The sequence below is a fragment of the Shivajiella indica genome, from assembly GCF_042683085.1.
Taxonomy (GTDB): Bacteria; Bacteroidota; Bacteroidia; order Cytophagales; family Cyclobacteriaceae; genus Shivajiella; species Shivajiella indica.
Window position 1 is genome coordinate 1 of the sequence record NZ_JBHUIV010000008.1, and the last position, 43,936, is coordinate 43,936.

38 protein-coding genes and 1 rRNA gene are annotated in these 43,936 nt (G+C 37.2%); 30 read left to right on the top strand and 9 right to left on the bottom strand.

The features are described from left to right. The first annotated feature begins 358 nt into the window (after positions 1–358). The 3 genes from ACFSKV_RS03220 (at position 359) to ACFSKV_RS03230 (ending at position 3,052) form a co-directional block, all read left to right on the top strand. Complete coding sequence (locus tag ACFSKV_RS03220) at positions 359–562, top strand: hypothetical protein (RefSeq protein WP_380800334.1); 204 nt, start codon at positions 359–361, stop codon at positions 560–562. 10 nt (positions 563–572) lie between these two features. After that, positions 573–1,628 carry a hypothetical protein gene (locus ACFSKV_RS03225; protein ID WP_380800336.1) on the top strand — a complete coding sequence of 352 codons (1,056 nt, stop codon included), beginning with the start codon at positions 573–575 and terminating at the stop codon, positions 1,626–1,628. Between the two features lie 221 nt (positions 1,629–1,849). Then, complete coding sequence (locus ACFSKV_RS03230) at positions 1,850–3,052, top strand: nucleotidyltransferase domain-containing protein (RefSeq protein ID WP_380800338.1); 1,203 nt, start codon at positions 1,850–1,852, stop codon at positions 3,050–3,052. 9 nt (positions 3,053–3,061) lie between these two features. Here the strand turns inward: ACFSKV_RS03230 and ACFSKV_RS03235 are convergent, their stop codons facing one another. The 6 genes from ACFSKV_RS03235 to ACFSKV_RS03260 all read right to left on the bottom strand — a co-directional run bounded on the left by ACFSKV_RS03235 (position 3,062) and on the right by ACFSKV_RS03260 (position 10,704). Further along, complete coding sequence (locus ACFSKV_RS03235; RefSeq protein WP_380800340.1) at positions 3,062–4,303, bottom strand: SET domain-containing protein-lysine N-methyltransferase; 1,242 nt, start codon at positions 4,301–4,303, stop codon at positions 3,062–3,064. Positions 4,304–5,182: 879 nt separating this feature from the next. After that, positions 5,183–5,641, bottom strand: a complete 459-nt coding sequence (locus ACFSKV_RS03240; RefSeq protein ID WP_380800342.1) for a lasso peptide biosynthesis B2 protein — start codon at positions 5,639–5,641, stop codon at positions 5,183–5,185. After that, positions 5,628–5,909 (bottom strand): PqqD family protein, encoded by a 282-nt coding sequence (locus tag ACFSKV_RS03245; protein ID WP_380800344.1) that lies wholly within the window; start codon positions 5,907–5,909, stop codon positions 5,628–5,630. The genes ACFSKV_RS03240 and ACFSKV_RS03245 overlap by 14 nt, the downstream gene beginning before the upstream one ends. Positions 5,910–5,912: 3 nt before the next feature. After that, positions 5,913–6,860, bottom strand: a complete 948-nt coding sequence (locus tag ACFSKV_RS03250; protein WP_380800345.1) for a phosphoenolpyruvate carboxykinase (ATP) — start codon at positions 6,858–6,860, stop codon at positions 5,913–5,915. A gap of 239 nt (positions 6,861–7,099) precedes the next feature. Beyond that, positions 7,100–8,902 (bottom strand): ABC transporter ATP-binding protein, encoded by a 1,803-nt coding sequence (locus tag ACFSKV_RS03255; protein WP_380800346.1) that lies wholly within the window; start codon positions 8,900–8,902, stop codon positions 7,100–7,102. Beyond that, positions 8,902–10,704, bottom strand: coding sequence for an asparagine synthetase B family protein (locus ACFSKV_RS03260; protein WP_380800348.1), 1,803 nt, complete (start codon positions 10,702–10,704; stop codon positions 8,902–8,904). The genes ACFSKV_RS03255 and ACFSKV_RS03260 overlap by 1 nt, the downstream gene beginning before the upstream one ends. A gap of 1,165 nt (positions 10,705–11,869) precedes the next feature. Here ACFSKV_RS03260 and ACFSKV_RS03265 point away from each other — a divergent pair. The 4 genes from ACFSKV_RS03265 (at position 11,870) to ACFSKV_RS03280 (ending at position 16,582) form a co-directional block, all read left to right on the top strand. Next, entirely contained in the window at positions 11,870–13,027 is a 1,158-nt protein-coding gene (locus ACFSKV_RS03265) for a DegT/DnrJ/EryC1/StrS family aminotransferase (protein ID WP_380800350.1), read from the top strand. A 453-nt stretch (positions 13,028–13,480) separates the two neighbouring features. Beyond that, the gene (locus ACFSKV_RS03270) at positions 13,481–13,621 is read left to right on the top strand and encodes a hypothetical protein (protein WP_380800352.1); all 141 of its coding nucleotides are present in this window, start codon (positions 13,481–13,483) and stop codon (positions 13,619–13,621) included. Positions 13,622–13,894: 273 nt separating this feature from the next. Beyond that, positions 13,895–14,503: an acetyltransferase gene (locus tag ACFSKV_RS03275; RefSeq protein ID WP_380800354.1), complete on the top strand. Its 609-nt coding sequence runs from the start codon at positions 13,895–13,897 to the stop codon at positions 14,501–14,503. Between the two features lie 150 nt (positions 14,504–14,653). After that, positions 14,654–16,582 (top strand): polysaccharide biosynthesis protein, encoded by a 1,929-nt coding sequence (locus tag ACFSKV_RS03280; protein WP_380800356.1) that lies wholly within the window; start codon positions 14,654–14,656, stop codon positions 16,580–16,582. Between the two features lie 261 nt (positions 16,583–16,843). Here ACFSKV_RS03280 and ACFSKV_RS03285 read toward each other — a convergent pair whose 3' ends face one another. Next, positions 16,844–18,625, bottom strand: coding sequence for an ABC transporter ATP-binding protein (locus tag ACFSKV_RS03285; RefSeq protein WP_380800357.1), 1,782 nt, complete (start codon positions 18,623–18,625; stop codon positions 16,844–16,846). Positions 18,626–19,126: 501 nt separating this feature from the next. Here ACFSKV_RS03285 and ACFSKV_RS03290 point away from each other — a divergent pair. From ACFSKV_RS03290 to ACFSKV_RS03330, 9 genes are all read left to right on the top strand, one after another. Next, positions 19,127–20,278 carry a glycosyltransferase family 4 protein gene (locus ACFSKV_RS03290; RefSeq protein WP_380800359.1) on the top strand — a complete coding sequence of 384 codons (1,152 nt, stop codon included), beginning with the start codon at positions 19,127–19,129 and terminating at the stop codon, positions 20,276–20,278. A gap of 2 nt (positions 20,279–20,280) precedes the next feature. Beyond that, a complete protein-coding gene (gene rfbA, locus ACFSKV_RS03295) occupies positions 20,281–21,156 on the top strand; it encodes a glucose-1-phosphate thymidylyltransferase RfbA (RefSeq protein ID WP_380800360.1) in 876 nt (291 codons plus the stop codon). 187 nt (positions 21,157–21,343) lie between these two features. Further along, positions 21,344–22,657: a 30S ribosomal protein S12 methylthiotransferase RimO gene (gene rimO, locus ACFSKV_RS03300; RefSeq protein ID WP_380800362.1), complete on the top strand. Its 1,314-nt coding sequence runs from the start codon at positions 21,344–21,346 to the stop codon at positions 22,655–22,657. A 221-nt stretch (positions 22,658–22,878) separates the two neighbouring features. Then, entirely contained in the window at positions 22,879–23,424 is a 546-nt protein-coding gene (locus tag ACFSKV_RS03305) for an REP-associated tyrosine transposase (protein WP_380800364.1), read from the top strand. A 154-nt stretch (positions 23,425–23,578) separates the two neighbouring features. Further along, on the top strand, positions 23,579–24,451 hold the full coding sequence (locus ACFSKV_RS03310) for a glycerophosphodiester phosphodiesterase family protein (protein ID WP_380800365.1): 873 nt from the start codon (positions 23,579–23,581) through the stop codon (positions 24,449–24,451). Between the two features lie 51 nt (positions 24,452–24,502). Beyond that, on the top strand, positions 24,503–24,643 hold the full coding sequence (locus ACFSKV_RS03315; RefSeq protein WP_380800366.1) for a hypothetical protein: 141 nt from the start codon (positions 24,503–24,505) through the stop codon (positions 24,641–24,643). A gap of 237 nt (positions 24,644–24,880) precedes the next feature. After that, positions 24,881–26,047 carry a hypothetical protein gene (locus ACFSKV_RS03320; RefSeq protein ID WP_380800368.1) on the top strand — a complete coding sequence of 389 codons (1,167 nt, stop codon included), beginning with the start codon at positions 24,881–24,883 and terminating at the stop codon, positions 26,045–26,047. 44 nt (positions 26,048–26,091) lie between these two features. Beyond that, positions 26,092–27,087: an adenosine kinase gene (locus tag ACFSKV_RS03325; RefSeq protein ID WP_380800369.1), complete on the top strand. Its 996-nt coding sequence runs from the start codon at positions 26,092–26,094 to the stop codon at positions 27,085–27,087. 177 nt (positions 27,088–27,264) lie between these two features. After that, complete coding sequence (locus ACFSKV_RS03330) at positions 27,265–27,633, top strand: hypothetical protein (RefSeq protein WP_380800371.1); 369 nt, start codon at positions 27,265–27,267, stop codon at positions 27,631–27,633. A 22-nt stretch (positions 27,634–27,655) separates the two neighbouring features. Here ACFSKV_RS03330 and ACFSKV_RS03335 read toward each other — a convergent pair whose 3' ends face one another. Then, positions 27,656–28,039, bottom strand: coding sequence for a GxxExxY protein (locus ACFSKV_RS03335; RefSeq protein WP_380800372.1), 384 nt, complete (start codon positions 28,037–28,039; stop codon positions 27,656–27,658). 358 nt (positions 28,040–28,397) lie between these two features. On the opposite strand from ACFSKV_RS03335, the gene ACFSKV_RS03340 reads away from it, so the two are divergent. The 8 genes from ACFSKV_RS03340 to ACFSKV_RS03375 all read left to right on the top strand — a co-directional run bounded on the left by ACFSKV_RS03340 (position 28,398) and on the right by ACFSKV_RS03375 (position 37,839). Next, complete coding sequence (locus ACFSKV_RS03340; RefSeq protein ID WP_380800374.1) at positions 28,398–29,555, top strand: HlyD family secretion protein; 1,158 nt, start codon at positions 28,398–28,400, stop codon at positions 29,553–29,555. 23 nt (positions 29,556–29,578) lie between these two features. Next, the gene (locus ACFSKV_RS03345; protein WP_380800376.1) at positions 29,579–31,732 is read left to right on the top strand and encodes a peptidase domain-containing ABC transporter; all 2,154 of its coding nucleotides are present in this window, start codon (positions 29,579–29,581) and stop codon (positions 31,730–31,732) included. A gap of 65 nt (positions 31,733–31,797) precedes the next feature. Further along, positions 31,798–32,091 carry an HTH domain-containing protein gene (locus tag ACFSKV_RS03350; RefSeq protein ID WP_380800377.1) on the top strand — a complete coding sequence of 98 codons (294 nt, stop codon included), beginning with the start codon at positions 31,798–31,800 and terminating at the stop codon, positions 32,089–32,091. 295 nt (positions 32,092–32,386) lie between these two features. Next, complete coding sequence (locus tag ACFSKV_RS03355; protein ID WP_380800378.1) at positions 32,387–32,650, top strand: ComC/BlpC family leader-containing pheromone/bacteriocin; 264 nt, start codon at positions 32,387–32,389, stop codon at positions 32,648–32,650. Beyond that, entirely contained in the window at positions 32,647–32,850 is a 204-nt protein-coding gene (locus tag ACFSKV_RS03360; RefSeq protein ID WP_380800379.1) for a hypothetical protein, read from the top strand. Before ACFSKV_RS03355 ends, ACFSKV_RS03360 begins: the two co-directional genes overlap by 4 nt. 794 nt (positions 32,851–33,644) lie before the next feature. After that, entirely contained in the window at positions 33,645–34,973 is a 1,329-nt protein-coding gene (locus ACFSKV_RS03365; protein ID WP_380800380.1) for a M16 family metallopeptidase, read from the top strand. Positions 34,974–34,997: 24 nt separating this feature from the next. After that, on the top strand, positions 34,998–37,040 hold the full coding sequence (locus ACFSKV_RS03370; RefSeq protein ID WP_380800381.1) for an insulinase family protein: 2,043 nt from the start codon (positions 34,998–35,000) through the stop codon (positions 37,038–37,040). Positions 37,041–37,101: 61 nt separating this feature from the next. Next, positions 37,102–37,839, top strand: coding sequence for a LolA-like protein (locus ACFSKV_RS03375; protein WP_380800382.1), 738 nt, complete (start codon positions 37,102–37,104; stop codon positions 37,837–37,839). A 124-nt stretch (positions 37,840–37,963) separates the two neighbouring features. Here the strand turns inward: ACFSKV_RS03375 and ACFSKV_RS03380 are convergent, their stop codons facing one another. Then, on the bottom strand, positions 37,964–39,619 hold the full coding sequence (locus ACFSKV_RS03380) for a M61 family metallopeptidase (protein WP_380800383.1): 1,656 nt from the start codon (positions 39,617–39,619) through the stop codon (positions 37,964–37,966). A 139-nt stretch (positions 39,620–39,758) separates the two neighbouring features. Here ACFSKV_RS03380 and rpmH point away from each other — a divergent pair, with 139 nt between their 5' ends. From rpmH to ACFSKV_RS03410, 6 genes are all read left to right on the top strand, one after another. Next, on the top strand, positions 39,759–39,917 hold the full coding sequence (gene rpmH / locus ACFSKV_RS03385; protein ID WP_380800385.1) for a 50S ribosomal protein L34: 159 nt from the start codon (positions 39,759–39,761) through the stop codon (positions 39,915–39,917). Positions 39,918–39,962: 45 nt separating this feature from the next. Next, positions 39,963–40,352, top strand: coding sequence for a ribonuclease P protein component (gene rnpA, locus ACFSKV_RS03390; RefSeq protein ID WP_380800387.1), 390 nt, complete (start codon positions 39,963–39,965; stop codon positions 40,350–40,352). Continuing rightward, complete coding sequence (locus ACFSKV_RS03395) at positions 40,349–42,013, top strand: S41 family peptidase (RefSeq protein WP_380800389.1); 1,665 nt, start codon at positions 40,349–40,351, stop codon at positions 42,011–42,013. The genes rnpA and ACFSKV_RS03395 overlap by 4 nt, the downstream gene beginning before the upstream one ends. Positions 42,014–42,021: 8 nt before the next feature. Further along, the gene (gene tsaB / locus ACFSKV_RS03400; RefSeq protein ID WP_380800390.1) at positions 42,022–42,711 is read left to right on the top strand and encodes a tRNA (adenosine(37)-N6)-threonylcarbamoyltransferase complex dimerization subunit type 1 TsaB; all 690 of its coding nucleotides are present in this window, start codon (positions 42,022–42,024) and stop codon (positions 42,709–42,711) included. After that, a complete protein-coding gene (locus ACFSKV_RS03405) occupies positions 42,708–43,214 on the top strand; it encodes a DUF2480 family protein (protein ID WP_380800391.1) in 507 nt (168 codons plus the stop codon). Before tsaB ends, ACFSKV_RS03405 begins: the two co-directional genes overlap by 4 nt. 394 nt (positions 43,215–43,608) lie before the next feature. Continuing rightward, positions 43,609–43,936 (top strand): 16S ribosomal RNA (locus ACFSKV_RS03410); the annotation flags it as partial.

Consider the following 43,936-nt stretch of genomic DNA (forward strand, 5'->3'; position numbering starts at 1 on the left):
TGGCCTTAAAATTAACTTATCCACCGTTATCAACAAGTTATAAGTCTCCCCCCAGACCCCCCTCAATGTTGATAGTAATAATAGCTTTATTAGAATATTTATATTTTGTAAATCTAAAGGCCGGCAGGCAGGTTTTAAGGTTATAAGTTAGAGCCGCTATTAGGACATGTTTGTTTGCCTGTTCCATGCCCCTGCTGTTGATTTTGCGCATGTTGAGAAAGTTGATCAGTGTTAAACAACGTGGTTGAAGAATATGTTGATTTGGAAACAAATTCTACTTAATAATTGTATAATTTAATGAAATATATTATTATTAAATATAATTTTTAATGAAGCTATGAGTCTCATAAAATCCATATTGAAAGAACTAGTAAAAGTTTTTAACTCATATCTTGTCTCCAATACGGATGTAATGAGTCCTGAGGTTAAAGAAATAATGGCTAATCCTGAAGATAGGAAAAAGTATCTTGAAGCAATTAATACCCTTAAATCCAAAGAGGCGGCTGAAGTGAAAATTAAATTGTCAACCAAAAAAGAAATGACATTAACATTAAATCATTGACATTTTTTAGATGGATTTCAATATTACTTTTTTTACACTTGTCTACATTGTTTTTTTGATCATTCCAGGAGTTTTTTTCAAGAGGTTTTACTTTCAGGGCCACTTTAATAAACAGTTTCAGTCAGGATTGTATGCAGACAGACTTATCACCAGTGTTTTTTGGGGAGCTATTATTCAGGTTATTACCATCCATATTTTACTTCATTCAACCGGGGATAAATTCTATAGTTTCAGTGAAGTCATAAAAAACGCATTTTTAAGTATTTCTAAAAATGACTTGCCAAATGGGGGAAATCAACTATTTACTTTTGCTTCATTATATCTCATCGGATCAGTTGTGTTGGGAGGGTTTTTGGGGCATTTTTCTCATCAATTTATCCGGAAAACAAAGCTTGATCTTCAATATGCAGTCTTAAGGTTCTCAAATAAATGGTATTACTATTTTACAGGAGATATTCTGTATACAAATGAATTTAAGTATAAAGTGTCCAAAACAGGAAAAATAGCATCTACAGTGGTGGATGTTTTAGTTGATTATGGAGAAGGCGAAAACATCTTATTTACCGGGACTTTAACCCAATATAGTCTGGATTCAAATGGAAATTTGGAAACATTATATCTGACAGGTACCAGCCGTTTTAAAAAGCAAGACAATGGCAAGATTGAATTAAAAAATATTCCTGGAGATTGTTTTGTTATACCTTACCAGAGGGTATTGAATATGAATATTGATTATGTAATTGAAACAAGTTCAAAGGAAAAGAAACAAGGAAGAATGAAGAGGATACTACTTGGATTAATTTCGGCTTTTCTTATACTGCTTCTACCAGTTATAATTGTAGTTCCATGGTTTTCTCAGGTTGGTGTTTGGCTTAAATTAAGTTCCATAGTTTTACTTTTATTGTCTTGGTTATTTTTTATGGTTGGTTTTGTAAATCTTGTTGATCCAAAAGCCGCTTTAAAAGGGAAAGGAATTGCTTTAGCATTTGTTTTATTTTTGATTTTGTTATTATTTGGCTTATCCCTTTTGGGAATCTTTGACCATGTAATTGAATTGGTATTTTAAAAAAATCTTTCTGATTGATTGGTAACTTTTAATTAGAGATATGTTAATCTCACCCTTTTTGTTTTTTTAGGGTTAATATTTATTAATAGCGAATCCTAGAAAGAAGGAAAGTTTAGTTCTATTGTTGAAGGAGATTTCAATTTCCCATTCGAATTTTGAAACTTTGTTTGTATTATCGTTAAAAATAAAGTTTGTATAAACTTTATTTTTAAATTTCCTACATGATTCCAATTGAAGAAATCCAACAAAAGTATGGAGTGGAAATGGCCGTAGTGGTACTAGCCTGTAGGGTGCATTTTCAGACAGCTGAAAAGGGAGAACTGCAGGATTTTATCGATAAGAATAGTATTAATTGGGATAAGGTGTTGGATATTTGCTATATGCACCGGATCAGGATGTTGGTCTATAGGATTTTTTTGATTGTTAATATTCCTGATACCACCCAGCAATACATCAAAGAAGACAGTTTGCATTTAGTACAGCGTAACTTCAAACAGGCATTGGAGTTAGAACGGATTGTTACTTCTTTGGAGGCAGAGGGAATTAGAACTATTCCTTACAAGGGATTAGCTTTTTCAAAGCAATTTTTTGGTGATATTGTTTCCAGAGAATCCAGTGACATTGATTTGATCATCAGGCCAGAAGATCTCAAAAGAATTGATACTTTAATGATAGGTCAGGGATACAGGGGTGAGTTTAAAGAGGTGCTGGAATATCTAGGGAATAATTTTCAATCCCGGTATAAGGATTATATTATGGGGAAATTTCTTGGAGAGGAACACCAGTTTTCTGTAGAATTTCACTGGAGTATAGTGGAAAAATTATGGTTGGTAGATTATCAAATCATTCAGGAAATGCTCTACAGAACAAAGGGAAAGGCAAAAATTTTGAAAGCAGAAGTTGATTTACTTGACCCCAATTCCCATTTCATTTTTATCCTACTGCATCATTGCATTGAAGATGTTTTCCATTCTCTTAGGGAAATGATTGATCTTGCCCAAGTAGCTTCTCAATCACATGTTCAAGTGGATTGGGAATATATCCTTAACACACTCCAAAACATGCGTTTGTCAAATGCTTTTCTGATGGCCAATAGGTTGATTTGGGAATTATTTGGCCTTTCACTTGGAGGAATGCGGGAGATGGCTTCACTTGAAAAGGCCGATAAATTTTTAGGCAGGATACTTTTAGCCTATCCAATGAATCCCCATGCGCCATTTGATTTGGGACTTCATCAAAAACGACTGCTTCTCCGGGATAATTTTCTTTATCAGGTAAGGTCTGTTGTGTCAATGATACAAGACAGGTTTCGACCTTCAAAGCAGGACATTGTTAATGTCAAGTTGCCGAAAGGGCTATTTTTTATATATGGAATCATTAAACCCTATAGAACCTTCTTGGATTTTTTTACCAAATCCAAGTAATTCAATAGGTTATAGATTTTTCAGTTCATTTTGATCCAATTCATGGATTTTTAACCTGACTTCCTCACTTAAGCCAAGGTAAAGATGCCTGAATTTGAAGAAGTTTTTCCCATAAGAAATGAATATTTCTTCATTTTCTTCAATATCCCTTATGGCAGTCACCGTCATGGTGAGCCTTTCAAAATCCACCACTCTTTTGGCATTGGGTTCCTGAAAATGATTGTAAAGACTCAAATACCCTAATCCCATGTAAGTCGCAGGTCCGTATTCAATATGGTAATCTTCCGGGTCCAGGATGATATAATCCAGTAGTACGGGATCGTTGATCATAGCCAGCCGATTAGCCAGTCTGAGCAATTTTCCTTCTTCAATAAGTTCTCCTTTATTGATTTTTTTTCCTGCAAATACGCCAAATCCATGTACGGGTGATTTGCGGATTTCAATTTTTTGAGAAGCTCCGATATATTTATCCGGAAGTAAATCAAAATTTACTTCCTTGTCCTTGGTTTTGTAGATCCGGATATTGTCATTTTCGAAAGAAATCGAACTTCCCTTTAACTCCGGATACTTTTCCAGAATCTCCTCAATTTTTTCTATAAATTTATCTTCCTGCATGAAACTGCTTTTGATTTTTTTGGATTCAACAAGGTTTTGGTGTGATGGAAGTATTTTTTGTTGTTTTAACAATTGGCCCATTACGGCTTGATTGAGCTTATCATTGATTTCCCAGTGTCTCAAGTACCCTGCTGCATATTCAAGAAAAATTTCTTCATAGGGTTGGATGTCCCTCAAGGCTTTGATTTGAATGGCATTTCTTTCGTATTGGGTAACAACAACAGCATTTGGGGTATTGGAATGGTTATAAAAGCTCAAATACCCAAATCCAAAGTAAACCGGTGCACCAAAGTTTTTGCACATTTCGCAGGTGCAAACTGCTCCACTAAATGTTCTATAGCTTAATGGAGGGTCTCTGTTTACCTGTCCTGGCCTATGAAATAACCTGACTGCTAAACTTTCTTCAATGATCTCATCTTTTTCAATCTTGCTTTTTGAATAAATCCCAAAGCCTTCGGTGTCAGATTTTTTTACTTGGATTTTTTCAGGGACATAAATTGGACTAATTTCTTTTTCCCTTAGTCTTAAATAATCATTTTCTATGAGCGTTTTATTTCTGGAATTATAGCTATAATTTGTATATTGAGCAAAATCAAAAAATAATTTATTTAATTCTCCAGATGCCGGATCAAACATAAATTAATCTTGAAAATGAAACTGTTTAAGACAGGATTAAGTTTATGATTAAATACAAAATATAAAATTTAATCAACAGCTATTTACAATTGTGCCTGAATTATTGTCGACCATACACATATTCGTTCCTGCGCCAGTAAGTGTCTCAACAGTCATTGCAGGCCCCATTCCATTATTAATATAAATATTCTCTAATTTTGGTTTTTTCCAAGTCTTCTTCATATTATGCTAAATAAATTTGGATTATAAGTACATGCAAGTAAAGGATTTTTTCTTGTTTCTAAAATATTATTTACGGAATTTCACTTTTTATTATCTGACTCTTCGGAATCATGCACGTATCAATTGGAGGGCCTCGGCAAACTCGGCCACCGGAACTTGAATTAAATACTGGGGGGAGGGAAGAAATGCGGCAAAGCCGCATTTCTTCCCTCCCCCCGATTTTCCAAACCTAAATTCCGTTCCCCGATGCCGATGGCTATCGGTACGAGGGGAACTTAAACCAAATTTAATTCTCCTACGTGTAGAATTGAGGATAGTCAGATTTTATTATACTTATAAGTGGTCGAAATCCCTAAAAATTTTTCTTTAGGTTAAATTATAAAATTCCTGCTTTAGGAATTGTAATTGAAATAAAAGCAAAAAATTCCAGGAATTATTCTTTATCAAATGGATAGAATTATGGCAGATAGTTTATAATTCAATCAACAGCTATTTGCTATTGTTCCTGAGTTATTTGAAACCATACACATTCCCATACCGGTAAACATTAACTCTTCAATTGTCATAGCAGGCCCCCTACCATCATTGATAAAAATCCTTTCTAAACTTGGTTTTGCCCAATTCTTTTTCAAAGTCTAATTAATTATATTTTTTTTACTAATTATCCGCAATTATAATATTTTTTCTCATTTGTATAATCTTATATTCCTGAATTTCACATTCACCTGTAATAAAAAAACCACAGGATATGACCCATGAATGCCCAAGGGTTTTATTGGATTCATCTTTTTTAAATCCCACCTGATGTTCATAAGGTATATTATAATAATTCAATAAGTAAACAGCCTGCCAAGCCTGATGCCTGCATACATTTTTCCATGGGATATATTTTACCGCCAACCTGATTGCCTTATTAATATCCAAGGCAAGCTGTTTTTGTTCATCGGTAGGACGCGGGTCGATTTTTTTTATTTTGTCAAAGTAATGGGCATGGGCTTTTGGTGACCTGCATAAAAACAAAATGTTCCTGTAAATTGACAATATAATTATCCATGCAAAAATTATTTTTTGCCTTTTAGATAACTTTATAAAAGTATCTATTTTACGAATGATCAATTTTGAAAATAAATTTTTTGTCCAATAATTCTTTTATTACATCTTCAACATCTTTTTGACAGACATCTATGTCAACTTCGTATGTTTCGGTAAGAATTTGAATGATTTCATGGATTCCTTTTGACTCCTGTAATAATTTAAATACTGTACAATAGGTCTCATTTAAATTCAAATAATCACTCGATTCTAAGTCAAAAATTACCCCCTCTTCACCTAACTCGGTAAACAGGACTTTATCCTCGTTTATATTATAAAAACTATTTTCCATATATCAGGAAGCCATCAAGCTTGGATTATTTGTTTGGGTATTGTTGCTCAAGAGAATCTCTTTTTTGATCTGCTCAGCAAAAGAGTCAAAGGATGATTTTTTGTCAGGTCTATTGGCTAACCAAAAGTTTGTTGTTCCGGCTATACTTGTTACTAATTTGAATAAATCTGCCTGCATGTTTAATTTTTCTAAATAAGAATCTGCGTAATTGTTTTCCACCAGATACTTAATACTTTCTACCGGCTTTAATTGTTTAATCCAAATGTCTTTACCTGAAATACTGAGAAAAGTGATCCCTTTCACTCTTAAGGGGAAATCATTGAATGTACTATGAAAATAAATCCCAAATTTATTGATATCTGAAGCATATTGAAAGGCTTGATTTCCTTCAAAAAGTCTTTGCTGTTTAAAAGTGGTGGGCCATACTTTTAATAAGGGGAAAGAAGGTCTTGCAAAACAAGTTCCATTCTCTACGTAAATCAAAGCAGTATCATCTGTAAATATCCTATAACCTTTTTCACTTAATTTCAGGGCAGTAGTGGATTTTCCTGCACCAGGGTCACCTGCAAAAAGCCAACAATTACCTAATTCGTCTGCTACACCCGAAACGTGAAACGGAATTTTGCCCTTTTGGACAAGAATGGCTGCTAAACAACTGGATCTGAAATGAAGTAATACATCATTAAATTTATCCGTAAGTGGTTCAATGATTACTTTATTATTGTTTTCAATGTAATACTTTGCCACATCAGGGATATGTAAGAAATATAAATTCCTGTCCAGGAAGATATTGTAACCCTCAGTTTTTTCATTTTGTGGGAACTCCCTTACTACCTTCCCCAATTCAACAGAAAAGTCTTCTTTAATTACTTTTGAGGGGGCAACGGACTGAAAAGAGTCAATTTTTATGGCAGATTTACAAATCAATCCATAAACCTTATAATAATTCATATTTGCCATTTTTTCCATGCTAAATTACTATTTAAACATGAAATTCTTAAACAAATAAGTGTATTTTTTTTACATTTTATTTAATATAAAATGCAACCCAAGGATAAGAAAAGATTTTTCAGTCAATTTGGGGGAATTGCAGATTTAAAATTTGACGAAAATTCTATTTAAATGTATTTGGGAAGGAATAAATGTTTGACGGTTAAATTTTAGATAGAAAAGGACGCATTTTAAAAAGTTCATTCATTTCCTATTCTCTTTTGAAAACTCTGGTTTTGGTATAATTCAAGAAAAATACCCTCTTTTTTGATCAATTCCTCGAAGTTTCCTTCTTGAACTATTTTCCCTTCTTCCAATACATAAATGTTGTCTGCATCCTTTAGGTTATATAGCCTGTGGGTTATCAAAATGATTACTTTGTCTTTTGCTTCATTTTTGAAATTTCTAAAAACTTGTGTTTCCGTGATGGCGTCCATTGCGGAAGTCGGTTCATCCAAGATAATGACCCTGGGATCCCTGTAAAATGCTCTTGCAATGGCTAATTTTTGCCACTGTCCGCCGCTGAGGTTTTTCCCTCCTTCAAAAATTCTTCCCATTTTGGTATGTATACCTTCCTCCAAACTGTCAATAAATTCTGCTGACTGTGATTTATTTATCGCTTCTTTCAATTTAGTGTCATGATCTTCTTTTGCTTTCTTACCCAAGCTGATTATATCTTCAATGCTGAAGTAATAATTTTGAAAATCCTGGAATAGAATCAAGGAGTTTTCTCTAAAAGAATTATGGGATATGGATTCGAGCAATTTGTCACCTATATAAATGGATCCATTTTCAGGGGAATATAAACCGGCCAATAACTTAACAAAAGTAGATTTTCCTGATCCATTTGCCCCGACGATACCTATCACTTTTCCTTGAGGAAAACTCATGTTTAGGTTAGATAATACTACCTTATTAATATTTGGATAGGCAAAACTTAGGTTATTTACTGTGATGCTGCAATCGTCTTTTGGGAACAAATCTTTGTTTTTTGGATTTTCCATTGGATTCTGGATGTCCAAAAAACGGAAAAGATCATTTAAAAAAATCCTTTGCTGGATTAACTGGACCAGGGAATTCAGGAAATTTTTTAAGTTGGATTGCATGCGCTGCACTCCTTGTATATAAACTACCAATAAGGAAATCTGTAAAATCCCGAAAAAGGCCTGTTTGGCAATCCCAATAAGGATAATAAATAGAACTGTTACTTCTGCTATTTCAGCAAGGATTGAGTATCCCAAGAGTCTGCTTTGTAGATTTTTTTTCTCTTGATAAATTAGTCTTCTGATATCATTAAATCTTTTCAGCAGCGCTTCCCCGAAATTGAGCGTTCTTATTTCCTGGGCAAATGATTCTTGAGTTAAAATGGTATGGTAATAGCTGGACTCCCTTTCGGCAGGGATTGTTTTTCTCTCCAATTTATAAAGCATATACCCACTGTACCATTTGATACTGGCTAATGGGATGGCAATCAGTAAAATTATCCAAGCATATACAGAAATCAAGGAAAAAAAATAACCTAATAACAGTGACAAACCCAAGAGGTTGCTGAAAGTATTTAATATGACCTGATGAAGAAAGGGTAATCGGTACATTGCCTGACTTTGTGCCAGATGAAGGGAATCATGGTACCGATGGTCTTCAAAATAAGCAAATGGAATAACAATTGATTTTTCAATGATAATGGACGCGGTTTTATCAGTCAGTTTTTGCTGGAAAAGTTCAGTAATGTAACTATTGAATTGACTTATTACTGTGGTTAGTAATTGTATTCCCAATAAAATCAGCATCCAAAAAAGAACATTTTGATACGTGGTCCCTTCTTCAATAAGCATATCAAAAAGGTTTTTGGTAGCATATAAAATTCCTAATGGCAAGACAGATTGTATTAAATATAATATCACCTGTAAAATAAACATCCCTGTGGAGGCATCCCAAAGCAAACGGATGGCCCGCTTGTAAGCGCTGAAAGATAGTTCCTGAAATATTCTTTTAATTTCCATTACCCTGGCCAGTTAAGGTTGATGATGTAATCTATTTCTTTCATGGTGGCTACCCTGTCTTCTTTTTCTTCTCCATAGGAGAAATTCCGGCTAAAAAATGAATTTTCATCGATCATCAATCCTGTATGGTTTATTATTTGGTAATCTTTTAGAGCATTGATTTTTGTTTGGCTGTAATAATCCCAAAAAGCAAGGGTGTAAGCATAACCTGCCTTATATTTCAGTCTAATACTGTCTGGTAAAATTCCTTTACAAACGTTTCTAAAGAGGGCTCTGGAAAAAGGTTTGGGTTTAAAAAGATGATTAGGCAGGCTATAAATCAATTGAATCAATCGAATATCTGCCAATGGATATACAGTTTCAATACCGTATCGAATCGCATAAAGGCCTTCAGATTCCGTTCTTTGAGCGGTATGGTATCTCAAGAAGTTATTTTTTATAAATTCTTGAAAGTGAGGATAAAAAGCAAATGCCTCCTCTTTTAATTCTTTATGGAATTTTGAATTTGGTTCCAATAAATCCCAATCGGCGAGCGTAGAGGCATAATTTGGGTAAACTGAGCCACTTTTCCTGTATTTGAAATAATTTAGGATATTTAAAAGTGCTCTAAATCTAAAATCAAAAAGATACTTTATTATACCAAAAAGGTTTCTATCAGATAGGTAGTCGAAAAAATAAAAATATCCATCATTAGAAATTGCTTCATCCCCAGGGAATCCGCTGAACATTACTTCCGTGCCTTGGTTTTCTCCTGCGTATTTAAAAAGGCTATCCTGCCAGTAACTGTCACCGTTTTCAATTCCGCCCATTACTTCATTTCTGGTATCCAATTCTTCAAAAATATCTTTGTAGTGAAATGCTGTAATCAAATGGTGGTTTTCTGGAATTAATCCTGCGTATTTCACTACCTCCCATTGATGGTCCTTCTCGTCGATTTTGGTTTTTGAAAACTCAATCGTTTTTTCGTCCAGCGCAAATCCATAAGTATGGAATTGGTGTTTATCTACCATTCTAGAGGCTAAGACAGTAATTGCTGAGGAATCAATACCTCCACTCAGCTGGCTTCCAATTATCTTTTTTCCTCTAATCCGGCATTTGACAGCTTCTTCAAAGTAGGTTCTGACCAATTGGTAGAAATCTTCTTTACTTTTGAATTTAGGGATTTCGATGGGGGTCATCTCCCAATATCTTATTTCATTAACTTTCAGGTTATCAGTAAGAATATAATGGGCTGGTTTAAGTCGTAGGATGTCTCTAAAAAAAGTTTCTTCAACTTTTGGAGTAAAGTACTTTAGTTCTTTAGCAATATAAACTTCATTTAAAACCGGTTTGAACGGCAAGGCTTTTTTAATCATTGGAATTGTGCTGGAAAAAATCAGGACACCGTTAGTCTGCATGTAAAAAAGTGGGCGGACACCTACTTGGTCTTTGGCTAAGAAAATTTGTTTTTTTTCTTTGTCCCAGATCACAAAGCTAAAATCCCCTATGAAATGCTCAGTGCATTTTTCCCTATATTTCATGTAGGAAGTCAAAATACATGCCTCATCGGATGCGGAATCTGTTAAACCCAATTTTGGCATTAATTCTTTCCTATTGTCCAGCCTGACCCATCCTGCGAAAGAAAGGTTTGGGAAAAGTAATTCCAGGTTTTCCGGTCTTTGGGTGTTAAAGTCAATCAGAAAAATGGTTTCGTTTTCGGTGATGGGGTTTGGCAAAATACTGCCCATATTTTTTTTAAACTCTTGGACAAAAGTGTTGATATTAGTTGCATCAGGGCTTAAAATGCCGAAAAAACCTTTCATAAGGATGGGTTAGGGTATTTGTTAATGGAATTTATAGAGGTTAAAGATATTTAAAAGAAGGGAGAATATCGAGGGATTGAGTGACGAAGGGACAGAGAGACTAAGTGACTGAGGGACGAAGAGACTTAGATAGAGGAAAAGTCGGATTTCGGTGTTTTTTAAGTTCAGCTACTTCTCCAGAAGCAGCTTTCGGTAAACATTAATGGAGTTCTGTTCCGCTGCTTCTCCAGAAGCAGCTTTCTGAAATTATTACTGAATCATGTTTCTGGAGAAGCAGGACAGCATCAGCACAGAGAATCAAATGGCAAAGAGAAAGCTCCGCATTTTAAAGTTAATGACGAATAACATACCTTCCTTCTTCACCTAGGGTTTTGAAAATTAACCACAGATTAATACAGATAGACACGGATAAAAGCTTCGCTTTTTGGTTACACAAAAGGTTGAAGTTGAAAATTGATTGTATCAGTCCTGTAGGGACTGCCTATTGGTAGCCCAGGGTGAGGGAGGAACGACCGGAACCCTGGGTTAAATCAGCCAGCCCGGTTCCTGAGTTGGCGCAGAGAGTGGAATCAGAGAATGGATGGGATCGCCGACGATAAGTAATGTGAATTTTTAGGAAGCAGTAAGGAGACTGCAATGATGGGGTCCAAGCCTGCCTGCCAAAGCATTCAGGCAGGTCACAGACTTGAACAATTGGATAGCTGCGCTTTTGAAAGTTGACCACGAATTACACAAATTTCACGAAATAATAAATTGGTAAAAATTGATGGTTGAGTATCATTTGCCGCTTTGTTATTTTCAGACTTTTTTGAATTTTAAGCACAAGCGCTTTCGAATTACACGGATAAAAGCTTCGCTTTTTGGTAACACAAAAGGTTGAAATTGACAATTTATTGAATGAGTCCCGAAGATCCTGTCTTCCGAATAAGGCAGGACCACCTATTGGTAAACTCACCTGCTACTGTTCAGCTACTTCTCCAGAAGCAGCTTTCTTAAATTATTATTGGGTCCTGCTTCTGGAGAAGCAGGACAACGTAAATCCAGCTTCCGGAGAAGCAGGACATCGGGACCTTAACTTAATGGTTCAATCATTCTTAATTCAAAATTCTTCACGCTACATTTTATAAAATCCTTTACCTTTGACCTTAATACTAAGTTTTAAATCATGAGTCAATCCCCCAAAATCTGGCTTTCTTCCCCGCATATGGGTTCAAATGAACTGAGAAATGTGCAGGATGCTTTTTCGAGCAACTGGATCGCTCCACTTGGACCACATGTGGATGGTTTTGAAAAGGACCTGCAGGATTTCACAGGATCCAAACATGCTGCAGCCCTGAGTTCAGGGACTGCTGCTATCCATTTGGCTCTGGTCATTTTGGGAGTGCAACCCGGGGATTTAGTGATCTGTCAGAGCATGACTTTTTCTGCCTCTGCCAACCCAATCGCCTATCTGGGAGCAGTTCCGGTTTTTGTGGATTCAGAAGAAAACACCTGGAATATGTGTCCAAAAGCCCTGGAAGAGGCAATTTTGGCCTGCGAAAGCGGGAAGGTGTCAGGTAAAAAGCAAAAGCCTTCTGCCATTATCCCCGTCCACCTATATGGTATGCCAGCCAAGATGGACGAGATCATGGCTTTGGCTAAAAAACATGAAATCCCGGTAGTGGAGGATGCTGCGGAGGCCTTGGGAGCATCTTATAAAGGGAAAGCCTGTGGGACTTTTGGGGATATGGGCGTCTTAAGTTTCAACGGAAATAAAATCATCACTACCTCTGGGGGAGGAGCTTTGCTTTCCGATACGGAATGGATGATCAAAAAGGCCCGTTTTCTGGCCACCCAGGCAAGGGATGAGGCGCCACATTACCAGCATTCCCATATCGGTTACAATTACAGGATGAGCAATGTGCTAGCGGGTATTGGACGTGGGCAAATGGAAGTTTTGCCGGAAAGAGTGGCAATGAGAAGAAAGAATTTTGAATATTATAAAGAAGCATTAGGGGACCTGTCCGGGATTTCTTTTTTAAAGGAACCCGAGGGTTTTTATTCCAATAGGTGGCTGACCTGCATTTTGGTAGATTCCAAGCAGACCCGAGGAATTACGAGAGAACATATCCGTGAGTATCTTTTGAAGGATAATATCGAGTCCAGGCCCTTGTGGAAACCTATGCATTTGCAACCCGTTTTTGCCAAAGCACCCTATTTTGGAGGAAAAGTGGCTGAGGAACTTTTTGAGAATGGACTCTGTCTGCCCAGTGGGTCGAATTTGGGTGAGGAGGATTTGGAGAGGGTGGTGAAGCGGGTCCGGGAGGCGGTGTTGGTTGGGTGATGAGGGATTGAGGGATTGAGAGATGAAGTGACGAAGAGAATGAGGGATTGGGAGACGGATGTGCGAAATGACAAAGAGACGGAGGGACTGAGAGTTTGGGAAGGTTGGATGTAGGATGTCTGATGAAGGGATGTTAAGTTCAGATGCATCTCAATAAGCTTAGTTCTGCCGCTTCTCCAGAAGCCGCTTTTTAGTTCTGTTCCGCTGCTTCTCCAGAAGCAGCATTCTTAAATTATTATCTGGTCCTGCTTCTGGAGAAGCAGGACAGCATCAGCAGGGCAGAATCACCACAGAGAATCAAATGACAAAGAGAAAGCTCCGCTTTTTAATGTTAATAATGAATAACATACCTTCCTTCTTCATCTAGGCTTTTTCCAATTAACCACAGATTAATACAGATAGACACGGATAAAAGCTTCGCTTTTTGGTTACACAAAAGGTTGAAGTTGAAAATTGATTGTATCAGTCAGTTCCGCTGCTTCTCCTGAAGCAGCTTCCATAAATTATTATTGGGTCCAGCTTCTGGAGAAGCAGGACAGCAGTGACAGCAGTGACCTGAACCAGTCGGGAGACTTATCCAATTCGATGGTATAGCATGATCAGGTAATCATTGGAAAATCGACTTATTTTAAGTCTAATAAATTAGTTTGAAAATTTTTTTTTAATTAAGACGGACCCGTAAAAAATACAGTCTTTCATAAATGACATATATTTTAATGTTTTTCAATGGCAAAATGGCTATTTTCAATCAAAAAAACCTACAAATAATTCCTTTGTGAAATTTTGTTTTTTTGATAATTTTTTTACCTATTTGGTTCAGGATTATTAATAAAAACTTTATTTTACGATTTCATTTATTGTTTGGTTATGTATATTTATGGAGCTTCCGGGCATGGCAGGGTAATTATTGATATCATTGATTCTTTTGAAAAGATACACGGTGTATTTGATGACAACCCACATATTAAAGAAATTTTAGGCTATCCAGTGATCGGGGAAATACCGGAAAATTATCAGTTCAAAAGCGATCTTTTTATAGCTATCGGGGATAATGAAACCAGGATGAGGATTTCCAGGAAATTGAAATCCAAGGTTCGTTTTGCCAATATCATTCATGACTCTGCTATATTTTCAAAAAGGGCAGTCCTTGGAGAGGGCTGTGTGGTGATGGAAGGGGCTATTGTGAAAGTCAACTGTGTTTTGGGTAATCAGGTTATTATCAATACAGGGGCATCTGTTGACCATGACTGTATCATCGGGGATTATGTGCATATCGCACCACAGGCCACATTATGTGGAGGGATTACCATTGGAGAAGGTAGCCTTATAGGTGCCAACGCCATAGTGCTTCCCGGGGTAAAAGTAGGGGCATGGTGCACTATTGGTGCAGGAAGCATCGTGCATCAGGACGTACCGGACGGATTCAAATGGGTGGGGAACAAACTTCAACCTCCATTACTTCCGGTGAGTCAATAATTAATGAAATGATAATGTTAAAAAATTTGGCATGATTATTCGTGAATTTAATTTGCGTTTTTTCTTAGAATAAGGTAGTTTTCGGTAACTGTTTAGGCTAGTTGTATTTGGTGTTTAATTTTAATAAAGGTTGGCCCTAGTGTAAGAAATATGGAGTTTTTTAGAAATCTTAGAATTGTTCCGAGGTGGTTGATAGTGCTGATTGACACCCTGATTGTATTTCATGCGACTTTTTTCGCATATTTTGTTCGTTTCAATTTCAACTTTGACCAAATAGACAGATTTCAAATCCTGCCCAGTGTTTTTGTTTTCACAGGTTTTGTTTTGATCTCGATGTTGATTACCCGTTCTTATGTCGGGATTGTCAGGCATACAAGCACCGGTGACCTGGTCAATATGATGAAAATGTTGGGTTTGGCCCATGTCTTTTTATATGTTGTCCGACAGCTCAATTTAATTTATGGTTTCGAGGAGACCACCTTTTTTGTTCCTTTATCAGTTAGTCTGATTGCAGCTCTTTTATCTTTTCCTCTGTTGATCAGTTACCGGCTTTTAGTAAAAGAATTCTACTATTACATGAGTAATTCCAAACATAAGGAAATTGCCAAGAAGGTAGCGATTTATGGTGCAGGTGAAGCAGGAATTTTGACTTACCAGGCCCTTAAGAGCAATGCAAATGCCCAATGGAATCCGGTTGCTTTCATTGATGATGATCCTATCAAGGCCGGTAAATTGCTGGAAGGAAAAAAAATATATTATGGAACAGAAGGACTTAGGAAAGCTGTAGAAAAATCAGGGGTGGAGGAAGTGGTGATTGCCATCAATAGTCTAAGTTCAGCGAATAAGAGAAGGATTATAGATACCTGTTTGGAATTGGGGCTTCCCAGTAAAATCATACCTCCTGCCAAGGACTGGTTTGAGGTTGGTCTGAAAACCCAGGATATCCGGGAAGTACGGATTGAAGACCTGCTAAGCCGGGATGAAATCAATCTAGAAAAGGAAAATGTGCAGGAGTCCATTAAGGGTAAGGTTGTTTTGGTGACTGGGGCCGCTGGTTCCATAGGATCGGAACTCTGCAGACAACTCATACACTGCAAACCCAAAAATCTTTTGATGCTGGATCAGGCCGAATCTGCTTTGTACGAATTGGATCAGGATTTATCCCTCATCAATAAGAATACACCAAGAAGAGCCTTGGTTGCTGATATCCGTAACAAAAACCGGATGATGGAGATCTTTATTGAGTATAAGCCTGATTTGGTTTACCATGCTGCAGCCTATAAACATGTTCCTTTGATGGAAGAATTCCCTGAAGAAGCCATTCGGGTAAATGTAATGGGAACCAAAATACTCGCTGATCTATCATCCTATTTTGGAGTGGAAAAATTTGTGATGGTAAGCACGGATAAGGCTGTAAACCCCACCAATGTGATGGGGGCCAGTAAGAGGGCAGCGGAAATCTATGTGCAGTCTTTGGATTATCACCATCATTTCCAAGGAGATAATAGTCATACCAAATTCATTACTACCCGTTTTGGAAATGTATTAGGATCCAATGGATCAGTAATTCCTCTTTTTCAAAAGCAGATCAAAAGGGGAGGTCCTTTGACCATAACCCATCCGGAAATTACCAGGTATTTTATGACCATACCTGAAGCCTGCCAATTGGTATTAGAAGCTGGTTCAATGGGGGATGGAGGGGAGATTTACGTGTTTGATATGGGTGAACCAGTGAAAATTCTGGATCTGGCCAAAAAGATGGTTTTTTTGAGCGGGAAAAAGTTGGGACATGATATAGAAATCACCTATTCTGGATTAAGGCCGGGAGAAAAATTGTATGAGGAACTGTTGAATGATTTTGAAAAAGTAAAAGAAACCTATCATCCTAAAATCAAGATTGCCCAGGTTAGCCCTAAAAATTATGGCTATGTGGAGGAAATGTTCAACCGCTTCAAAAACCTGTTGGAAAATGGTAAGGAAGACCAATTGGTAACACACCTCAAAGAACTGGTACCGGAATTTATCAGTCAGGAATCCCGGTTCTCCAAATTGGATGAAGAAAAAAAATTATTGAATTGATTTTTTCTTAGTGGAGCTTTGTGCCTTGGTGAGAAAAAATAATCCCACAAAGCCGCGAAGAGTCACAAAGTTTTTTCTCTTGGTGGTACTTTGTGCCTCTGTGGGAAAAAAATAATCCCACAAAGCCACGGAGAATCAATAAGTTTTTTTTTGTGCCACTTGGTGTCTTGGTGGGAAAAAATATTCCCGCAAAGCCACGGAGAGTCACCAAGCTTTTTAAAAAATCATCTTTCCGCAATCCGAACTCAAACTTCCTATTTTTTAAAAGCTTTGATTCTGATAGAGTTCCCTGAATAACCCTTCTTTTTCACTAAGCTGCTCAAAACTACCTTCCTGCACCACTTTTCCTTCATCCAATACATAAATATGGTCAGCCCCTTTAAGGTTGTATAACCGGTGGGTAATCAGGATAATCACCTTGTCCAATACGTTTGTTTTAAGTTGCCGGAAGACTTCAGTTTCAGTAATGGCATCCATTGCTGAGGTGGGTTCATCCAAAATGATAATCCTCGGATCCCGGTAAAAAGCCCTGGCTACTGCCAGTTTTTGCCATTGCCCTCCACTCAGGTTCTGTCCTCCTTTGAAAATCCTTCCCATCTTGGTCATTACTCCTTCTTCCAGGGCATCAATAAAATCTTTGGCCTGGGACTGCTGGAGGGCCATTTGAAGTTTGGCATCATGGGACTTTTCCTGAATTTTACCTAAACTGATGATGTCCTCGATGGTGAAAAAGTACTTCTGAAAGTCCTGAAACAGAATCAGAGAATTGTCCCTAAAGTCATCCTGGGTAATAACATGTAAAGGCTTGCCACCTACGGTTATATTTCCTTCCTCTGCATCATACAGTCCTGCAAGAAGTTTTACCAGTGTGGATTTTCCCGAACCGTTGGCCCCTACTATTCCAATTACCTTCCCTTGGGGGAATTGCATGTTGATATGGGAAAGGACAGGTCTATGCCCACCCGAATAAGTAAAACTCAAATTTTCCACGCTCATGCTGCAATCCTTCAATGGGAATGGAACCGATTCGCTTTGATCTTTTCTGGAAACAGGGATGTCAAGAAACCTAAAAAGGTCGTTCAGGAAGATTCTTTGTTGCACCAACTGAACCATTGAATTGAGGAAGTTTTTTAAGTTTGACTGCATCCGCTGTACACCTTGGATATAAACTACCAGTAAGGAAATGGCCAAGGTTCCAAAAAATGCCTGTTTGGCGATGGCAATCAGAACCAAAAACAACACCAGTACTTCTGCTGTTTCTGCCCCAATGGAATACCCCAAGAGCTTTTTTTGCAGGGCTTTTTTTTCCAAATAAATGTATGAACGGATATCCTTAAATCTTTGCAGCAAAGCCTCACCAAAATTCAAGGTCCGTATTTCATGGGCATAAGTTTCTTCCGTGAGCAGATTATGGTAATAATTGGATTCTCTTTCTTTAGGAATGATTTTAGCTTCCAACCTGTATAACATATAACCTGAAAACCATTTCAGGATTGCCAGAGGTATTGCAATCAATAAGATAAACCAGGCATATAAGCTGATCAAGGAAAAAAAGTATCCAATCAACAAACTTAGTGAAAGGGCACTGTTGAAAGTGCTGAAAATCAACTGGTGAAGGTATGGAAGTTTGTAAATGGCCTGACTCTGTGCCAGGTGAAGACTGTCATGATAATTATGGTCTTCAAAGTAGGGATAAGGGATATGGATAGATTTCTCCAATATGATGGTAGAGGTTTTGTCGGTCAATTTTTGTTGGAGCAAACCTCCCACAAATCCATTCAATTGACCCATTCCGGAGCTTATCAATTGAACCCCTAAAAGGACCAGCATCCAAAAAAGTACTTCCCGGTATTCAGTGCCTTCCAATAAGATTACATCAAAGAGGTTTTTGGTGGCGTAAAGTGTCAACACCGGTAATGCAGCTGTAATAATTTGCAGAACTACCTGGAAAACCAACAATTGAGGGGAAGTTTGCCATAATAAATGAATGGCCCTTTTATAGGCAAAAATTGAAAAACCTGGCAATAGTTTGTCGAAATTCATTTTTAAATACCGATCCTTAAAATTAAAATTGACTTAATCAATTACTTAATCGAAACCTCTTTACAAAGAACTCTATTTAAATTGGACCATGAAAATATTAAAGGATCATGTTCCAAATATTTTTTATTCCAAGGGTTTGCTTGGGTAGTTGGATTAAATTTAAAAATGCCTTAAGATTAATTTTAAAACCTTAAGGTTATTTAATAGAGAAAAGAAAGTTTGAAAGTGTAGTTTTCCTCAATTGGAAATTGAATATTTATCATTGATCATTGGGAATTTTTTCCATTTACCTTAATCTTTACGGAATTTACCTCCCAGACACTTTATAGACACAAAAAAGCAGGTAGTGAAAGGCTGATTACTTTTCGTGACAGGGAAAAAAATAATTGACTTTATTTAAGTTTTTTTTATTTTATTTTTATTTCCATTTTTTCATTAAAATTGGCTTCAGGATTTGTTTTTTTTTAAAAAACTGCCTTCATTTGCTCAAATTATATTTTTATGGTTATTTTATTAACGGTATTAACTGCCTTTTTAATCGGATTCTTGTCCATGCCTGTCTTAATTGGTGCGTTTAAGAAAATGCAGGTGGTTGACAAACCCGGAGGGAGAAAAATTCACAAAAACGATACGCCCTCAATGGGAGGAATAGTGATCGTGCTGACTGTCTTGCTTACCTCTTTTATCTGGTTGGATCTGTCCCAATTGTTGGAGATCAGGTATGTCATTGCAGCTTTGGCATTGATGTTTTTTGTTGGACTAAGGGATGATCTTGTAGAACTTTCTCCAATACAGAAGTTAAGCGGACAATTTGTGGCGACCTTTATGGTTGTTTTTATGTCTGATATACGGATTTCCAGTTTTTATGGGTTTTTAGGAGTATATGAATTACCAATTGTAGTCAGCTATCTCGTTACTTTCATTACCATCATCGGACTTACTAATTCCTTTAACCTTATTGATGGCTTGGATGGACTTGCGGGAACCATGAGTCTATTGACTTTGAGCTTTTTAAGCTGGTGGTTTATTTCTGTTGGCATGGAAAGTTATGGGATATTTTCACTGATGATAGTTGGTTCTGTTTTCTCTTTTCTGGTATTTAACTGGCATCCTGCGAAAATTTTTATGGGGGATACAGGATCCTTGAGTTTAGGCTTTATATTATCCGTATTGACTATTCTTTTTATTGATTCCAACGGGACTATGTCCAGCGTTTCTCCCTGGAAATTCAATGCTCCCATTGCATCAGGAGTGGCTTTGATGATTGTCCCAATTTATGATACCACCAGGATTTTTGCTAGAAGGATTAGAAGGGGGAGGTCTCCCTTTGCTCCTGACAAAAACCATGTTCATCACTTTTTGATGAGAATGGGGCTTTCACATGACAAAGTGACCATTACGCTAGGTTTCATTAAGTTATTTTTTATTGCGCTTATATTTATTGGATCCCAGTATAGTGATTATGTGATGCTGCCCTTGATAGTGGGTACTGCGCTTGCCTTTGGAGCAAGACTGGATGCCGTAACCTTGAAAAAGGTCAAGTCTATCGCCAAAAACTCACCACCTGTTTTGAAAGGTAAATTTAAAAAAGCCAAGCATAAGCCAGTTCTGGATGAGAAAGTGGCTGAGCATATGCAAATGTCCGATAATTAATCATGAAGGGAATTGTATTGGCAGGAGGCTCCGGTACGAGATTGTATCCCATTACCAAAGGGGTTTCCAAGCAGTTGTTGGCGATTTATGATAAACCTATGATTTATTACCCTTTATCAGTCTTGATGTTGGCTGGTATAAGGGAAGTTCTTGTGATTAGTACCCCTGAAGACTTACCGAATTTTGAAAAATTGCTGGGTGATGGTTCAGAAATAGGGATTTCAATTTCCTATGCTGTACAACCCAAACCGGAAGGATTAGCCCAGGCTTTTATTATTGCCGAAGAATTTTTAGCAGGTGATGATGCCTGTCTTGTTTTGGGAGATAATATATTTTTCGGTCATGGACTTACACAATTACTTAAAAACTCCGTTGACAGCGTTACCAAAAAAAGAGAGGCTACCGTATTCGGATATTATGTCAATGACCCCAACAGATATGGAGTGGTCGAATTTGACAAGGAGGGAAAAGTGATCAGTATTGAAGAAAAGCCAGCCAAACCCAAAAGTAATTTTGCAGTGGTTGGTTTGTATTTTTATCCAAATACTGTTGTGGAAATAGCCAAATCCGTCAAGCCAAGTGAAAGAGGAGAACTTGAGATTACCACTGTTAACCAAACCTATTTGTCCCTAGGGGTATTGAACGTCCAGTTGATGGGCAGAGGCTATGCCTGGCTGGATACAGGTACCCATGAGTCCATGTTGGAGGCCTCCAATTTTATCCATACCATTGAAAAGAGACAGGGATTGAAAGTTGCCTGCTTGGAAGAAATTGCCTTTGACATGGGCTATATCAATAAGGAACAGTTACTGCGGTTGGCAGAACCTCTCCGAAAAACTGAATATGGTCAGTATTTGATCAAGAAAATCAGGGATTGATAATTACAAATTTCCAATTTCCAATTACCAATTACCAATTACCAATTATCAAGCTCCAAAATCCAAGCTTCAAATCACAAAATCCAAAGTCCAAAGTCCAAACTCCAACCTACAAATTACAAATTAGCTAATAACCGATTTTCACTTGTTCTGTTTCTCAACTACCTTTGCAGCAAAGAAGGTATAAGTGAAAGCAAGAACGTTAAAGAAAGACAAGGTCAATATTATCACTATGGGCTGTTCCAAAAATTTGGTGGACTCAGAAGTGCTATTGACCCAATTAAAAGGTAATGGTATAGAAGCCAGCCATGAATCCAACAGCAAGGACAATAATATTATCATCATCAATACCTGTGGTTTTATAGACAATGCCAAAGAAGAGTCCATCAATACCATTCTTCAATATGTGGAAGCCAAAGAAAAGGGATTGGTGGATAAAGTATATGTGACAGGTTGCCTCTCTCAGCGTTATAAAGATGATCTTGAGGTCGAGATTCCGCAGGTGGATGCTTATTTTGGCACCAGGGACCTACCCGCTTTACTCAAAAAATTCAAAGCAGATTATAAGCACGAACTGGTAGGGGAGAGGCTATTGACCCATAATGCCCATTACGCCTACATGAAAATTTCTGAGGGTTGTGACCGTCCCTGTTCCTTTTGTGCCATCCCTTTGATGCGTGGAGGTCATGTATCAAGGCCGATTGAAGAACTGGTAAAAGAAGCCCAGCACAAAGCAGCGAATGGGACCAAGGAATTATTGCTTATCGCCCAGGACTCCACATATTATGGTTTGGACCTGTATAAAAAAAGAAGGTTAGCTGACTTAATGCGGGCATTGTCAGATGTGGAGGGTATTGAGTGGATCCGTCTGCATTATGCCTATCCTACAGGATTTCCAATGGACGTGATTGAGGTGATGAAAGAAAGAACCAATATTTGTAATTACCTGGATATTCCTTTGCAACATGGATCATCTTCGGTTTTAAAAACCATGAGACGAGGTACCACAAGGGAGAAACAGGAAGAACTGATTCATTCTATTCGGGATTTGATACCGGAAATTGCTATTAGAACTACCTTGATAGCAGGGCATCCTGGGGAAGGGGAAACTGAATTTCAGGAAATGGTGGATTTCGTGGAAAGGATGAAGTTTGAACGTTTGGGTGTATTTACCTATTCCCATGAGGAAAATACCCATGCTTTTTCCATGGAAGATAATATTCCTCAGGAAGTGAAACAGGAAAGGGCCAATTACCTGATGGAAATACAGGAACAGATTTCTTATGACCTGAACCAGAAGAAAGTCGGGAAAGAGTTTAAGGTTCTGATTGACAAAAAAGAGAACGGCTATTTTGTGGGACGTACTGAGTATGATTCAGTGGAGGTGGACAATGAGGTATTGATTGATGCTTCCAAATATTACTGTAGGATAGGGGATTTTGTGCATGCGAAGATCACGGATGCCACAGAGTTTGATCTGTATGGAGAAGTTGTGAGTTAAGAATGAAGAGTCAAGTTAAGCTGCTTCAAGTTCAGGTGCTTCTCCAGAAGCAGCTTTAGTTAGTTAAACCAGATTTTCTGCTTCTGGAGAAGCAGAATAACGTTTTTGGTTCAGCTGCTTCTCCAGAAGCAGCTTATGTTATTTGAAACTAAGATTTTATTCAGAAGAATTGTAAGAATTAAAAAAATAAGATAAATTAGAATTAAATAATTTTTTCAACTATGAAAGCATTTCAAATTTCAGATCAAAATGCAATCTATTTTTTAACACTTACTATTGAGGGTTGGATTGATGTTTTTACTAGAAAGGAATATAAATTGGAAGTTGTTGAAAGTTTAAATTTTTGTGCAGAAAGGAAAGGTTTGGAAATATACGCATGGTGTTTGATGTCTAACCATCTTCATCTTTTATGTAGATCAAAAGAAGCATTTAAGTTGTCCGAAACCATGCATGATTTAAAGAAATATACCTCAAGAAAGATCTTGGAAAGTTTAACATCTGAGTCGGTTGAATCCCGCGCCTTATGGATGTTGGAATATTTTAAAGGTAGAGGAAATGCTCAAAATAGGATAAGTAATTATAAATTCTGGATGGATGGGCTTCATGCCATTTTGATAGAGACTTCTCTCTTTTTTGAACAAAAACTTCATTATATTCACCAAAATCCAGTTAGGGCTTTGATAGTAGAAGAACCTGAGGAATATATTTTCAGTTCGGCAAGAGATTATGCTGGAAGGAAAGGGTTGGTTAAAGTTGAATTATATTAATTAGAGATTCTGCTTCTGGAGAAGCAGAATAACATAAATAACATAAAGCAGAATAACGTCCTTGGTTCAGGTGCTTCTCCAGAAGCAGCTTTAGTTAGTTAAACCAGATTTTCTGCTTCTGGAGAAGTAGAATAACCTAAATAACCTAAAAAACATGAGCCGAGCCATTATTATAGCTTTTTTCACTTTTCTGACCATGACAGTTCAAGCCCAATTCTCCTACGACTTACAGGGCCACCGTGGTTCCCGGGGTCTGATGCCCGAAAACACCATTCCAGCAATGATCAAAGCTTTGGATTTAGGGGTGACCACTCTTGAGTTGGATCTTGCAGTGACCAAAGATGGGGAAATTATTTTATCCCATGAACCGTATATGAATCCGGCAATCTGTTTTACACCAAATGGTGAAGAGATACTTCCCACTGATAAGTCCCATAATATTTATCAGATGACTTATGCAGAGGTGATACAATTTGATTGCGGGACTAAATTCCATGCCGGGTTTCCGAAACAGGTGAAATTTTTTGCCACCAAACCGAAACTTTCTGATATGATAGATGTGGTGGAAAAGTATGTTACTGACATGGGTTTACCATTACCCAATTATAATATTGAAATCAAATGCATGCCAGAAGGGGATGGGGTATATCATCCCAACCCAGAAGATTTTTCCGAAATGGTGATCGCACTTCTTTCCAAAAAATTGAAACCTGAAAGATTTAACATTCAATCTTTTGATTTTAGGGTCTTGCAATATATCCATCAACATCACCCCGGGATTACTTTGGCCATGTTGGTGGAAAATGCGGTCAATCCTGAAGAGCAATTAAGGGTTTTAGGTTTCCAACCCCAAATTTATTCACCCTTTTTCCCTGCCCTGAACAAAGAAACTGTTCAGAAACTGCAACAAAAAGGAATGAAAGTGATTCCCTGGACAGTGAATAATAAAGAACAAATGGAGAAACTCCTTGACATGGGAGTTGATGGGATTATTACAGATTATCCGAATTTGGCTCCTGTTAGGTAAACGATGATTATTGAATTGTACTAATTACTTTGTACCAAGTACCAAGTTACGATGTACCAAGTACTAAGTATGGTGTACAAAGTTGCTAAGGCAAAAGTAAAAAGAGCCAAGGCAAAAGGTAAAAGGGGAGATGGATTGACTCAGAGGCGTAGAGACGTAGAGACGAAGGGACGAAGGGAAAGTGGAGAGTGATGAATTTTTAGTGAGGAGTGGAAAGTGATGTGTGATCGATGAATATTGTTGGGTAAAGAGCCTAGTTAAAAGGAAAAAGGAAAAAGGCAAAAGGTAAAAGGAAAAAGGGAATAGGAGTAATTAAAGAAATCTTCCAGCATATTTGGTTGAAAGTTTTCTACTTTTTCCAACCACTCACCAATCTTCTTCTTTTACTGATTAAAATAGTTATTTTTACCGGTTTAAAATTCTATAAGAATGAAAATACTGGAAGTTGCCAGCCCAGCCCAGGAAAAGGAGTTTATAGCAATGGCCGTCAGGTTATATAAAAATGAGGAGAATTGGATTAGGCCACTGGATAAAGATATTGAGGGGATTTTTCATCCCGAAACCAACAAATTGTTTAGAAATGGAGGAAAAGCCAAGCGGTGGCTTTTGGTCGATGATCATGGAAATACCATAGGCCGTGTGGCTGCCTTTCTCAATCCTAAATGGAGAGAGAATCAGCCGACAGGGGGGATGGGTTTTTTTGAATGTATCCATGATCAAAAAGCTGCTTTTCTACTTTTTGATACCGCCAAAAAGTGGTTGCAGGAACAGGGCATGGAAGCAATGGATGGTCCGGTTAATTTTGGGGAAAGAGACAAATGGTGGGGACTTTTAGTGGAGGGTTTTTCACCTCCAAATTATAATATGCCTTGGAATTTCCCTTATTATCAGGATTTTTTTGAAGCGTATGGATTTGAAATTTACTTTAAGCAGTTCACGTATATGCGTCCTGTAAAGGGTGTTGGATTTGATGAGAAGATGATTGAAAGGGCAAATAATATCCTGGGTGATCCTGAATATATTTTTCGACATATCAAAGGTAAAGAGCTCGCTGAAAAAGCCCCACTGTATTTCATGGATGTTTACAATAAGGCATGGGCAAGACATATGGGAAAATCCCTGACCGTAAAAGAAACCCAGTTGATCTTTAAACAAATGAAGCCTATTATGGATCCTAGATTGGTTTATTTTGGTTTTTATAAAGGGGAACCCATTTCATTCTTCATCAATATTCCTGAAATCAATCAAATATTTAAATATGTCAATGGGAAACTTGATCTGATAGGTAAAATTAAATTCCTATGGCATAAATTTTTCCATCCACCAAACAAGATGCTGGGTTTGGTTTTTGGAGTAATCCCTGAATTCCAGGGAAAGGGAGTAGAATCTGCCATGATTATGGCTTATAATGAACAATTCGCAAGACATGATTCATTTTCCTATAAAACAATTGAGATGAATTGGATAGGGGATTTTAACCCCAAAATGATGCGGGTTTGTGAACAGTTGAATGCAACGATTTATAAAACACACCATACCTATCGGTACCTCTTTGATAGGACAAAGCCATTTGAGAGGCATAAAGTGTTTGAATGAAACAATTTAAAATTAGCCAATTACAAATTACCAAATAAAAAATAATGAAGAAATACGATGTGACGGGGATAGGCAATGCCCTTGTGGATATAGAATTTAAAGTAACGGATCAGTTTTTCTGGGAAAATAAGGTGGAAAAAGGTTTAATGACCTTAGTGGATGAAGAAAGACAAAATGCTTTGATGAAAGTAATCAATACTGAAGAAGCGAAAAAGCAATGCGGGGGCTCAGCAGCAAATACTGTGATTGCGGTAAGCCAATTTGGCGGTAGCTCTTATTATTGTTGTAAAGTGGCCAATGATGAATTGGGTTATTTTTATCTGGAAGATCTGAAGAATTCCGGAGTGGATAATAGTCTGGAAGGTAAGGTTCCTGAAGAGGGAATTACCGGCAAATGCCTGGTCATGGTAACTGAAGATTCGGAAAGGACTATGAATACTTATTTGGGGATTACCCAAAATTTTTCCACCAAGGATATCAATGAATGGGCCATCAAAGACTCCAAATACTTATTTATAGAGGGATATTTGGTGACCTCGCCAAATGGCAAGGATGCCATGATGCACGCAAAGAAAGTGGCTGAAGAGGCAGGAACCAAAGTGGCCCTGACATTTTCCGATCCTTCTATGGTGAAGTATTTTAAAAGCGGCTTTGATGATGTGATTGGCCCAAGTGTAGATTTGTTGTTTGCCAATGAAGAGGAAGCTTTGCTTTTTACAGGTAAGGGTACCTTGGCAGAAGCTAGGGAAGAAATGAAAAAAGCGGCTAAGCATTTTGTCATTACTCAAGGGAAAAACGGTGCCATGATATTCGATGGAGATACCTTTATTGACATAGAACCCTATAAGACTATTGCTATAGACAGTAATGGAGCAGGGGATATGTTCGCAGGGGCATTCATGTATGGGATTACCAATGGCCATAGCTATGCATCAAGTGGTAAATTGGCGTCCATGGCAAGTTCCAGGATTGTCAGCCAATTTGGCCCAAGGTTAAAATGGCATGAAGCCAAGGAAATTTTGGGGAGGTTGACCCCCTGAAAAAATTACCAATTACCAATTACCAATTATCAAATTACCAATTATCAAATTACAAAGTGTTCAAAATAGGGGAAAGGGCAAGAGCCTTTTTCCTATTTTTATTTTTCGATTTTATTAATTAAATTGACTTTAGTTTTAAAGTTTAGTTCTTTTTAATTTAATTTTTTTAATATGACTTTGAAAAGTAGATTGATTCATTTTATCATTTGGTTATGCATCGTAGTTGCAACCACTTTATATAGGGATAATTGTGTTGATTATGAATCTTCTGGAACTTTTTATCCAACCTGGTTGAATTTTGTCTATGTTGTCATTTATTTTTTAATGATGAGGATAATAGGCATTGGTGGAACTGCAAAAGTTAACCTTTTGGTTGTATATGGTGTTTTGCTTATTAACCTTCCGTTTAATTTTTTAGTCAAAACCGAAGGTTTTTTATTTGCTAAATTTATTTACCTGACGCTTGGGGCTTTATCGATTTGGTTTATTTATATTCCTTTTTTTGTGGGAAAAAAACAATCCCACAAAGACGCTAAGATTCACTAAGTTTTAAATACTTTATCTAACATTAGATAATCTGTCCCAAGATTTTCCTATGGATTCCTTCTTTAATGAGGTTGACATTGAAATTCACCAAAATGGCCAGTTTCAGGTTAGTTAATTTAAGATAGGTAAGAACTGTTTTATGATGAACTTTTTCAAGTTTCTCAACTGATTTAAGCTCTACGATCAGTTTATTCTCCATAATAATGTCTGCCCTGAAACCGACATCCAGGATTTTATTTTCATATTTGGCAATTACCCCCTGTTGTCTTGTGTAGTTAATCCCTCTTTTTTCAAGTTCATGGGCAAAAGCCGATTCATATACACTTTCCAGTAATCCAGGGCCTAATTTTGTGTGGATTTTATAACAGATATCAACTGCTATTTTGGCCAATTCATTTTCATTCATGATCGTATTATTTTTGTTTATAAAAATATCCCACAAAGACGCTAAGAATCACTCAGTTTTTCTTTGAGTTACTTGGTGCCTTGGTGGGAAAAAATAAATCCCACAAAGACGCTAAGAATCACTAGATTTTTTTGTGTTGCTTGATGTCTCTTTGGGAAAAAAGTAATCCCACAAAGTCGCCAAGGGGCACTAAGGTTTCATGAAACTCAGGTAATGAAAATCTTGCCTCATTTTATTCAAAACAATAATAACCAATGCCTTGAACATAGTTGAAAAATTAAACGGATAATAAACGGTTATTCTTTGCCGCTGCTTTTTGGTCTTTTTATTTTTATTCAAACTTTTAAACTTCTTTAAGATGATTTTTCCAGCAGCCGTCATCAAACAAACTACAGAATACTATCAATCCAAGATTACTGTCACTTCCCAATCTATTTATCTCTTACTTTTAATGATTTTGATTTCAGGTTTTATAGTTCTTCCTCTTGTTGAGATTGATGTTACTGTACAGGCCCGTGGCACCTTTCAATCTTCCCTTCAGCGGAATGCCATACTTTCTTCCTCCGGAGGAAGATTGCAGGAATTAATGATCAAAGAAAACCAAAAGGTCAAAAAAGGAGAAGTATTGGCTGTCATCAGGTCGGAAAGTGTGAATTTGGAAATTTCAGGTCATGAAGAAAGATTACAATTGCTCCATGATTTCATAAGTGACCTGTATAAGTTGATTCAATTAAATTTTGACCAGGAAGAACTGGAATTCCCGATTTTGAGAACTAAATTTTACCAGGCAGGATTTTTTGAATTTCATACAGCTTATAATAACCAACAGGCCCTTGTCCAGAAGCAAGATCGGGACTTTAATAGAGCTAAGATCCTTTATGAGGCAAAATCAATTGCCTTTGCAGAATTTGATGAAGCGGAAATACAGTATAAACAGAGTATTGCCAATTTTGACCTTTTGAAAAAAAGAAAAAAAGCGGAATGGGAGCAGGAACTTGTGACTTACCAAAGAGAAAAGCTGAATCTCAGTAATCAGATTGAAATTCTTCAGGAGCAGTTGGACCAGTTTACCATAATTGCGGGAGTATCTGGAACAGTCATCAATGTACCAAATTTGAATGTGGGAGACTTTATTTTTGCCAATCAAAAATTAGGGGAAATATCACCTGATTCCAGCCTTTTGGCAGTGACTTATCTTTCACCTGCAGACATTGCTTTTATAGAAAAAGGTCAGGTGGTAAATTTTCAGGTTGATGCCTATAACTATAATCAATGGGGTTTAGCCTATGGTAAGGTGTTGGAAATAGCAGATGACCTTACGCTAATTTCAGAAAATGAGGCAGGTTTTTTGGTAACCTGCATTCTAGACAGCCCAATTTTAATGTTAAAAACAGGGTATGAAGGGGAAATTAAAAAAGGCATGACCTTCAATAGCCGTTTTGTGATTGCCAGGAGGACATTATTCCAGCTTCTTTATGACAAAGTGGATGATTGGCTGAATCCAAGTAGAAGTTAGTTGGATCTAAATTTTTTAATAACATGGGAATAAAAATCAAACAAAGGGATATAACTGATTGTGGGGCTGCCTGCCTGGCTTCTGTTGGAGCTTATTATAAAGCCCAGATACCGGTTTCCAAGATCAGGCAAATGGCCTCTACCGATCAAAAAGGCACCAATATTCTAGGCCTAATTGAAGCTGCTGTCAAAATGGGGTTCTCAGCCAAAGGAGTCAGGGGAGAGTATGAAGCATTGTTTGACATTCCCAAACCCAGCATTGCGCATGTAGTGGTCAAAAAAGTACTGCATCATTATGTGGTCATCTACAAAGTGACTCCAAAAATTGTAGAAATCATGGATCCTGCAGATGGGAAACTTCACCAATTAGGTCATGAGCAATTCAAGGAAATGTGGACAGGGGTTTTGGTTCTTTTAAGTCCAAATCAGGAATTTAAAAAAATCAAGGAAACGGTCAGCACCTGGCAAAGATTCTGGTTTTTGATCAGACCGCATAGGTCCGTGATGTTGCAATCTTTGGTTGGTGCGATGGTTTACACCGTCTTGGGTTTGTCCACTTCTATTTATGTACAGAAGATTGTAGACCATGTATTTGTAGGCAGGAATACCAATCTGCTCAATCTGATGAGTGTGGGCATGTTAGTGATTTTGGTTTTCCAAATCATGATTGGTGTATTCAAAACAGTCTTTGTCCTTAAAATAGGTCAAAAAATAGATGCCAGGTTGATTTTGGGGTATTACAAGCATTTATTGACATTACCTCAAAGGTTTTTTGATACCATGAGGGTAGGGGAGATTATTTCCCGGATCAATGATGCAGTAAAAATCAGGGCTTTTATCAATGATGTTTCCATAGGTCTGATCGTTAATGTTTTCATTGTGATTTTTTCATTTGCACTCATGTTCTCCTTTTATTGGAAGTTGGCTTTGATCATGCTGCTGGTGGTTCCGATGTATATCGGGATTTACTGGGTGACCAATGCCCTCAATAAAAAGATGGAAAGGAAACTGATGGAAAATGCGGCGGATCTGGAATCCCAACTGGTGGAGTCTATAACTGCTGCAGGCACTATCAAAAGATTTGGAGCAGAAGAACATGCCAATATCAAAACAGAGATGCGTTTTGTTGGTCTTTTGGATTCTGTTTACAAATCAAGCCTGAACAATGTTTTTTCAGGAACTTCTTCTGAAGTGGTTTCCAGAATTTTCACCATTATTCTTCTATGGGTGGGTGCTGGATTCGTTTTAAAAAATGAAATCACTCCTGGGGAATTGATGTCTTTTTATGCCCTGATCGGTTACCTAACAGGGCCTATTTCCGGTTTGATTGGAATGAATAAAACCATCCAAAATGCGCTGATTGCAGCTGACAGACTTTTTGAGATAATGGATTTGGAGGTGGAAAGTTCAGATGATAAGTTTCCAATTAAAAAAGAGGAGGTAGGAGATATTGAGTTTAAAGCAGTGTCTTTTCGCTATGGATCAAGGGCAAATGTATTTGAAAATTTAAGTCTGAGGTTTCCTAAAGGAAAGATTTCCGGAGTCATTGGAGAAAGCGGTTCCGGGAAAAGTACTTTGATATCCCTTTTGCAGAATCTTTATCCTTTGCAATCCGGGAGTATTCAAATCGGCAATTATGACATTAAATATATTGAGAATTCCTGTTTGAGAAAACTGGTTTCCATTGTTCCCCAAAAAGTGGATCTATTTGCAGGCAATGTAATTGAAAATATTGCCATGGGTGATTATCAGCCTGATATGCAAAGAATTGTGGGGATATGCCACCAATTGGGGATGATGGGTTTTATAGAATCCCTGCCCAATGGCTTTGGGACTTACTTGGGAGAAAATGGAGCATCTCTTTCAGGAGGACAAAAACAAAGGATTGCCATCGCAAGGGCTTTGTATAGGGATCCGGAAATTTTGATTTTGGATGAAGCCACTGCTTCCCTGGATCCCGGTTCGGAAGAATTTGTACAGTTGACTATCCGAAAACTTGCAGATCAGGGTAAAACAATCATTTTCATTACCCATAGGTTGGCCGCTGTCCAGGATTTTGACTGTCTTTTTGTATTGGACAAAGGGAAGTTGGTAGAGGAGGGAACCCATCAACAACTCCTGGAAAGGCAGGGTAAATATTTCCTGATGATCCATAAGCAGTTGCTGGTGTTGAGTTAATTTTCAAATACAAATTACCAATTAATCAATTACAAATTACCAATTAACCAAATACCAATTTATCTATGAATTTTATCAGACAAATTGAGCGGATGCAATTGTTAAACAAATTGATCAGGGAACAGAGGACTGGAAGTCCGGAGGAGCTGGCTAAGCGATTAGGGGTAAGTAGGAGGCAGTTATATGCTTATTTGGAATATTTGAAGGATTTTGGGCTTGATATCTGTTTTTCCAGGAAGTTGAACTCTTTTATGTATTGCGATGAGCAGGAAATTAAGATTGATTTGAAGATACAGGTGCTAAAGCCTTCAGAAAGCCGCCGAATAATGGGTGGCTGGGCATTTAGGCTTATTGCTTAGCAGATAAAATTAAATTTAAGAATAATGAAATAGATTATAAACCTGGAAATATTTTTTTACTTAAAACTAGATGATATGATGTCTTTAAAGAAAACAATTTTGTTAATCCTTGGAGCCGCTATTCTTGTATTTGCGATATCACTTGTGTTGAATTGGGATGACTTTATAAAGGGATTTATGGAAGGCTATGAGGCTGGATGTGGCTGCGGGTGAAAAAAATCTAAAATTCAGTTCCGTGCTGTTTTTGTGCACAGGGCAAAATTAACTTAGAGATATGATCGGAAATCAATATTCCATGCTAGCTAAAAAAATTGATTTTCCGAGATTGGGAGATCCCAGCGCCCGGAAAAGGTTGGGGATATTTTTAATTAAAAGGAAAATGGAAATTTTTAAAGAATTAGATTCGAAAGAATTGAAAGAAGTTAATGGTGGTGGTCCATGGTCTGATTATCTATGCGAAAAAACGAAGGAATTTATTCAATGGCTAAATTCTGGGTCAAGTACAACTACTTCTAATCAACAATATTCATATTTAAAATTAAAAATGGCAGGATTATGAAAAAGATGGGAAATAAACTAATTTGTAAAGAATTAAATAGTTCTGAATTAACTAATTTAAATGGCGGAGCTATTTTTGTTCCTGCTTTAATTTGGGCAGGTAAAATTGCTGCTGGAGCTGTTATTTCTTATTTTACATATGAAACAGTGGATGGCATCGTAAGAGGTGTTTCAGGAACAGATTGTGGATGTTCCAAGTAATTAAATTTTGGGTTCAATTGGCGATTCTAAATATTTAGAATCGCCAAATAAAACAAGACAAATATGAAAATTTTAAATCACTTATTTTTGGCTGTATTGTCCATCTTAATTTCTTTTATTGTTGTTTATTTGATTGAGAATATCTTATTAAAAAGTGATACGGGTATTAATATTATATTAAGAATTTCAATAATCATTGGAATTTTAAATTTTATAATAAATCAGAATTATTTAAAAAGAATAAAAAAATAGTTTCTTTTTTAGTAACGAAAATTCATTAAATAAATTAGGCTTGTTGAAGTTTGATTTTATTGAAATTTATTTTTCTAATTCAATTATATTATTTGTTTAAAAATTAACAATTTTCCAAAGGAAATTAATATTTCCAAATTACCTTTAACTATCAAACTGATTCAATTTCGTTTGGGCATTAAACGAAAAATAATTCTTCCAACATATACTTTTTTCACTTTTCAAACCTTATCCGGATATTATCCGATTAATACTTGCCTCTTATTTTGATTTATGGATACCTTGTGACTTCATTAAACTAGTTTATGGAAAGTTTATATTTTCAGGATGATTTAGTAAATAATCAGCATGAATTGTTTGCTTTGAATACTTGGTTAAATGAAAACTAAATTTGAATAAAAAATAAATTAGTTATATTTTTCCGTGCCCGGACAGGGGAAATATTCTTTTATAGCTAAAAATCTTCGTTAGATTTAAATTATTGAACATTTTAGAAAAATTGGAGTAAATATGTCATGGGTTTTAAACTTAATTCCAACTATATGAAAAAAACTGCCTTTTTGCTCTTGCTTGGAACCTTTTTTGGGTTTTCGGCGACAGCCCAAACCAAAATTGAATTCAGGGAATTTACCCTGGAAAACGGCTTACATGTCATTATGCATCAGGACAATAGCACCCCTATTGTGTCCAATACGGTGTTCTACCACGTCGGATCCAAAAATGAAAACCCTGATAAAACAGGCTATGCGCATTTTTTTGAGCATTTGATGTTTGAAGGTTCCGAAAATATCGATAGGGGACAATTTGCCCTGATTGTTCAATCTTCAGGAGGCACTTTAAATGCAGGAACGAGCACGGATTTTACTTTCTATTATGAAATTCTACCATCCAACCAGTTGGAACTTGCCCTTTACCTGGAGTCTGAAAGAATGCTCCATGGAAAAATTGACCAGATTGGCGTAGATACTCAAAGAGAGGTGATCAAACAGGAAATGAAAGAGGTCCTTGAGGACCAACCATACATGTCATTTAGGAAAGAAATACCTATCAGGTTATTCCCAAACCATCCCTACAAGAACCCTGTAATCGGTTCCGCAGAGCATTTGAATCAGGCTACTTTAGAGGACTTCAAGGACTTTTATAATACCTTTTATGTTCCCAATAATGCTACCTTGGTAATAGCCGGTGATTTGGACTATGAAGCAACGGAGTATTTGGTCAGAAAATATTTTGCAGAAATTCCGAGAGGATCACATGATATTCCAAGACCAAATATTGAAATCGAAAGATTGAAATCTGAAGTGATGGATATTGTGTATGATAATATTCAGCTTCCAGCTATTTTCCAAGGCTATCAAATACCAAAAATAGGACATCCAGATACCTATGCGATTGATTTGCTGGGTACATACCTTTTGTCCGGTAAAAGCTCCCTAATGTATAAGGAATTGGTGGATGGAAGCCAAAAAGCGGTACAGGCTGCTGCTTTCCCTTTTGATCAAGAGGATGGAGGTATGTTTATTATTCTTGCTATTGCCAATATGGGTGTTGACATTGATGAGCTCAATACATCTATCGATGAAATTTTGGCAAGTGTCCAGGAAAATGGGATTGACCCAAAAGAGTTTGAGAAATTACTCAACATTAAGGAAACACAATTGGTAAATAATTTGGGCTCAGTGGCCAATATTTCACTTGATCTAGCCCAAGCGCATGTCTTTTATGGCAGCGCGGAATCAATCAATTCAAAGCTGGAAAGATACAGGAATGTAAAGCCGGAAGATATCCAGAGAGTGGCGAAGGAATACCTGAATCGTGATAGTAGGGTAGTATTGAAATATCTCCCTAAATCTTCCCAATCAACTGAGTAATTTTTCAATTTAAACTTATTCAAAATGAAAAATATTATAGCATTTGTACTGACCTTCTTTTTATTTGCTGCTGTACAAGGGCAGGTTGACAGAACTGTATTACCTGGACCTGGACCGGCACCGGAAATTAGATTCGGAGAGGCAGAAAAATTTACGATGGAAAATGGGCTGAAAGTTTTTGTCATTCAAAACAACAAGCTTCCTAGGGTTACTTATTCCTTGATTTTGGACAGGGATCCTATTTTGGAAGGAGAAAAGGCAGGTATGTTGGGGTTTGTTGGCGAAATGTTGACAGCTGGTACCACCACCAGAAATAAGGATCAGTTCAATGAAGAAGTTGATTTCTTGGGAGCAAGGATTTCTGCAACGTCCACTTCATTGAGTGGTTCTGCCCTAAACAAGCATCAGGAAAAGGTAATGGAATTGATGGCTGATGTTTTATATAATCCGGTATTTCCTGAAGATGAATTGGTGAAATTGAAGACACAGGCCAAATCCGGACTTGCCTTGGCAAAAAATGATCCCAATACCATATCATCTATTCTGACATCGAAAATGGTATATGGTTCCAAGCATCCTTATGGTGAAGTGGAGACAGAACTTACTGTGGACAATGTCACGGTGGAGGATATTCGATCTTATTATAAAACCTATTTTAAACCCAACATAGCATATCTGGCAATAGTGGGTGATATTGATGTGACTACCGCTAAATCTTTGGTTACTAAATATTTCTCCAAATGGGAAAAAGGGACTGTACCAACAAAAAGCTATGAAATGCCAAAGGAGCCTGAAAAAAACGTAGTAGCTTTGGTGGATAGGTCAGCTTCACAACAATCGGTAATTGATGTTACCTACCCCATTGATAATTTTCTTAGTTCAGAGGATTATCTGGAGAGCAGAATTGTAGGATATGTATTAGGAGGTGGATTTGCAGGAAGATTATTGCAGAATTTAAGAGAAGATAAAGGTTTTACTTATGGGGCGTATGCGGACATTGGCTCAGATAGGCTAGTAGCCAGATTCTCAGCCAGTTCAAGTGTGAGGGGATCCGCGACAGACTCTGCCATTAATGAGATCATCTATGAAATCAGAAATCTGAGAGACAATGGGGTAACAGAAAAAGAATTAGAGGGTGCCAAGCAGGCCTTAACCGGTTCATTTGCCAGGTCACTTGAAAGTCCGGCCACCATTGCAAATTTTGCCATCAATCAGGATAGGTATAAGCTGCCAGCCGATTATTACACTACCTATCTGCAACGCTTGAATGACCTCACCTTGGAAAAGGTGAATGCAGCTGCAAAAAGATTACTGAAGCCTGATAATCTGTACATCACTGTGGTAGGAAACGGGTCGGAGATCCAACAGGGTTTGACCGCGTTTGGAGAAGTGAAAAGGTTTACCAATATGGGTGATCCAGAGCGTCAGATAGCCATGGATGCTAATATTTCAGCTGAGATGGTCATTGAGAATTACTTGAAAGCAATTGGTGGAGTAGAAAAGGCTAAATCTATAAAGACTGGAAAATTGGAATCTGTAGCCGAAATTCCCGGTGCAAAATTGAATATGTCTTATATTTATGATGAGGAAAATGAGGCCTTTGCCAATAAAATTACAGTGATGGGTAATGTGGCAGCCAATACGGTGGTTAAAGATGGTAAGGCTACAGTTTCAGGCATGGGGCAATCCCAAGAATTGAATGATGAACAATATGAATCTTTGAAAATGAGTATGTTTATTTTCCCCGAATTGCATTATGCCCAACTTGGATATACTATGAATTTGGAAGGGATCAAAGATGTGGAAGGGGAGGACGCCTATATGGTAATTGTGTCTAATCCTACAGGTGGCAAGCAGGTAAATTATTACAGTGTTTCTTCAGGATTGAAAATTAAAACCGAAAGTGCGGAATCAGGTGAAATATTTTATGCCGATTATGAGGAAAAAGAAGGTGTCAAATATCCGATGATGATGACCTTGAAATCTCCCATGATTCCAATGCCATTGGCTGCTAAGGTGGAAAAAATTGAATTCAATGTTCCTGTGTCTGAAGATGATTTTAAGTAAAAAAATAAAAGGAGACAAACTCTTTTTTCCAAAGAAATTCTACATTTAAATGAAAAACAAGATGAAAATCAAAGCACTTTTGTTCTCGGCAGTCCTTTTTGCATACAGCCAAGTGGAAGCGAATCACCTTAATAAAGGGACGGATATCAATTTTAACAATCAGCTGGAAATTTTGGATAATGATCCGGAGACCATTATCAATGCTTACATTAAAGCTGTCGGAGGAAAAGGAAATATTTCCAAGATAAAAAACTCCATAGTAGTGATGGAAGCCGAGTTTCAAGGTGCTGGCATTACCATAAAAGGAATTTCAGATCAGGAGAACTCCAGATTACTGCAGGAAACCCTAGTAATGGGGAATGTTGCGCAGAAAACGGTTCTGGTAAATGGAAAAGGGAAAATATCAGCAATGGGTCAGGAACAGGAATTAACAGAGGACATGGTGAATATGTTAAAGGCACAAACTTATGTGTTTCCTGAAAATCATTATGTGGAATTGGGATATGCTGTGGAATTACATGGGACCGAGGAAATAGATGGGGAAACTGCCCATAAGTTGGTCATAACCACTGCAAATGGAATCAAAACTTCTGAATATTATTCTGTTAAATCCGGATTAAAACTGAGGACAAGTTCCGAAGCCACCGGAGATGTAAGCTATAGTGATTATCAGGAAGTAGAGGGAGTATTGATTCCTATGATCTTGAGCATTAAAAACCCCATGTTGCCTGTAGCATTGGAAGCGAAAGTGGTTTCGATCAAATTTAATCAGGAACTTTCAGATGATGATTTCAAATAATTTTTGAAATAAGGGGTCTGTATTTATTATCAGATAACATCAGAAAAAAAGCCTGTTCGAAATTTGATTTGAATATAGGCAGGGAAAAAGAGGCCGCTTAAATTCAACTAGGCAGCCTCTTTTTTTATTCCATCCATTTTTTCAATTTAGGAGTTTCTTGAAAGAAGTTTAATTTATACAATGGAAAGAATTTTCTATTCTCCATAGGAATAGAGAAGGATAATTCTCTGTTCCACCTTGACACTTCAATTTCCAATTGCCTCAAAGGGATATTATTATTTATTTCATCAAAATTTAAAATCTGATCTTCCAACATGAGGTAATTGTAAGATAAACTCTCCGGATGAATCTGTTTGATTTTACCTTTTTCATCAGTTCTGATTCCCCATTGATGTAAAAGGATGTTCGATGAATAGCTTTCCTCAACCCTTATACCGATAGAGTCCAAAAGCCTGAATATTAAAGGAGATAAATCATCGTGGCCGAAAACAAATCGATTGAAAAAAATATCTACTTCCCCTTTTTGTAAAATAAATTCAGCGATGGACTCTTTAAAATCTTCAAGCTTGTATCCTTTCCGGGTTTTTCCGAATTTTTCCCACATAGATTTCATCACCTGAGATAAAGAACTGCCATTTTCAAGAAGGATCAAATCTAGGCAAAGAGCAAGTAAAGCGCCGCGGTTGTAAATGTTCACTTTTTTATCAGGGATACCTTGCTTATATCCATCCAGCCACAGATCAAAACTTGATTCCACTATTGATTGGTTTTTCCAACCAAAACTGTCTAATTCTCTTTGGATCTTCTTTTCCAGAATAAGTAGGTAATCCTTGAGGGAAAAATATCCGGACCTTAATAAAAACAGATCGCCCATATAAGTGGTCACCCCTTCGAGCACAACCCCTGTATCCAAATAGGCCTCTTTTGACAGGTCATATTCTAATAACTCAATAGGTCTTAGTCTGCAAACATTCCAGAAATGATAGAGTTCATGACTACTTATTCCGAAAAGCTCATCCAATTCTCCTTTTTCTTTAAGTTTTTCTGCTGGTCCAATTGTTATTACAGTGGAGAATGCATGTTCCACACCGTGATAATGTTTATAGGGCAACAGTTGGAAAATAAAGTGATAATCTTTGGCAGGGAATTCTCCAAATGCCTGAATTTGCTTGGCGGTGAATTTTCTAAAATCCTGAACGAGTTTTTCAACATCAAAATGAATCTTACCATTAAACCAAAGGTGGAAATGACAAGTATCTACCTGATAGGTAAAATGATTCAATTGACCGGAGGCCAAGAAAGGGCTGTCCATCAGATGTTGGTAACTATCCGCCAACCATTGGTTGAGGCCCGTTAAGGTCATTGCTGTGGCAATTTTATAATCTGAAGGAACTTCTATACTCAGCCTGATGGCGTGACCTTTTCTTTCGGGAATATCAAAAATAAAATTACTGAAATTAAGGTATAACTGGGTATCATCCGACCAACAAGACCCTGCATCCATCTGATTGCAATAATATTCATAAGAAATCAAATATTCTCCGGATTCCATCGCCTTAAAAGACCAAAAATCTTTGTTCAATTTTTTCCAAGCTATAATTTGATTTTGATTTTCAACTTTAAAACCCCTAATTTTTTGGGCATAATTGGCCAATTCATATCTTCCGGGTCTCCATGCAGCTAGCTGTAAATGAATTTCTTCATTTGTTTTGCAATCCAAAAAAAGTTTGATCTCTATATACTGGGAGCTGATAGATTTTCTGGTTATTTGATAATGCATAGTTCATGGATAGAAGGAATGAACAAAAGTAATCCACTCATTTGTAAATAAAAAAAAGGTGCATATCTTTGCAGTCCTTTTGTGGGAGAACCTCTGGGGGATGAATTAGGAAAGCAAAAAATATTAAAAGCATAGCGTCATGAAAAGAACATTTCAACCTTCTCGTAGAAAAAGAAGAAATAAACATGGTTTCAGACAGAGAATGTCTACTGCCAATGGTCAGAGAGTTTTAAAGTCAAGAAGAGCAAAAGGAAGACATAAGCTTACTGTTTCTTCTGAGAAAACATTGAAGAAGTAATTCTTTAGCATTTGTTTCGTATTTTTATACGTCAAATTAAATGCGATGAGTTTTAAGCTTCCAAAGAATGAAAGACTACATTCTCAAAAGTTAATAAAGGAACTTTTTGACAAAGGTTCCTCTTTTTTTTTATACCCTTTCAAGGTAATGGTTCTTGATCTTACAGAAGAGGAAAAGGGAACCTATCAGGTGCTTTTTTCTGTTTCTAAGAAGAAAATCAAGAGAGCAGTGGACAGAAATCTTGTCAAGAGAAGGATGAAAGAAGCATATAGGCTTAATAAATCTAAAATTTTGACAAATGAACATTCGAACAAATTAATTGGTCTGATTTATGTTTCTTCAGAAATAGGTACATTCCAGTTCATTGAACAAAAAATTGTCAAAATTTTGACTAAAATTGCTGAATCCCCGGAATCCTCAAAAAATAATACATGAATTTAAAAATTAGAAAATCTCTTTTATTGTTCCTTGCTGTACTGCTTTCAGCAGGAATGCTTTTTTCATTTGTTAATAAAAATGACAGGTTATTCGCTATTGCCAAAAACCTTGACATTTTTGCTTCTTTGGTAAGGGAATTGGATTCCTATTATGTAGACGAAATAAATCCGGATGAATTAGTTACAGTTGGCATCAACGCGATGTTGGAAGAATTAGATCCCTACACTGAATTCATTCCTGAGGAAGATTCTGATGATTTTAGGTTGTTGACTACGGGTGAATATGGTGGAGTAGGTGCATTGATCGGTAACAGGACAGGGAAGAATATGGTTTTAATGCCATATAGGGGATTTCCCGCTCAGGCCGGAGGATTGAGGATAGGGGATGAGTTTTTAAAAGTTGATACGGTAGATGTAACTGATTTGCAAACCTCTGATATTTCCAGACTTTTGAAGGGACCTGCAAATACTTCGGTTTTTGTACAGGTAAAAAGAGGTGAGGATACCATTTCTGTTAATCTGACAAGGAAAAAGATTGTAATCAGTAATGTGCCGTACTATGGTAAAATTGATGATCAGACGGGCTATATCAAATTGACTGATTTTACAACAAATGCTGCAGCAGATGTGAGGAAGGCATTGATTGAGCTGAAAGCCCAGGGGATTACAAGGCTGGTATTGGATGTAAGGGATAATCCAGGTGGAATTTTAAAAGAAGCGGTAGAGATTGTTAACTTATTCATTCCTAAAGGTAAAGAAGTGGTCAGGACTATCGGTAAATTGGAAAACGTCAATGCTGTTTACAAAACCACCAAGTCACCTTTAGATAAGGATATTCCTATTGTTGTATTGATCAATGAGAGGAGTGCTTCTGCCGCTGAAATTGTAGCAGGGGCGCTTCAGGACTATGATAGAGCGGTATTGATTGGAAGGAAAACTTTCGGTAAAGGTTTGGTTCAGACCACAGTACCTCTTTCCTATAATTCTCAGGTGAAAGTAACTACTGCCAAGTATTATATTCCAAGCGGAAGATGTATTCAGGCAATTGATTATAGTAAAAAAGATGAAAATGGTAATGCAAACTCAGTTCCTGATTCCTTGAGAAATGAGTTTAAGACCAAAAACGGACGGATTGTTTTAGATGGTGCCGGAATTGAACCTGACAAAAATGTTGAATCTAAAACATTTGCCCCTATAACATACAGTTTGGTTGCCCGTAATCTTGTTTTTGAATTTGGGAATGAGTTCTTTCTTAAAAATGAATCCATTGCTTCTCCTAGGGATTTTAATGTAGATGATGCTTTGTACAATGAATTTGTAGCCTGGTTGGAAGGGAAAGAATATGATTATACCACCTATGTAGAGAAGACCTTGGAAGATTTGGTAAAATATTCCGAAAAAGAACCATACTTTGAAGATATTCAGGGCTCAATTGAGGATTTGAAGAAGAAAGTGAACCACAGTAAAGAGCAAGATTTGGTAACTTTCAAATCTGAGATTCAGGAAGCCCTGAGAGAAGAAATTGTTTCCAGATACTATTATCAGGAGGGGGTGGTTGAAGCCTCTCTCAGGTATGATGAAGGAATAAAGTCCGCCTTGGAAATTCTTGGCAACCAGCAACAAATGAATCAGATTCTGACTGCATCAGCTAAGAAATAGTTTGATTTATGGCATTAATTCTTTCCATTGAGTCAAGTACAACTGCCTGTTCAGTGGCCATCCATGAAAAAGGAGGATTGCTTGGGATCATGGAACTTCATCAGGATAATGTACATGGCCAAAAGCTGCTCCTTTTGGTGAAGGATTTGATGGAAAGGATAGGTTTGAAGTCTTCCGATCTTCAGGCTGTAGCTGTGTCTTCCGGTCCTGGATCTTACACAGGATTAAGGATTGGAGTTTCAATAGCCAAAGGCCTTGCTTTTGCACATCATATCCCATTGATTGGTGTGGATACTTTGGCGGCATTAGCGTATCAGGTTAGGCCATTTATCCAGGATAACGATCTGATTATTCCAATGATGGATGCGAGGAGAATGGAGGTATATATGGCTGTTTATGATGCAATGTTTAAGGAAATAGAGCCGGTTCAGCCAAGAGTAATAGAATCCAATCCATTTTTGGATTATTTGAAAGAAAGAAGGGTGTTTTATATAGGGGATGGTGTAAACAAGATGAAGGAGGTTTTAAGCCATCCCAATTCAGTTTTTTTGGAAAAGCTTAACTCCTCTTTAACTGTAGGAGAGTTGGCTTATAAAAAATTCGAACAAAAGCTATTTGAGGATATTGCTTATTTTGAGCCGAACTATCTGAAAGAGTTCAGGGTTATTGCATCAAAGAAAAATCCATTTTTAGTATGAGTGAAATAGTAAACAGGGTGGCGAACAGCCCGATAATCACCCTTAATCTGGAAGTCTTCTATCGGAGAGAGGAAAGGGTTTTATTTGATTTGAAAGATTACCTGTTTCAGGAATTGATTCTTAAAGAGAAAGAATTCCGCGGGGCTTTAAAAGAGTTGGACTGGGAATCCTATAAAGGAAAATTGGTTGCGATAACCTGTACAGCAGATGCCATTGTTCCTAATTGGGCATTTATTTTGGTGGGTACTTATCTTGGAAAAATAGGGGTTGAGTATATTATTGGTGACCTGTTGGCTCTGGAGCAATATTTATTTGAGCAGGCCATTTCAAAAATCAATCCAGAGGAGTTCAGGGACAGGCCTGTGGTGGTAAAAGGATGCAGTAAATATCCAGTTCCTCTGTTTGCCTATGGCAGGGTTGTCATGAGAATTCAGGATTATGCCAAATCCATTATGTATGGAGAACCTTGTAGCACTGTACCGCTTTATAAAGTATCAAAATAAAGTATTTTTCTTGTTTACAGTTACTTATAAAAGCCCATTGATTTTTTTGGATTGCTGATTTGGTAAATAAGGGAAAGACAGCTAGATTTGCAGTCCCAAATAAATAAAATAAGCTTGTAAAAGACAGGTTTTGGGGTTTGAAATTCAGAGAAAGAGACGTGTAAAAAATAATTTAAATTTTTTTTACGTTTCGGTTTTGGAACTTAAAATTAAACCTCGATATTTGCACTCGCTTTTAGGGAAACGCCCTAAACAATTCCCAAAATAAAGGGAAAAAGTTCATTGAAGTGCTGGATACGAAACGACACAATTAAGAAAGACCTGAGAACGGTCTGATTGAAAAAACCTGGGGTCACGGAATAAAGGATGCAGAGATGCATCCGGAAAAAACTTTACAATGGAGAGTTTGATCCTGGCTCAGGATGAACGCTAGCGGCAGGCCTAATACATGCAAGTCGGACGGTAGAGATTCTTTCGGGGATCTTGAGAGTGGCGCACGGGTGCGTAACGCGTATGCAACCTGCCCTGTACCGGGGGATAGCCCGGGGAAACCCGGATTAATACCCCATGGGATGATTTCATGGCATCATGAGATCATTAAAGATTTATCGGTACGGGATGGGCATGCGTAGGATTAGCTAGTTGGCGGGGTAACGGCCCACCAAGGCTATGATCCTTAGGGGTTCTGAGAGGAAGGTCCCCCACACTGGCACTGAGATACG

Bases quoted from the DNA above. Each gene is read 5' to 3' on its own strand.
- ACFSKV_RS03225 (WP_380800336.1), top strand. From the start codon at position 573: ATGGATTTCAATATTACTTTTTTTACACTTGTCTACATTGTTTTTTTG.
- ACFSKV_RS03230 (WP_380800338.1), top strand. From the start codon at position 1,850: ATGATTCCAATTGAAGAAATCCAACAAAAGTATGGAGTGGAAATGGCC.
- ACFSKV_RS03235 (WP_380800340.1), bottom strand. From the start codon at position 4,303: ATGTTTGATCCGGCATCTGGAGAATTAAATAAATTATTTTTTGATTTT.
- ACFSKV_RS03245 (WP_380800344.1), bottom strand. From the start codon at position 5,909: ATGGAAAATAGTTTTTATAATATAAACGAGGATAAAGTCCTGTTTACC.
- ACFSKV_RS03250 (WP_380800345.1), bottom strand. From the start codon at position 6,860: ATGAATTATTATAAGGTTTATGGATTGATTTGTAAATCTGCCATAAAA.
- ACFSKV_RS03255 (WP_380800346.1), bottom strand. From the start codon at position 8,902: ATGGAAATTAAAAGAATATTTCAGGAACTATCTTTCAGCGCTTACAAG.
- ACFSKV_RS03260 (WP_380800348.1), bottom strand. From the start codon at position 10,704: ATGAAAGGTTTTTTCGGCATTTTAAGCCCTGATGCAACTAATATCAAC.
- ACFSKV_RS03265 (WP_380800350.1), top strand. From the start codon at position 11,870: ATGAGTCAATCCCCCAAAATCTGGCTTTCTTCCCCGCATATGGGTTCA.
- ACFSKV_RS03275 (WP_380800354.1), top strand. From the start codon at position 13,895: ATGTATATTTATGGAGCTTCCGGGCATGGCAGGGTAATTATTGATATC.
- ACFSKV_RS03280 (WP_380800356.1), top strand. From the start codon at position 14,654: ATGGAGTTTTTTAGAAATCTTAGAATTGTTCCGAGGTGGTTGATAGTG.
- ACFSKV_RS03285 (WP_380800357.1), bottom strand. From the start codon at position 18,625: ATGAATTTCGACAAACTATTGCCAGGTTTTTCAATTTTTGCCTATAAA.
- ACFSKV_RS03290 (WP_380800359.1), top strand. From the start codon at position 19,127: ATGGTTATTTTATTAACGGTATTAACTGCCTTTTTAATCGGATTCTTG.
- rfbA (WP_380800360.1), top strand. From the start codon at position 20,281: ATGAAGGGAATTGTATTGGCAGGAGGCTCCGGTACGAGATTGTATCCC.
- ACFSKV_RS03305 (WP_380800364.1), top strand. From the start codon at position 22,879: ATGAAAGCATTTCAAATTTCAGATCAAAATGCAATCTATTTTTTAACA.
- ACFSKV_RS03310 (WP_380800365.1), top strand. From the start codon at position 23,579: ATGAGCCGAGCCATTATTATAGCTTTTTTCACTTTTCTGACCATGACA.
- ACFSKV_RS03315 (WP_380800366.1), top strand. From the start codon at position 24,503: ATGTACCAAGTACTAAGTATGGTGTACAAAGTTGCTAAGGCAAAAGTA.
- ACFSKV_RS03320 (WP_380800368.1), top strand. From the start codon at position 24,881: ATGAAAATACTGGAAGTTGCCAGCCCAGCCCAGGAAAAGGAGTTTATA.
- ACFSKV_RS03325 (WP_380800369.1), top strand. From the start codon at position 26,092: ATGAAGAAATACGATGTGACGGGGATAGGCAATGCCCTTGTGGATATA.
- ACFSKV_RS03335 (WP_380800372.1), bottom strand. From the start codon at position 28,039: ATGAATGAAAATGAATTGGCCAAAATAGCAGTTGATATCTGTTATAAA.
- ACFSKV_RS03340 (WP_380800374.1), top strand. From the start codon at position 28,398: ATGATTTTTCCAGCAGCCGTCATCAAACAAACTACAGAATACTATCAA.
- ACFSKV_RS03345 (WP_380800376.1), top strand. From the start codon at position 29,579: ATGGGAATAAAAATCAAACAAAGGGATATAACTGATTGTGGGGCTGCC.
- ACFSKV_RS03350 (WP_380800377.1), top strand. From the start codon at position 31,798: ATGAATTTTATCAGACAAATTGAGCGGATGCAATTGTTAAACAAATTG.
- ACFSKV_RS03355 (WP_380800378.1), top strand. From the start codon at position 32,387: ATGCTAGCTAAAAAAATTGATTTTCCGAGATTGGGAGATCCCAGCGCC.
- ACFSKV_RS03360 (WP_380800379.1), top strand. From the start codon at position 32,647: ATGAAAAAGATGGGAAATAAACTAATTTGTAAAGAATTAAATAGTTCT.
- ACFSKV_RS03365 (WP_380800380.1), top strand. From the start codon at position 33,645: ATGAAAAAAACTGCCTTTTTGCTCTTGCTTGGAACCTTTTTTGGGTTT.
- ACFSKV_RS03370 (WP_380800381.1), top strand. From the start codon at position 34,998: ATGAAAAATATTATAGCATTTGTACTGACCTTCTTTTTATTTGCTGCT.
- ACFSKV_RS03375 (WP_380800382.1), top strand. From the start codon at position 37,102: ATGAAAATCAAAGCACTTTTGTTCTCGGCAGTCCTTTTTGCATACAGC.
- ACFSKV_RS03380 (WP_380800383.1), bottom strand. From the start codon at position 39,619: ATGCATTATCAAATAACCAGAAAATCTATCAGCTCCCAGTATATAGAG.
- rpmH (WP_380800385.1), top strand. From the start codon at position 39,759: ATGAAAAGAACATTTCAACCTTCTCGTAGAAAAAGAAGAAATAAACAT.
- rnpA (WP_380800387.1), top strand. From the start codon at position 39,963: ATGAGTTTTAAGCTTCCAAAGAATGAAAGACTACATTCTCAAAAGTTA.
- ACFSKV_RS03395 (WP_380800389.1), top strand. From the start codon at position 40,349: ATGAATTTAAAAATTAGAAAATCTCTTTTATTGTTCCTTGCTGTACTG.
- tsaB (WP_380800390.1), top strand. From the start codon at position 42,022: ATGGCATTAATTCTTTCCATTGAGTCAAGTACAACTGCCTGTTCAGTG.
- ACFSKV_RS03405 (WP_380800391.1), top strand. From the start codon at position 42,708: ATGAGTGAAATAGTAAACAGGGTGGCGAACAGCCCGATAATCACCCTT.